Here is a 41416-nt window from a genome sequence, read left to right as displayed (position 1 = left end):
AAGATTCCTGGAGCAAAGACAATTGCATGTGGACTATGGGTGGCACAGGGAAGCAAGAATGAATCTGATAGTAACAGTGGTTTATCACATCTTGTAGAACATTTGGTTGTTAATCCGGTTACTTCCGGAAACGAAGTATATCAAAGACTTATCGAAGAGGCGACGAACAGCGGAGTGGTATATAACGCAGCAACAACAAAAGAGTATACTTGTTTCTATTTCACTGGTCTATCGAATACTCTTGATTTATGTGTAAAGTGTCTTTCTAACATTGCTATGAATAATAGAGTGTTTCCAAAAGATATGTTTGAAAATGAAAAAAAAGTAGTTATTCAGGAAGCTACAAGTTTTTATTCCTCTTTTCAACAAATCAAGGAAAGAACCAGTCAGGCATTATGGGGAAATATGGGTATTGGAAGAATTATTATGGGTAATATTTCCAATATACAGAATGCTACCCTGGAACAGGTAAATGAAATCTTAGATATGAATTATATTCCTGAACGGTCAAGTGTCGTAATAGTTGGAGATATAGATTATGGCAGAGCATTGGAGCTTATAGGTAGTGATTTTGATTCGTGGAAAGATAAACATTGCGGTGAAGTTCCTGAATTGGTTGATAGTGAACCGGGTGTTTATTTGAATAAAGGTAGTGGAGCTAGTTCTGTTGTTTCAATTGGATTTAGAACTGGAGGTTACTCGATGATGCAGAGGCAGGCAATCGAGATGATGGTGAGAATTCTTGGGCAAAGCGGACTTAAATCACGCATTGTAGATGAAGTACGAATGAAGAGAGGCTTGGCATACAATGTTGGCGGATTTTATAGTGTGTATAAAAATCATGGGACAATTGGATTTATGTCTGTCTGTGATAAAGAAAAGACTGTAGATGTTGCCAAGGTGATGATGGATACAATTTTACATGCCAAGAAAGAAGGCTTTACAGATGAGGAAATAGAAAGAGAAAAGAAAATGATGGAAACAACAATGCTTCTATCAGTAGATAATATTACAGATCATCTTAGAAATATAGGAAGATGTGACATTATGGGAAGTGATTTCTATATAGAGAATGAAATAAGAGGAATAAGAAGTATTACAAAGGAACTTGTAAACCATGTGGCAGATGAAATTATTCAGGAAGCAAATCTTGGGTTAGCGCTTATCGGAGAATGTGACAATGATTTGCTATTGAATACTGTATCGATTTGAGGAGAGACAAATGGCAGATTTAGCTTGTATTTATGAGATGAGTATGATAGGTGAGGATGCTAAGCTGAGTGATGATTTGCTGAGTGGATTGGGGATGGATGTTCTTTTTTGCCTGATGGATCACCTTGAAACAAGTCATGAAATAGCCGAAAGGTTAGGCATTGCAGTATATTCAACACAGTTGTATCTGCAACGACTATTGAAAGCTGGGGTGGTGACTGAAACTGTTCCTTGTATTAGGAATGGACAGGTGGAAAAACATTATAAATTAGCATCTGACGATGTTGAAATAATGAATCATATTACCAATTTGACAGAGAAAAGAAATACGCAGATTAAGCTATCAGCACAACAGTTTGCAACTATGACCAAAAATGCTATTTGCAGTGCTGCAAAGTATCAAGATAAACCGAACAAGATTAAATCATATTTTATGAATGCCAGAAAAGAAGATATGGAAAAATTTATTGCTGAATTAGATGAACTGTTTGATAAATATAAAGCGCTGGAAGATAAAGACGCAGATCAGACATATAGCTTGTTTACAGTAATGGCTCCATATGAAGCATAAAAAATATGTTGATGCAATGAAAGGAGAAAAAATGACAAAGGAAGTAAATGATAGTCAGGAAAAGGCAATAAAATCTGAAGAAATACAGATTCAGAGTACAGATGTATCACTATTAAGTGAAGAAGAGAATAAAGGGATTGGATATGAAATACGTACAATAACAAATTAATAGAAGGGAGTATATGTATGAAGGAAGAAAAGCAAATTATCAAGGAAAATGAGCTTGAAGTTGAGAATCTTAAGGTTAGTCCTGCGAAGGAAGAAGAAGATAACCTGCAGCCGATAGAATATCATATTCTTCCAGTAATAGAATCAATTTAAGTTTTAGACACAAAATTATGCAAAGCATAATAGAACAATTGGTTCATAAATAGAGGATATTATTCCTCTATATTGAAAAATCGGTAACTATTAATGAAATTTTAACTAATAAATAAAAAGGAGAAGGGACTATGAAAAACGTGAATTTATCAGATGCAAACGCAAAGTACATGGATGGAAAGCTGATTATTGAATCAGAAGAGCTTGCACAGGCAATTCAGGACAGGAAAGTCAATTTGGCAGAAGAAGAAGAGGACAATATTCATGTAAAGATTCATATTGAAATAGGATCATAAAAAGGAGAGAAGAGTATGAGAAACGTAGATTTATCAGATGCAAACGCAAAGTACATGGATGGAAAGCTGATTATTGAATCAGAAGAGCTTGCACAGGCAATTCAGGACAGGAAAGTCAATTTGGCAGAAGAAGAAGAGGACAATATTCATATAAAGATACATATTGAAATAAGCAATTGATTTGTGTATTCGCGGCTAGTACGTAGGATTCAATGTACTAGTCGTGAAATGGAGAAGATAGATGGATAAAGTGAAATATAGAGATATTCTTAAGCTAAAAGAATATAGAAAGCTTATTGCATCAAGTATTGTAAATCGATTCGGTGACTCTGTGGATGCTATAGCATTTACCTGGTTAGTATACATGGTGACAGGAAGCGCATCATGGAGTGCTGTTATTTATGCACTTAATCAGCTTCCGACAGTGCTGCTTCAGCCTTTTGCAGGAGCATTGGTTGAGCGAATGAATAAGAAGAAAATAATGGTTGCTGCTGATTTAATCAGAGGTTTTATTATTGTAGCAGTAGCTTGTCTATATAAGACGAATGGAAGCGTTAGTCCGTGGGTACTAGCTGCTATGACACTTATGATTTCATCAGTAGAAGCATTTGGAATGCCGGCAGGATCAGCATTTGTTCCGCTGGTATTAGAGAAAAAGTACTATAGTCATGGACTTTCATTAAATTCAACAGTTTCTAATATCATGCAGCTTGTAGGAATGGCAAGCGCCGGAATCATTATAGGAGTAGGTGGAATTGAAGCTGCCATGTTTGTAGATGCAGCTACATTCTTTATATCAGCTTTATTCAAGATTAGTATCAAGGTAAAAGAAACTATAAAAGATGTAAGCAAAAAGAATGGTTCTGGAATGCAGACATATTTCAAGACTCTAAAAGAAGGTTTTAAATATGTTGCCGCCAAAAAAGTAGTACTTAACTGTTGTATATTGGCTATGCTTGCAAATGCGACTCTTGTACCATTAAATGCACTTCAATCTCCTATGGCGGTTGAAATATTCGGACAGGGAAGTGAATTTTTAAGTGTGATGGGAATAGCACTTATTATAGGAACGGCACTAGGTTCGATAATAACACCAAAGCTTATGGGAAAATTTAAAGAAAGACCACTGATTGTGTTCTTCGGAATAGCATTGGGAGTAATTTACGGATTATATACCATGGGAATATATACACGTGGAAATGTAATTGCAGCATATTCATTAAATATAGTATGTGCGCTTATTATGGGAATATCTATTAGTGTTATTTCACAGATATTTACAATACAGTTTATGAATAGTGTGGAGAATGAATATCTGGCAAGAGCTGCCTCTATTCTTAATGCTACTTCTAGTGCAGCAACACCGTTAACATCAGGTCTTGTTAGCTTGATGGCTAAATTTATACCAGTAACAACATTGTTTATCATTTCTTCATCGATTTGCATAATCATCTTTGCATTTATGGGAATAGGCAAGGTGAAGTTTAGTGAGTGTGAAGAAAAAATTGAAAAGGTACCAGAAACAGTATAAAAAGTTACTGAAAATAAATCATATAATCTAAGAGAGGAAGGGTAATTAAATGAAAAAAGAAGAACTGAAAAAAGAAGAAATGGAAACAATTAAGACAGTGGCAATACAGAATGAGGATGTGGATGTTGTAAAAGAGGAAGAAAACGAATGTAGACCTATATTATTTGGACAGGTTAGTTTCTAAAATTTAATTAAATATTAGTTTGCTCACAAAAAAGAAGTAGCAAGTTTTTCTTGTCGCTTCTTTTTTGATGTGCGATAAAGAAAGGCGGAAGCTATATGAGATATCATAGTATTGATATTGGTGAAGGAAGATATGGGGTATATTTTCCTGACACAATGAAACTTATAAAAGGAAATAGTGCTACATTAATGCTGCTAGATAAGATCATTTCTAATGAATCTCTTGAAAAAATAAAAGAAGACGGCTTTTTGGTTTCTCATGAAGAATATTATAACTATAGAAAAATGCTTGGAGAAGGCATAACACATGAATTGCCATTAAGAGATAAGAAGCACTTGGGAGAATTAATAATACATGTTAGTAACGATTGTAATATGCGATGCTTGTATTGTTATGGCAATGGTGGATGCTATAACATGAAGAGAGAGTTTATGGATGAAGAGACAGTTATAGAAACTCTCGAAAAAATGTATAAGATATATCCCAAAATTGATTTAATTAATTTTTTTGGCGGGGAACCAACGCTTAATCTAAATGTGATTAAGGCTGCCTGCGCATATGTTAGAGCTAATAATAAGGAAACTATATTGGGTATGGTTTCTAATGGAACATATGCTAGCAAAGAACTGTTAGATATTATAAATGAATATGATTTTAAGGTTACGTTCAGCGTAGATATGCAATCTATGCAGGATACTCTTCGCCCAATGGTTGGTGGAAAACCATCTTTTGAAACAGTATTAAAAAATTTCAGATATTTGAAAAAGTATAGTAGTGAGCCTTCGGGAATAGAAGTTACTTATACCGAAATGCATCGCCAAAAAGGAATATCTCCGGCAGATTTAGTAAAAGAAGTAAGGAAAATATTTGGAAATATACCTATGATATTTAATCCGGTATCTTCATGCGATGAGAAGTTGGATATAAAAGATTTATCCTGTTTTGGAGAGTCAATAGAGCAGTTGAAAGGTGAACCAAAGCTGTATAGCACAACATCATTTGTACAATCTGTTCTGCTAAGGCTAGCTGAAAAGAATATAAAATATCAATTCTGTGCTTCTGGATTTGGAAAAACAGCTGTATCTACTAAAGGTGATATCTACCCTTGCCAGGCATTTCTAGGTGATGAAAATTACAGATTTGGAAATGTAAAGGATACACTTGATGTATTAAAATCAAGTGTAATCAAAAAATCTGATGAAATGTATAATCAGAATAAAGTTATAAATGGAAAATGTAAGGATTGCTATCTTAATACCTATTGCCATAGATGCATACATGATAATAGCTTGAAAACATGCGATGTAGGAGTTTCACCTGATGATATGTGTGAAATGCAAAAAGATGTATTTGATAGAGTGATACGAAATAAGCTAAGTTAATAACGAAGTCCTACATGGGAAAATATTAAAAAATCTATACAACCATTTGTGATCCTATGCTTAAAGAAAACGGAAATTGTCGTTTTTCCATTACTGGGTATAGAAAAAGTTGATAATATAAAGTATGATTTTTATAATTATTCAGCCAGAAAACCCATGACCTTTAGGTCGTGGGATGAATGGCGTCACTAATAGATGTGTGCATTTTACTTAAAAATACATATTTTAGTAAAATGTATGATATAATATACATACATGAGTGATCTGAGTCTTATGAAAGGAGAAAACTGTATGTATCTTACTGTAAAACAGCAGGTAAAACATCTGTCAAAAGATGACTACCGCTCAATAAAGGAATTGTGCCGTTCAGCTAAAAATCTTGCTAATGAAGCTATATATAATGTTCGTCAGTATTACTTTGCTGAAGGTAAATTCTTAAAGTATGAGAAAAACTATGTCCTGTTAAAGAACAGCTCAAATTATAAGACCTTAAATTCAAATATGGCACAGCAGATCCTCAAAGAAGTAGATGGCAGTTTCAAGTCATTCTTTGGCCTACTTAAACTTGCAAAACAGGGTAAGTATGCTTTTAAGGATTGCAAACTGCCGCATTATCTTCCAAAAGACGGATATACTACACTTGTTATCGGATTTGTAAGACTTGATGGAAATAAGCTGATACTTCCGTTTTCCAACAGCTTTAAGAAGTCCCACAAGCCTGTTGAGATCACAATACCGCCTATCCTGCTTGATAAAAAGGTTAAAGAGATACGGATTATACCAAAAGCACATGCCAGGTTCTTTGAAATCCAGTACACTTACGAAGCTGAGTGCGTTCAGAGAAATCTCAACAAAAACAATGCACTGGCACTCGATCTTGGTATAAATAATCTCGTAACCGCCGTATCAAGTAATGGCAGATCGTTCATAATCGACGGAAGAAGGCTCAAGTCCATTAACCAATGGTTTAACAAGGAAAATGCCCGCCTGCAGTCTATCAAGGATAAGCAGCATTTTGGCAGAAAGACTACAAACCGTCAGAAAACCATTGCCCGTGACCGTAACAATAAAGTAAATGATTATATGAGCAAAGCTGCACGTAAGGTCATAGACTACTGCATTAACAATGATATCGGGACTCTTGTAGCTGGATATAATGTTACATTTCAACGGAGTTCTCATATAGGCAAACAGAACAATCAGAATTTTGTTAACATCCCTTATGGAATACTGAGGGATAAACTGTCATATCTCTGTGAGCTTAATGGCATTACATATGTTGAACAGGAAGAAAGCTATACATCAAAGGCATCATTCTGGGATAAAGATGATATCCCTGTTTACAATGATGATAACCCAAAAGAATATCAGTTCAGTGGTAACAGGATACATCGTGGAATGTATAAAACTGCCAGTGGCTTTAGTTTTAATGCCGATGTTAACGGAGCATTAAATATAATGCGTAAAAGTAGCGTTGTGGATCTCAGTATCCTATACGGTAGAGGCGAAGTGGACACGCCTGTAAGAATAAGGATTGCCTAACTTGTTAGGTGGAGACTTAAATATCAAACTTCTTAAATGGAGTCATTAGGCTCTTAGAAGCCCATTACCTTTAGGTGATGGGTAGTTCACAATAAAACATGAGAATAGTTCTTTTCCAAAAAAATTATCATTCAAAAAATAGGGGATTTTACAGAAAGAGAGGCTAACGTATCATGAAATTAGTAAAGAGAGTATTGGCAGGGGTTATAGCAGGAGCATTAATTGTTTCATCAGTGACAGTAACTGTAGCTACATTTGAAAATGTAGCAGTGGTGAATGAAGACAATGGGTGGAGAAATATCAAAGAGGGATAGTAGTAGATTTTTAATATCAAATATTTAGTGATTGAAAATGTGGCATAATTTTTATATAAAATATTTTGACAGGGAGAAACAACGTTGTTATTCTCCCTGTTTTTTATTTTTATAAACTTTCTTTTACAATTTTATAATTGTGCAAGTTATCATTTATTAGAGTTAAAGCCTTAGCATAGCATGAATATTGTTTTAGGATAGTGCCTGAACTATTACACTCAGCATTATTCTTATAATACATAGAATAATGATAGTATATTGTCGATAGACTAGCAATTGAGAAGCTACATAAGGAGATATTAGCTTTGTTTGCAACTTCTTGTGATAACATTCCAAACATTTTCTCCGTATATTTGTAACGAATAAAAATAGATTTGATTATCGGATAGAAACGAAAAGAAAAGAGAATGTCGAGGCTGTTTTCTTTTACATAGTTTTCCATCTGTGAAAAGTATTGGAAGGCTTCATCACAGTGAGACTTGTTCGTTAATTCATAAGTTATACTCACAATTAAAGATATTTCAGCTGCAGAGAGGCGATAGTTTAATAGCCTGGAAATATTAAAATCAGGAAGAGTTATAGCTAACGCTTTATTCAGAATGTGCAACCGATCATCTATATTATTTTTGGTAGACGAATAATGCAAATAGTATTCCTGCATCATAAGCGGATGTGTTTCTCCTAAATGTTTCAATTCTTCAAGATAGTGCAAGTATTTATTGCTGTCATAATCGGTGGTAGAATTTAGATACGATATGATTTTAAAATATCTTTCTTCATCTTTACTCCCATAAAAGTCAAATTCTGATTCTGAATAACCTAAACGGTTCAGAATAGCACATAGAAGGAGAATATCTCCATCTTGAGTCCCACTCTCTATTTTTGAAAGTTTGGATTTACTGCATAGTCCCTGGCATATAGTCTGTTGAGAAATCTTCTGTTCTTTTCTAAGTGTAGAGATAAGTTTACCTATAGATAAAACATCTTTCCCCAAAATGTCGAATGAACCATCTCCAAAGTCAGAAATATCCTCCATTTCAAAAAGCTCATAAACCTTTGGCTTTAAAGACGACAGTTCAAAAGAATGCTGTATATCATAGTCTTTGATTTTATCAATTAGTCTTGATGTTAATGCTGAACCTAGTGCATCTGCGCTGTAAACAGATGAACCAATGTACTGAAGTGCCATTTCTTTGTCACCATCTTGCTTCATATACATCGAAATTCCGTAAATAAGAGTAAGTTCTACCAAATAGGAATGGAGATTATTCTCTATTGCTATTTCACGTCCTTTTCTAGAATACTCAAACGCAGCATCATAATCATTTTGTCCAATAAGATATGCACTATAGACGAAAAGGTAGAGAATTTGAACTTTCATAAGCTTTTTTCCAGTAATATGCATATGATCTAATTTGACTTTTACTTGCGAGCACAAGATAATACTTTCTTCAGATTTTCCCTGAAGATGATAAATATAAGCAATTAGCAAAAGGCATTCTAAATCGAGTGATGAAAGAAATTGTTTTCTAATATCAGTGAAATCAATTTCGGAATGTGTTATTCCTATAGCGAAATTGAGTTTTTCTAATAATTCGTCATATCTTTTACTGCAAGTTCTTAACTGATGTAATACTTCTAATATCAGAAACTCCTGATAATAGAATTTGTTTTTGTTGAAATTCTTATTCTTTATTTCTTTGAGAGCAGAATACGCCGAATCACTTTTCCAATGTTCTATATAGAATCTTGCATGATTTATACTTAGAAAAGTTTTAAAATCATCAATGTTTTCGAAAAAAGGGTAAGCTTCTTTGGTGATTCCTGCCTTGTCCATTAATAGAGAGAATGTTGATGGGCTAATTCCGCATTTGCCGTTTTCGATGTTACTTAGTGCAACTACTGAACAGATACCTTCTGCCATTTCCTCTTGAGTTAATCCTGCACTATTACGTGCATTTTTGATTATTTTTGAAATATCATATACTCCCATAGTCTGCCAGTCTCCTCCGCATATGTTACATTAATTATAATTTCTTTGATACGTTGAAGCAATAAAAAAGCGGATAAAAACTGCATTTTTTGCTTTGGGGGTATCAGAATGGACTAATAGTGATATGCTAAGGTTTTATTTTTTGAATATTAAAGCGTTTTCGTCTACGAAACTCCAATATATGCTTTATTTTAAAGCAAATGGAAACAAATAATTTTCCGCTTTTGGATATCACAAATATAAGTATAAAAATAAATAATAATAATTAGAAAAAATCATTAATGTACTAGTTGTGGAGGGTGTAGAGATATGGACAAAGTGAAGTATAGAGATATTCTTAAGCTAAAAGAATATAGGAAGCTTATTGCATCAAGTATTGTAAATCGATTCGGTGACTCTGTTGATGCTATAGCATTTACCTGGTTAGTATACATGGTGACAGGAAGCGCATCATGGAGTGCTATTATTTATGCACTTAATCAGCTTCCGACAGTGCTACTTCAGCCATTTGCAGGAGCATTGGTTGAGCGAATGAATAAGAAGAAAATAATGGTTGCTGCTGATTTGATCAGAGGTTTTATTATTGTAGCAGTAGCTTGTCTATATAAGGCTAATGGAAGCGTTAGTCCGTGGGTACTAGCTGCTATGACACTTATGATTTCATCTGTAGAAGCATTTGGAATGCCAGCAGGATCTGCATTTGTTCCGTTGATATTAGAGAAAAAGTACTATAGTTATGGACTTTCATTAAATTCAACAGTTTCTAATATCATGCAGCTTGTAGGAATGGCAAGCGCTGGAATCATTATAGGAGTAGGTGGAATTGAAGCTGCCATGTTTGTAGATGCAGCTACATTCTTTATATCAGGGTTATTCAAGATTAGTATCAAGGTAAAAGAAACTATCGAAGATGTAAGCAAAAAGAATGGTTCTGGCGTCCAGACTTACTTCAAGACTCTAAAAGAAGGTTTTAAATATGTTGCCGCAAAAAAAGTAATACTTAACTGCTGTATATTGGCTATGCTGGCAAATGCGACTCTTGTACCATTAAATGCACTTCAATCTCCTATGGCGGTTGAAATATTCGGACAGGGAAGTGAGTTTTTAAGTGTGATGGGAATAGCACTTATTATAGGAACGGCTCTAGGTTCTTTAATAACTCCAAAGCTTATGGGCAAATTTAAAGAAAGACCATTGATTGTGTTCTTTGGAATAGCATTAGGAATAATTTACGGATTATATACCTTAGGAATATATACGCATGGAAATGTAATTGCAGCATATTCATTAAATATAGTATGTGCGCTTATTATGGGAATAGCGATAAGTGTTATTTCACAAATATTTACAATACAGTTTATGAATAGTGTGGAGAATGAATATCTGGCAAGAGCTGCCTCTATCCTTAATGCTACTTCTAGTGCAGCAACACCGTTAACATCAGGTCTTGTTAGCCTGATGGCTAAATTTATACCAGTAACAACATTGTTTATCATATCTTCCTCGATTTGCATAGTAATCTTTGCATTTATGGGAATAGCCAAGGTGAAATTCAGCGAAGATGAAGAAAAAATAGAAAAGATGCCAGAAGCAGTTTAAAAGTTACTGAAAATATATCGAATAATTAAAAAATGCGGCGGCCTATTCACGTGACTTTAATCGTGAGTTAGCCACCGCATTTTTGTTTAAGGTATATGGTTTAATACATTTGTTAACAAAGCTGAATACAGGAAAAAATTTAAAACCACTTTTGTAAATCAAAATATTGTCCGATAAACTATCTGAATAAGTATTTTTACGCTGTTTTTTCAATGACAGAACAATAATACTTTTAATTTTATTTTTTTTTCAGGAAGGAATCTGTTTTCAAATCGGACGGATTAGTTTATAATATCTGTGATTAATAAAGTGGAAGGATATGCTCATATTTTTTGTCAGTATACGAATCTGCTTGTTAATTTATGTTTTTAGTAGTTTACACAGGTATTTTAGAACATTTTTATATAAATAGTCGTCAGTAATTGAAAGGGAGCAGATTTCATGGCTTACACAGATATTGGAATTGATTTGGGAACAGCAAGTATACTTGTTTATATCAGAGGAAAGGGCGTTGTATTAAAAGAGCCCTCAGTAGTTGCTTATGACAGAGATACAGAGAGAATAGTTGCATATGGTGAAGATGCAAGACAGATGCTTGGTCGTACACCTGGCAATATTGTTGCTGCACGTCCGCTTCGTCAGGGTGTTATCAGCGACTACGAAATTACAGAAGCGATGATGAAGTATTTCATCCGCAAGGCATTAGGACACAGACCTCATTTTAAGCTCCTTATGGCAGTATGTGTACCTTCCGGAGTAACTGAAGTTGAGAGAAGAGCTGTAGAAGATGCAGCAAAGTGTGCAGGTGCCAAGGATGTTAAGATTATCGAAGAGCCACTTGCAGCAGCAATCGGTGCAGGTATTGATATTATTAAGCCTTGCGGTAACATGATTGTTGATATAGGTGGTGGTACAAGTGATATAGCAGTTATTTCACTTGGTGGAACAGTTGTCAGCACATCCGTTAAAGTTGCTGGTGATGACTTCGATGAAGCAATCGTTCGCTATATGAGAAAGAAGCACAATCTTCTTATCGGTCTTAGAACCGCAGAAGATATTAAAATTCGCATCGGAAGCGCTTATCCGCGCCCTGAGGCTGATTATATGGACGTGCGTGGACGTAACCTTGTTACAGGTCTTCCTAAGACAGTAAAGGTTAGTTCAGAGGAAACTGAAGAGGCACTTAGAGAGCCTACTACCCAGATTGTAGAAGCTATTCACAGTGTATTAGAGAAAACTCCGCCAGAACTTGCAGCAGATATTGCAGATCGTGGTATCGTTCTTACTGGTGGCGGTAGCCTTCTTCGCGGACTCGAGGATCTTATTGCATCCAAGACAGGTATCAATACAATGACTGCAGAAGATCCAATGACAGCTGTAGCAATCGGTACAGGTAGATATGTAGAAGCAATTAATGATGCACGTGATGCATAAATAAAAGCTTAAAGGCTCTTTACAATGCAATCTTCCCAAAGTAAACCAATACAACAAGGAGGCATGTATGGTAAAGGGTCTTTATACTGCATGGACTGCTATGGTTAATGAGCAGCATCGAATGGATGTTGCGACTAATAATTTAGCAAATTCTAATACGACAGGTTTTAAAAGTGAGGGTTCAAGTCAGCAGACATTCAAAGACCAGCTGGCACTCAAGATTAAAGATGTAACAGAACCTGGTACATACGCTAAGAGAGTAGGAAAAATTGTTCCCGGAGTCAAGACTGGTGAAGATTATACCAATTGGGAAGAAGGACCTATGAAGACCACAGAGAATACGTGGGACTTGGCAATTTCTGGAAAAGGCTTTTTCGCCATAGAATATACCAATAAAAATATAAATGTAGCAAAAGAAGATACTGAAACTGAGATAATGTACACAAGAGACGGTAATTTTACTGTCGATGCCAAGGGCAATCTCGTAACACATGATGGAGATTTTGTGCTAAACGCAGGTGGAGCACACATAACAGTTGACCCTACCAAGGATGCCCAGATAAATGTTAAAGGTGAGATTATTCAGGACAATCAGGTCGTAGGAAAGATTGGTCTTTATGATTTTGAAGATTATAACTATCTCTCAAAATATGGAGAAAACTTATATAGAGCAGTAGATGGAAATACCCAGATTGAAGCAACAGGAAGAATAAATCAGGGATTTTTAGAGCAATCAAATGTATCTGTTGTAGACCAAATGGTTAATATCATAAACATTCAAAGACATTACGAGGCTGCCTCTACTATGATTCAGACTTGCGATAATACACTTGAAATCGCTGTTACTCAGGTTGGAAAACTATGACTTCTTGCTGAGATTTAGGATAATCATCAGAACGTATTATATTTAAACAATAAACTTTTATGAGTAAACAGCCGATAGATAGTTAGTAGACGGAGCATAGCTAAGGAGGTTTTTATGGTAAGAAGCTTATGGTCTGCCGCAACAGGCATGAACGCGCAACAGACAAACGTTGATACGATAGCTAATAACCTTGCAAACGTCAATTCTACAGGTTTTAAAGCACAGGGTGCGCAGTTTAAATCACTGCTTTATCAGAATTTAAAATCTGCAACGACTACTGCGAATGGAAACCCAAAGCCTACATCTTCTCAGGTAGGACTTGGTGTAAGAACAGCTGCGCTTGAGCAGTACTTTTCACAAGGATCACTTCTTGATAATGCAAGTGACTCGGCATTTGCTATTTCCGGTGATGGCTTTTTTGCTTACAATGACGCAGATGGAAAACCTGTTTATACAAGAAATGGTGATTTTGTATGGGCAATAGGTGAAGGAGCCGGACAGATAATGCTGACAACATCTGATGGTAATCCTATTCTTTCATCAACAAACGCTCCTATAACACTTGCAGGTGATTATGTTTCCAACAAGCTTACAGTTGGGCAGGATGGAACAATCTACTATCCAGATGCAAATGGAGTTCCACAGGAAGTAGGATTTAAGATTGGATTATGGCAATTCCAGAATCCTAACGGACTTGAAAGAGTTGGAAATTCCAGCTGGGTTCAGACAGGTGCTAGCGGAGAACCTATGAATGAAGCCAATGCGGCTAATCTAAAAAAGAGTATCATCCGTCAGGGATACCTTGAAGGTTCAAATGTTAACGTAGCAACAGAAATGGTTAATCTCATAGTAGCTCAGCGTGCATATGAAATGAATTCGACTGCAATTACAACAACAGACTCTATGATGCAGACAGCAAATCAGCTGAAACGTTAGTATTAAGGAAATCGGCTTAGAAAGAGGTGTATATGGCAGATTATAGTAGTCTTAGCGGAGTTAGTTCATCTGCATATGGTGCTTATACAAAAGAAAATCATTTTGCCGATGAAGTTAAGAAAACAATCAGCAAAACATCTAAAAATTCTACTAAAGATGAATTATGGGATGCGTGTAAACAGTTTGAAGCATATTTTCTAGAACAGGTTTTTAAATCTATGGAAGAAAGCGTTACTACGTTTTCAGATAGAAATGAAGACAGTATTGGAAGTGCTCTTTCTATGGATGCTACTTCTAATAGCCTTGTAGATTATTTCAAGAATCAGACTCTGCAGGATATAGCGTCTACTACCACCAATACGCAGAGCACAGGACTTGCTAAAATGCTGTACGAAAATATGAAACGCACCTATGGAATCGGTGAAATTGAAGAAGTAACAGAAAAAAAGGCCGGCCCTGCAAAGGAAGCTTAGTAACAGTTTTTGAAATAATACTGTTAAAAAAGGATTGATTGCATTAAAGCGCAATTAATCCTTTTTAGGTTGCAACGCGTTTAATATAACGTTAAAATTATAATCATGGAAAAAATTAGAGGATATATTGAACATTTTATATATAAAAATGAAGAAAACGGTTATGGAGTTGCAAATATTGTATCTGACGAAGATGAAATAACCTGCGTAGGCACATTTCGCGATGCGGATGTGGGAGATACACTGGAGATTGAAGGAGAGTTAGTCCAGCATCCTATGTATGGAGATCAGATAAGAGTTCGCCATTATCAGATAGTAGAGCCGGAAGATGCTAAAGCCATGGAACGTTACCTTGGAAGCGGAGCCATTAAAGGAGTTGGTGCTTCTCTTGCTGCTAGAATTGTCAAAAAATTTGGCGCAGATACTTTCAGAATCATAGAAATAGAACCTGAAAGACTTGCAGAAATAAAGGGTATAAGCCAAAACAAGGCCATGGACATTGCCAATCAGATGGTTGAGAAACGTCAGATGCGTGATGTAATGGTTTTTTTGCAAAAATATGGTATTTCAAATAACCTTTCGGTTAAAATTTTTAATACTTACGGAGAAGGAATTTATCAGGTATTAAAAGAAAATCCCTACAAACTTGCTGAAGATATTACTGGAATCGGTTTTAAAACTGCAGATGAAATAGCAGGAAGAATCGGTATAGAAGTCGACTCAGATTTCCGGGTAAGAAGCGGAATTATGTTCGCACTTCAGGAAGGTGCATCTGAGGGAAATACATATCTTCCAATGGAACTGTTACTTGGTAATACCGAAAAGCTTCTTGGGGTATCCAAAGAAATAGTATCTATGCAGCTGGAAAATCTTCAGATGGACCATAAGATAAAAATAGTCGACAGTACCAAGGTGTACTCTTCTTATTTCTATAATATAGAAAGGGCATGTGCATCTAGACTTGTAGATTTGAATGTTCATCTTGATATTGAGGAAAACTCCAAAGCAGAACAAAAGCAGCTTGAAAAGATAAAATTTTTAGAGAAGAGTAAGAATATTAAATTAGATGACCTTCAGCGAAAAGCAGTTCTTGAAAGCGTTAGAAATGGAATACTGATAGTAACAGGAGGCCCAGGAACAGGTAAGACTACTACTATCAATACAATAATAAATTATTTCGAAGAAGAAGGTCTTGATATTCAGCTTGCAGCACCTACGGGAAGAGCTGCAAAGAGAATGACAGAGGCAACAGGATATGAGGCAAGGACGATTCATAGATTACTGGAAATATCTGGCGGAGTATCAGATGATGATGATAATGTCAAACAGACTGTGAAGTTCTCCAGAAATCAAGATAATCCATTAGAGGCAGATGTTGTGATCATAGATGAGATGTCTATGGTAGATATAAATTTGTTTCATTCACTTCTAAAGGCTCTTGTTCCGGGAATGCATCTTATTCTCGTTGGAGATTCAAGTCAGCTTCCTTCGGTAGGACCGGGGCAGGTGCTTCAGGATCTTATTTCCTGTGGACAGTTTCCTACGATTGTGTTAAGGAAGATTTTCAGACAGGCAGAGGAAAGCGATATTGTCATGAATGCTCACAGGATAAATGAAGGTAAAATGCTGCCGCTTACTTACAAGAGTAAGGATTTCTTTTTTCTCGAAAGAAGTGACTATCAGGTAATTTACAAGCATATGGTTCTTTTAATAAGAGACAAACTACCTAAATATGTAGATGCTGACAAGATGGATATTCAGGTTTTAACACCTATGAGAAAGGGAGCGCTAGGTTGCGAGACGTTGAATGGAGTACTGCAAAAATATTTGAATCCTGCCGATGATTCCAAGACAGAATATTTGCATGGTGACAAGCTTTTTAGAGTGGGCGATAAGGTTATGCAGATACATAACAATTATCAGATGGAATGGGAGATTTTAGGAAAGTACAATATTGCAATAGATTCAGGAACCGGAGTTTTTAACGGAGATATGGGACGAGTAGTCAGCATAACACCGACGACTCAGCAACTAACTGTTGAGTTTGACGAGAAAAGAAGAGTTACATATTCATTTAATCAGCTTGATGATTTGGAACTTGCCTATGCTATTACCATTCACAAATCTCAGGGGTCCGAGTATCCCGCTATTGTGATGCCTCTTTTGGGAGGACCTAAGATGCTGATGAATAGAAATCTTCTTTATACAGCAGTGACAAGGGCTAAAAACTGCGTAACAGTCCTTGGCAGCAAAGATACAATTGCAGAAATGATAAACAATGAGCAGCAGTTAAGCAGATTTACAGGACTTAGAGAGCAGATAGATCATGCCTTTGAGATTTCTAGGGCGCAAATGCAGCTGTAGTTATAAGCACTGATTACGTAAGTTAAATATAATTTTAAGACTTATTCAAGGTTATAAATGGAATATAGAAATTACAATCAAATATCAAATATTATTAATATTCTGCCGAAAAATAATGTGCAGGAACGTTTTGAACGAAAAGATAAAATCATTTCTTTGTTCTTTCCGCGAAGATGTCCGTTTTGTGATGATGTAACCAAATATGGAAGTATGGTTCATGACTGGTGTCTTGAAAAAATTGAGTATGCCAATATGCAGAGTGTATGCTTTAAATGCGGTAAACCTATAGATGATGATAAAGAGCAGTATTGTGTAACATGCCAGAGGATAAAGCATTATTTTGACAAGGGCTTTGCACTTTACAAATATCGGAGTGCTCAAGATGCAATCTACAGATTTAAGTATCAGGGAAGGCAGGAATATGCAGATTTTTTTGCCAAAGACATTGAGGTGAATTTAGGTGACTATATAAGGAATTTAGATATAGATTATCTTGTTCCTGTACCAATGTTTCCTTCCAAAAAAATCAAAAGAGGTTACAATCAGGCTGAAGTTCTTGCTCATGCAATAGGACGCAGAATGAACATTCCTGTAAAAGAAGATATCGTTTACAGAACAATTAACACTGTTCCAATGAAAGAACTTTCTGAATTTGAAAGACGTAATAATTTGAAAAAAGCTTTTAATATCGGAACAAATGTTGTAAAATTAAAGAAAATTATAATAATTGACGATATCTATACGACGGGGAGTACGATGGATAATGTTGCATTGCAACTTCGGAAAGCCGGAGCATCACATATTTTTGCTTTGTCTCTTGCGATAGGACAGGGCATGTAACTACAGACAGCGTTTTTTTATGTAGTAATTCGTACTTTTAGTACTTACAAGGAGGTTCTCATGAATTTACGTAACTGTGCCAAGTGTGGTAAGATGTTCAATTATGTACAAGGCCCACCTATCTGTGACGCCTGTAAGAAAGCTAAGGAAGAGGATTTTCAGCGAGTAAAGGCTTATATTCAGGACAATCCTAAAGCTTCTCTTAATCAGATAGCTGAGGAAAATAATGTTAAGCTCAATCAGATTAAAGAATGGATTCGTGAAGAACGTCTGATGTTTACAAAAGATTCTCCGATTCAGTTGAATTGTGAGAAGTGTGGTGCACCTATTCAAACAGGTCGTTACTGCAATAATTGTAAGGATAAAATGGCGGATAACCTTACAGACGCATTTCAGAAAAAAGAAACAGTTAAAATTCAAATGCCGCAAAAGGATGAAAAAGGAGGTATGCGTTTCCTTTAATCCAGAGCGATATAGGGTAATGTATGGTTAATGAAGAGAAAGTCATTCTTATGACTAGAATGGCAGCTTTTGCTGCGCGTGAAGGCAAAAAAGAACAGAAGATAAATCAGTATTTTAGAAGTGATTATGTTGGATTTGAAGTTGTAAAATCAGCGATCAGCGCCACAATCGTATTTGTGGTGCTGTTTGCAGTATATGCTATGACGAATTTCACGAGTCTTATAGATAATTTCTATGGAGCGTCACTTGAAGATTTTGGCAGGCAGATATTTACCATTTATCTGATTTTTTTAATCGGATATTGTGTGATTTCCTATATTTACTTTTCTTTTAGATATGCAAAAATGCGTGATAAGATGAAGCAGTACTATAACGATTTGAAGAAACTTAGAAAAATGTATGAAAAGGATTGAACACTATTATGGCAACTCTACTTGAATTAAAACAAAATCTTAAAAACTTTTATATTAAGTATGAATTCTACATCACATTGGCTTGGAAATTCTTACTTGCAATCATAGCTCTTAGCATGATTAATTCAAAACTTGGATATCAGGAAGCACTTGGAAGTCCGTTAATTGTCTTAATGTGTGCTCTCCTGTGTGCGATATTGCCGGCAAATTTCATTGTTATCATTTCAGCGCTGTTTACACTTACACATTTAATGGCACTTTCAATGGAAACAGCAGCGATAGGACTTGTGTTATTTTTGATAATGTTCCTTTTGTACTATCGCTTTTCACCAAGAGATACAATAGCACTTATTCTGACACCTATTTGCTTCTGCTTGCATATTCCGTATGTGATTCCAATCGCATTTGGACTTTTGAATACACCGGCAGCAGCCGTTTCTGTTTCATTTGGAATAGTAACGAATTTCTATCTCGATTTTATTGCTACTAATGCAGCGACATTTAGAGATACAGGAGTTTCGGTAGAACCGGCAGATGCAGCCAGCAGAGTTCAGTCTATAATAGAAGGTGTATTCCAGAATAAGGCGATGTTCGTAACAATTATCGTATTCGCACTTGTTACAATAATTGTCTACTGTATTCGAAGATTATCAATTGATCATTCATGGGATATAGCTATTGTTGTAGGAACTGTGTTTATGATGATCAGCATTCTTTTGGGGGATGTTATTTACGGAACCGGAGTTTCAATACTGGGAGTAATATTTGGTTCGGTATTAGCAGCATGTATTGCGGAGATTATCCAATTCTTTTCCTTTAATCTTGATTATAAGAGAACAGAAAATGTTCAGTTTGAAGATGACGACTATTACTACTATGTAAAAGCCGTTCCGAAAGTTTCTGTTCCTGCGCCAGACCGTAAGGTTAAGCAGATAAATCGTGCACATAAGACAGAGAACAGTCCGGAAATTCAAAAGCAGATAAAAAAGACTATTAGAACAACTCAGTCTAAGAGTGCAAATACAACAAATGTAACAAATACACAGACACACGCTGACCATGTCGTTAGACGAACACCTGTTAGAGATAAGGCATCAGTTAGCTCGTCTAGACAGAGAACGATTCAAAGATAAGGACATATAATTGTGCAGACGATACAGTCACTCTTTGAGATAAATTATACGAATTTACATATGCCTATAATGAAAGGCTCAGATTATATCGAAATTCTGATAATTGCATTTATGGTATATCAGATGCTTGTCTGGGCCAAAAAGACTAGAATATGGTCTTTAATGAGAGGCGTTATTATAATAATTGTTTTTGTGATTATTGCAGAAGTATTCAACATGAATACCATTTTGTGGATAGTACGGAATGTATTTAATGTTGCAGCGATAGCAATAGTAGTAGTTCTGCAACCGGAGCTAAGAAGAGCTTTGGAGCAGCTGGGAAGGAAGAATTTTTTATCAGGATTTTTTCTGTTCGACTTAAAAGATGGAGAAGAGAGATTTTCTGATAAGACTGTTGATGAGATTACAAGAGCCTGCGTGGAGATGGCGAAAGTCAGAACCGGTGCACTTATAGTAATCGAGCAGGATAATTCACTTGCTGAGTATGAACAAACTGGTATTGATATTGATGGAATTGTCACTAGACAGCTTCTTATAAATATTTTCGAGCATAACACACCGCTCCATGACGGAGCGGTGATTGTGCGCGGTAATCGTATTACTTCAGCGACTTGTTATCTCCCTTTGTCAGATAATATGGCAATCGGAAAAGAGCTTGGAACAAGACACCGTGCAGGAGTTGGTGTTTCTGAAGCAACAGATTCATTAACTGTTATCGTGTCAGAAGAAACAGGAAAAATTTCTGTAGCCTACGGAGGTGAGCTTGAAAGAGGTGTTGATTCTGAAAGACTCAAAGAAATCTTGAGCAAGCTTCAGAATAAGTCGGAAGAAGAGCAAAAGCACAGACCGTTTTGGAGAGGCAAGGTGAAGACAGGATGAAGATTCTAAAAAAGCTAACGTCCAATTGGGGATTAAAGTTAGGGTCTCTTCTGTTTGCAATGATTTTATGGTATTTGGTTACAAACATAAATGACCCTATGAAATCACAGCGTTTTTATAATGTTCAGGTAATGATGAAAAATACTGATATTGTAACAGATGCTGGTAATACCTACAGAGTACTTGATGGAACTGATATAGTCAGCTCCATAACAATTGCTGCTCCAAGATCAGTTGCTGAGACAGTGACCAAAGATAATGTCTATGCAATTGCTGATTTCAAGAATCTTACGAATAATGGAACAATTCCGCTTGAAATCGGTGTCAAGAAGGCAACAAATGACATTGATATTGTTAATAAAAGCAGTACTGAATTAAAGCTTCAGATTGAAAAGAAAGTGCAGAAAACTTTAAATCTTGAAGCAAAAACTACAGGAACTCTTACAGATGGGTATGTTGTAAGTAGTGAGACTCTTGACCAGAATCAGCTTAGAATTAGTGGCCCTGAGTCAGTTATTAGTAGAATAAAGACAGCTTCTGTAGAAGTAGATATAACAGGATTTACATCCAATATCGGAACCGATGTTGGAATAAAGTTATATGATTCAGATGGAATAGTAGTTAAAGATGATACTATAGATATGAGTATGTCTTCTGTAAGGGTTAATGTGGTAATATCTGCGACCAAGACAGTACCCGTATCGTTTGTTACTTCAGGGCAGCCTGCAGATGGATACATGCTCACAGGAACTATTGAATGTGATCCTAAAACTATTATGATAGCTGGTAAAAGTTCAGTTTTAGCTGGAATAAGTAGTATCACCATAACAGATGCACTTGATGTCACAGGACAAGTATCTGATTTGCAGACAACCGTTGATGTTGCCAAATATCTGCCAAATGGCGTTACACTTGGTGATAACGATTTTAGTGGAATGTGTAGTGTAGTAGCTAAGATTGAACCTATATCCATCAAGAATGTAACCATTGATGCTAGTAACATCAGCTTTGACAATGTGCCTGAAAACTACACAGTTGTACTTGGAAATGGAACCAATTCTCCAAGTTACAATGTGGCATTGAAAGGACTTGCAGACAAACTTTCTAATGTTTCACCTAATGATTTGAATGCTGTTGCAGATCTTTCAACTATAAAGGATGTTTTGTCTCATAATAAGAAACTTGAAGATGGAACATACACAGTACGTTTGAAGTTTACACCGCCAAAGGGTGTTACAATTTCTGGAATAGTAAGTGTTCAGGTAACAGTAAAGTCGCCTGAAGGTGCATCATCATCCGCATCAACTTCAGATAGCAGCGCATCATCATCGGCTAGTACAGAAAAGAGTGGTACAGGTTAATTAAGTAAAAGTAAGGAGTTTTTTCGAAATGGTAAGTCAGAAAGTAGTCATTTCTAATCCAACAGGGTTACACATACGCCCAGCTGGTATCCTATGTAAAGTGGCTATGCGTTATAAGTCTCTTATAACTTTTCAGGTAAGAGATAATGTTGCTAATGCAAAAAGCGTATTGAGTGTACTAGGTGCAAGTGTTAAGTGTGGAGATGAGATAATATTTACATGTACAGGAACTGATGAACAGGAAGCTTTGAAAGGTATGGTAGAAGCGGTAGAGTCAGGACTTGGCGAATAAGATAAATGGAAGGAATTAGGTTATCATGAAAAAGATAATTGTCACAGGCAGCAATGGACAGCTCGGAAGACAGATTAATATCGAACTTGGATCCGAATATGAACTTGTAAATACAGATGTTGTAGAAGGCGAAGGAATCAGAAGCTTAGATATTACAAATGTTGATAGTGTACTTGAACTTGCAAGAGAAGTTAAGCCATATGCTATTATCAACTGTGCCGCTTATACAGCAGTTGATGCTCAGGAAAAAGACCGAGATCTTTCTTACAAAATCAATGCAATCGGACCTCGTAACCTTGCAATAGCTTCAACGGAAGTAGATGCAAAACTTGTCCATATCTCAACAGATTATGTATTCGAGGGAAACGGAACAAGACCTTATACTGAGTTTGACAAGACTGGACCTGTAAGCGCGTATGGTACAACCAAACTTGCAGGAGAGAAATTTGTAGAGCAGTTTGCAAAGCATTTCTTTACAATAAGAACAGCATGGCTCTATGGCGATGGCAAGAACTTCGTAAAGACTATGCTTAAACTTTCGGAAAATCATGATGAAGTATCAGTTGTAAATGACCAGGTTGGTTCACCAACAAGTACAACAGAACTTGCAAAGGCTATTCATTTCCTTCTTCCATCTGATAATTATGGACTCTTCCACGGAACCTGTGAAGGCGATTGCAGTTGGGCTGAGTTCACAGATGAGATTTTCAGACTTGCTGGAAAGAGCACAAAAGTCAATCATGTAACAACAGCACAATATAAAGAAATGAATCCGCAAAGCGCACCACGTCCTGCATATTCTATTCTTGACAATTACATGCTTAGACTTACAAGCGATTATAAGTTTGCTGATTGGCATGACGCAATTGACGAGTATATTAGAAAAATGAAGTAAATAAAGCTGTTTTATAGTAAAATACAAACAATAACATGAACAGTGATTAAGTCAATAAGCTTTCATTATTGTTTTTAATTAAATAGAAAAGAGGAAACCTTGGGTCAATTTTTCAAAGAGATGTTTGGTAATAACATCATCATGGCTCCTTTTTGGGCTTGGATTTGTTCTCAGATAATTAAAACCATTTTGTATGTTGCAATTAACAAAGAGTTTAATTATGAGCGTCTTCTTGGAGACGGAGGGATGCCAAGTTCACATTCAGCTACAGTAATGTCACTGGTAACAATAGTAGGACTTACTTACGGGGCGGCTGGATTTGAGTTTGCAATAGCTGGAGTTTTGGCACTTATTACCATGCACGATGCAATGGGAGTACGTCGAGAGACTGGAAAACAGGCAAAAGTCATCAAGAGTATGGCAGAGCTTTTCGAGGAAATCGGTAAAGACGTACCAGGAGAAGAAAAATTGAAAGAGTTTGTTGGACACACACCGCTTCAGGTGTTAATGGGAGCTATCCTTGGAGTTATTGTAGGATTAGTCTACTATCAGGTTTAATAGTATCCAGATAGTAAATCTATGGTTTTAATCATAGAAGTGCAAAAGGATTATTGATAGTACTACCTTTGGTAGCACAAAAACAGTATTCAAAGGGGTGAACTATGATTATAGTTGCTATTAATTGGCTTTTTATCATGTTTACAACCTATGCGATTGGATATGGAATTCAACGAATGTTGACCGGTATAACTTTGCTGCATAATGTAATACCGCAGCGAAAGAATATCGGTCTTTTTCGTGCAAGAAAAGAAAAAGAAAAGAGAAAAAGCTCATCGAAGCAGAAGCTTCGTACTAAGCCATATGTAATTAGATTTAGAGAAAGCTACCTGTTAACAGGTATGGTCGCAGTTACAATATATTCTGAGATATGGAGTATATTTGGAAAAGTTGGATTCTTTGCTGTAATAGAACTGACATTGTTGTCAGGAATTATTTCTATAGAAGCTATTATGCATTTAAAGAAAAAAGGTAAGCGCCTAATGGCAGGGATTTCTTTTAAGACTGTACTTCTATATGGTGGTATCTTTTTGCTAATGGCATATTTTACATCGCATGGGATTGAACATTATGATACAGGACTATATCATGCTCAGGCTATTCATTGGAATGAAAGTTATGGAGCAGTTAAGGGACTTGGTAATTTCAATCAAAGACTTGCATATAACAGTGCAGTATATCCTTTATGCGCATTGTATAGTTTTAGCTGGCTTTTAAAAGGCTATTCGCTTCATACTCTGGCAGGATATTTTGTCATGCTTCTTGCATGGAAATGTCTGGATTTGAAAAAGGTTTTTGTTAGAGGATATCCGACAGTTCCCGATTTTATAAGGCTTGTCGCTATCTATTATATCTTTACACTACTAGATGAAATGGTTAGTCCTGCATCGGATTATTTTGCCATGACGCTTGTTTTGTATCTTGTTATTCAATGGTTAGAACTTGATAGAACTCATGAAAAAGGTGTATATCCGTATGCTAATCTTGCAATACTTGCAGTCTATGGAGCAACGCTAAAACTCTCCATTGCGCCTTTTGTTTTACTGGCAATTAGGCCGATTGTAAGGATTTGCCATCAAAAAAAAGATAAAAAACTGCTCCAGCTTTTGAGTTATTTTTTTATGGGATTAGTATGTACCATTCCGTATCTTATAAGAAATGTGATAATATCTGGATGGCTTGTATATCCTTCGACTTTGCTTGATTTTTTCAACGTATCATGGAAAATTCCAAAAGAGGTGGCAGTTTATGATGCCCACGAAATTGCAGTATATGGAAGAGGATACACCGACGTTGCCAAATACAATCTTTCAGTCTCTAAGTGGTTTCCTATATGGTGGAATACACTGGGAAATTTCAACAGGATAATGCTGATATTAGATGTTGTTGGAGTAGTAGGAGTACTTATTTTTGTTATTATTTATCTAAGAATTAATAAGAAAAAGAAGCTTTTGGTCAATAAAATAGAGACTACAATTGAGAAAAAAGTTGAAAAAATGGAGAAAGTTATCCTTTTATCAAGACATCAGACAGTATCAGGAAAAGACTTTTTGTTTATCCTTTTTGTGTGCGTTGCATCTCTGGTATTCTGGTTTTTCAGTGCGCCGCTTGTAAGGTATGGAATTGTATTTATATATCTTCCATGTGCATTAGTAATAGGAAAAGTCTTTAATTTGCTTATTTATTTGCCAAAGCTCAATAAGAAATTGTCGAAAGCAGCGTGCGTGGCTATAGTAGTATTTCTTTGTTATAAAATTGCAGCAATAGGAATGATGGAAATAAAATTTATAAAACCGGAGAATTTTGTAAAACAGCAGGACTATGCAGTATATGAATTAAATGAATATGAAATAGATGGATACAATTTTTATTATCCGGCAAATGGAGATCAGACAGGATATGAGCCATTTCCTTCTGCCCCTGTAAAGGCAAATGTGAAATTGTATGAACATAATATAAAAAAAGGTTTTTATAAATAAATTGCAAGAAAATATTGCACTTTTTAACGCGTTGATGTACTATAGTTTGTAGTGTTTATGCATATCACACAGTATAACAAAAAACACCTTATTTTACAGGAGAAAAGACTATGGCTGATGAAAAAGAGAAAAAGGGATATAGAAAGTTATTTTTTGCATTCTTTTTTATACTGATAACTACAGTTGCATTGTGCGTTTATTTTTGTTTAGAGGCAAAAAGACTTTCGAATTTTAATGTTGATTTATTTGTAATCTGCAATGAATCAACATCATGTACTGCAGAGGGTAATGATGGAATGGTTAAAGTAGCAGATGACAATCTTAAGGTTTTGAAGTCTGTTTATGATTTATCTCATGGAAAATATACATTTGGTCATCCTAAGGCTGATGGAAGAAAAGTTTCATTTGAGTTTCAGTGTCACAAAGAAAAATGGACCCTTGATGTAGAAGAGATAGGTAGTGATAGAATTCGTCTGAATCTGCAGGGACCTAGAAATTATGAAATCTATGTTGCAAATAGAGCTGAAGAGTTTGATGATTTTGCCCAAATTGCTTCAGCTAAAGGATCTGTAACGCCTAACAAACTTTTAAAAGCTAAAGAGTGATGTAAAATATATTCAGAAATATCTTATACAAAAAAGTGGAAGCAGAAATGAATTTTTTCATTTCTGCTTCCATTCGTTTCTATAGGCAGAGGGTGTTATACCCTCTATTTTTTTGAAAACCCTTGAAAAATAATTGGCATCGACAATTCCCACTTCATTACCGATATCTTCAAGAGATGTATCAGAAAATCTAAGGAGATGTTTGGCTTTTGTAATTCTTCGTTCTAGAATGTAATTACTGATGCTTATTCCATATTGTTCTTTGAAAACCCTTGTTAAATAGAATTTGTTAATGAAAAACATTGAAGACAATTCATCGAGGGAAATCTTTTTGGTATAGGAAGTATCTATATAGGCTTTTATTTGCTGTAGGCTCTTTTTCTTAGAAGAGATTGCAAGTCTTTCTTCAGGATGCCAGCTTTCTTCCATCAAAAGAGTTAAAAGCTTTGTAAGCATTTCGTATATTTTCATATCTCGAAGATAGTCAGAAGAAGAGGCAATATTGTACAGATTGTTAATTATCTCTATATAAGGAGAGAGGTTTTTGGGGTGGAAAACAATTTTGCCGCCACGTTCACAGTATTTTCTGTAAATACTATCCATGTTCGTTCCCTGAAAATGAACCCACTTAAGTTTCCAAAGTTTAGAAGAAGTAGTATGTGAGTATTTTTTTTCACAATCTAGGAAAATACAGTCGCCAGCACGTAATTCCAGGTCTCTTCCCTCATAAGAAAGCGTTCCGGAGCCAGACTCTATTAGAAAAAACAGGTAGGATGATAATCCTTCTCGGCCACTTGTATGCTCTTTTTTAGCTTGAAGCGTTCCAACTTCCTGCAGATGAATAAGTGTACTTTTGGCAAACTGTGAAGGCGTATATAATATTCTGTTTGAGGAAACAAGGTTTCCATGAAAAAGGTAATCATCCATGTGTTTTCTCCCTCTGCATATTTAAAAGTCAATATAATGCTATAATACAACAATTTTTTCTATGCGCAAAGTAATATTCTTGGTATATAATGTTATAAGCGTGACAAAATAGAGGTAGTAGTAAGCACGTTGTTATTTGCTTTACAGGAAATTACCCAAGAGGCAGTTTTTGTGAGCATATATTAAAGATTGTTTGGAATATACATAAGAAATATCAATGTAAACATCTCTTTTGAAAGGAATGAATATATGGCAAAAAAAGCACTTATTACCGGTGTTACCGGTCAGGATGGTTCATATCTTGCAGAACTTCTGCTTAGCAAAGGATATGAAGTATATGGAATGATTAGACGTAGCTCTGTTGATTACAGAGAGCGTATTGCACATCTTGAAGGGGAGAAGAACTTCCACCTTCGTTATGGCGATCTTAGCGATTCCATGAGTCTTATGCAGATTATTAGTCAGGTTCGCCCAGATGAAATATACAATCTTGCAGCACAGTCACATGTTCAGGTAAGTTTTGATGTTCCTGAATATACAGCTGATGTTGTTGCAACAGGTGTTCTTCGTGTACTCGAAGCTGTTCGTTTGTGCGGATTATCTGAAACTTGTAGAATATATCAGGCTTCAACGTCTGAGCTTTATGGAAAGGTTGAGGAGGTTCCTCAGAAAGAAACAACTCCTTTCCATCCGTATAGCCCATATGCTGTTGCAAAGCAGTATGGTTTCTGGATTGTGAAAGAGTATCGTGAAGCATACAACATGTTTGCCTGCAATGGTATTCTTTTTAACCATGAATCAGAGCGTAGAGGTGAAACATTCGTAACAAGAAAAATCACTCTTGCAGCAGCTCGTATTGCTCAGGGCAAACAGGATAAGCTCTATCTTGGAAATCTTTCTTCACTCCGTGACTGGGGATATGCCAGAGACTATGTTGAGTGTATGTGGCTTATTCTTCAGAATGAAAAGCCTGATGATTTCGTAATTGCAACAGGTGTTCAGCATTCTGTAAGAGAGTTCTGCCTTCTTGCATTCAAAGAAGCTGGAATCGAACTTGAGTTCAAGGGTGAAGGAATGGATGAAAAGGGTTATGACAAAAAGACCGGAAAAGTTCTTATTGAAGTAAGCCCTGATTTCTATCGTCCAACTGATGTTGTAAATCTTTGGGGTGATCCTACAAAAGCTAAGACAGAGCTTAACTGGAATCCTACAAAGACTTCTTTCGAAGAACTTGTTCATATAATGGTTGAGCATGACATGAAGAAAGTTGCTGTTGAAAGAGCAGAAGAGCATATAGCTAACAATTTGGAAGAATATCTTGAAAAGGGAATTGTTAAGTAATAGGTGAGTAATATGATGGAAAAAAATGCAAAAATATATGTTGCAGGTCACCGTGGAATGGTAGGTTCTGCAATAGTTCGAGAGTTAGAGAGACAGGGATATACTAATATTATAACTCGTACTCATAAAGAGCTTGATTTGACAAGACAGGATGCTGTAGAAGAGTTTTTTGCCAAGGAAAAGCCAGAGTATGTATTCCTTGCTGCAGCAAAGGTTGGCGGAATTGTAGCAAACCAGGAAGCACTTGCAGATTTTATGTATGACAATATGATTCTCGAGATGAATGTTGTTCATTCAGCATGGAAAAATGGCTGCAAAAAGTTAGAGTTCCTCGGATCATCTTGTATTTATCCTCGTATGGCACCTCAGCCAATGAAGGAGTCATGCCTGCTTACATCAGAGCTTGAGAAGACAAATGAAGCTTATGCTCTGGCTAAGATTTCTGGACTCAAATACTGCGAGTTCCTTAATCGCCAGTATGGAACAGATTATATATCTGTAATGCCGACAAATCTGTATGGACCAAATGATAATTATCATCCTACCCACAGCCATGTATTGCCAGCGCTTATTCGTCGTTTCCATGAGGCAAAAGAAAGTAATCTTACATCAGTAACATGCTGGGGAGATGGTTCACCACTTCGTGAGTTTTTGTATGTTGATGACCTTGCAAATCTGTGCGTTTTCCTTATGAATAACTACAGTGGAAATGAAACAGTAAATGCAGGTACAGGAAAAGAACTTACGATTAAAGCTCTTACAGAACTTGTAGCTAAAGTTGTTGGTTATACTGGAGAGATTTTGTGGGATTCTTCAAAGCCTAACGGAACACCAAGAAAACTTCTGGATGTTTCTAAATCAAAAGAAATGGGCTGGGAAGCAAAAACAAGTCTTGAAGATGGTATTAGACTTACATATCAGGACTTCTTAAACAATCCTATGAGAGCTGAGAGATAAATATTTTTAATATATAACCCACTACATTGTTCAATAAAAAGAATAATGTAGTGGGTTTTTTGATATTAATAGATAATTTAAAAAAGGCAATGAATTATATTCCAACAGATATTTCAACATAGAAAGTTAATACCATATAAATAAGCATTTATGAAAAGTAACCTGAAAGGCTGATAGGGTATATCTCTGTCAGCTTTTTTGTGATATAGTAGATAAATGATTGTTACTGTATGATTTTAGGTGTGTTTTTGGGCAAACTAAGTAATAAATGTTACAGTAACAAATTTGATTTCATGAGGATGGGGACGGATAGTATGGAGCTTTTAAGCGTAGTTGTACCTTGTTATAATGAAGAAGAAAATGTAAAAGATTTCTATGATGAATTAATGAAAACTCAGGAATACTTCCATTCAAGAGAAGTTGAGTTTGAACTTATATATATTGATGATGGTTCTAAAGATAATACAGTTGTCGAAGTTCATAAGCTTATAGATTTAGATAAGAGAGTTCATTTGGTGAGCTTCTCTAGAAATTTTGGCAAAGAGGCTGGGATATATGCGGGATTAGAACATGCCAAGGGAGATTATGTTGTAATGATGGATGCAGATTTGCAGGATCCGCCGTCACTTCTTCCGACAATGTATGAAGCTATTAAAGATGAAGGATATGATTCGGTAGCTACCAGAAGAGTTAATCGAAAAGGTGAACCACCAATCAGGTCTTTTTTTGCAAGAAGATTCTATCACCTTATTAATAAGATATCCAAAGCAGAGATTGTTGATGGAGCACGAGATTATAGACTTATGAGTAGAAGATTTGTTGATGCTATTCTTTCACTTGAAGAGTATAACAGATTTTCTAAAGGTATTTTTGGCTGGGTAGGATTTAGTACTAAGTGGCTTGAGTATGAGAATATTGAACGCAAAAAGGGAGAGACTAAATGGTCTTTTTGGAAACTGTTTTTATATGCTCTTGATGGAATCATTGCATTTTCAACAGTTCCGCTTGCTATTGCATCTATAATGGGAGTTATATTTTGTCTTGTCGCATTTTTGCTTATTATTTTTATTATTGTAAGAACGCTGATATTAGGAGATCCTACAAGTGGATGGCCGTCACTTGTATGTATTATTAGTCTTATTAGTGGTGTTCAGTTGTTCTGTTTGGGAATTGTAGGACAGTATTTGTCAAAGGCATATCTGGAAGTTAAGAAACGCCCTATTTATTTGACTAAAGAGGATATTTAAATGCAGGATAGTATGTCAAATAGTGAGATTGAAGTTACAGATGTTCTTGTCAGCATTATAGTGCCTGTTCATAATGCTGCAAGATATCTTGATAAGACAATCTCAATGGTTAACAATCAGACTTATAGGGATTATGAACTGATATTAGTGGATGATGCAAGTACAGATGACAGTGTCGAGCAGATAGAAAAAGCCAGACAGAAATACAATATTTCTTCAAAACGTATCAGGGTTATTTCTAAAAAAGTTAATGAAGGAGCTGCATCAGCTAGAAATACAGGTCTAAAATATGCTAGGGGAAGATATATTGCATTTTTGGACGTTGACGACGTATGGCATGACTTTAAACTTGAAGAAGAACTAAAGTTTATGGAAGAAAAAAGTGCAGCATTTGTGTTTACTGCATATGAATTCGGAGATGAAAATGCCAGACCAACAGGTAAAATTGTCAGCGTTCCAGAAACGCTTGATTATAAAAGAGCACTTTCAAGAACGATAATTTTTACATCAACAGTATTATTCGATACTCAAAAGATTGATAAAAGTCTTTTGAAAATGCCGCATATAGCCAGTGAAGATACAGCAACATGGTGGAGAATATTACAAAAAGGGTATGTTGCATATGGCTATAACAAAGTGACAACGATATACAGAAGACCGGCAAAATCCCTTTCTTCTAATAAATTCGTAGCAATACAAAGAATTTATAATTTATATAGACAAGTAGCACATTTAAGTGTTATTTCTTCAGTACTGCATTTATTTAGCTGGGCGGTTCGAGCAACATTGAGAAGACTTATAGTAAAAGAGCGCAGATAGCAGGACTAGATAGTTTTAATTGAAATTTGAGGTTTTTTATGAAGCATAGAAAGTATTCAGAATCAACAAAAAGAATAATTACATTATTTTTGGGACTTTCAGAGTTGGTAATGCAGACTTTGATTTATGCCTGGTACTGGTTTAAGGCTTACTATCCGATTCTTTCGAGTAATCGTATCAGTCGCGATGGTTACAATTTTGGTGCAGGTATTAAATTCACTTTAAACGGACATATTGTAGTAATACTTATATATGCTTTATTATTATTCTTTTTCTCCAGAACCTATGGAGGAATGAAAATAGGTTATCAGAAGCCTTTAGATGTATTTCTTTCACAGATTTTCACCATTCTCATAGTTAACGTTTTGTCATATATGCAGTTATCGCTTATGCGAAATTGGATTGTTTCACCCTATCCTATTTTGAAAGTATTGGGACTTGAACTCCTTTTATCGTTTGTATGGACATATATTATTGATTTTTTGTACAAAAAATTTGTTCAAAGTCCAAGAGAACTACTTCTTATATCAGGAGGAGATCATCCTACAGATGACATAGAAAAAAAATTTGGTTCAAGACCTGACAGGTTTCATATTAAAAAGCGTATGAACACATCTGAAGGGCTTGATGCATTGAAAAAAGAGTGTCAAAGCTCTGAATATGGCGGTGTAATTGTATGGGATATCCCGACACAGCTTAGAAACGATCTGGTAAAGTATTGTTATGCTAATTCCATTAGATTATATGTAATGCCTAAGATTTCGGATGTTCTAATGAAGGGATCGGAGCAGATGCATCTTTTTGATACACCGGTTCTTCTCATTAGAGAATACTCTATTAAAATAGAGCAGAGAATATTAAAAAGACTTATAGACATAGTGTGCTCACTTATTCTAATAGTGCTTTCCAGTCCGGCTATGCTGATAACAGCTCTTTTAGTTCACTTCTATGATAATGGACCAGTATTATACAAGCAGGTTAGATGTACCAAAGGCCAGAAAGAATTCTATATCATGAAGTTTAGAAGTATGCGTCAGGATGCAGAAAAAGATGGTGTCGCAAGACTTGCTTCCAAGAATGATTCCAGAATTACGCCTATTGGAAAATTTATCAGAAAAGTTAGACTTGATGAACTTCCTCAGTTATTTAATATTCTAAGAGGTGATATGTCCTTTATAGGACCACGCCCGGAAAGACCTGAAATCATAGCACAGTATCTTGAAGAAATGCCAGAGTTTGCATTTAGAACTAAAGTTAAGGCTGGACTTGCAGGTTATGCGCAGGTTTATGGTAAATACAATACAACGCCATATGATAAGTTAAAACTTGATCTTACCTATATCGAGAATTATTCTGTATGGCTGGATATCAAGCTTATGTTGTTAACACTTAAGATTTTGTTTACTCCAGATGCAACAGAAGGAATTGAAAACAACCAGATAACTGCTATGAAAAAATAATTTTTTAAATAAATATTGAGGTGTATCATGTCCAGAGAAGACATTGTTATTGAACATAAGATAAGTCAGGAAGAGATGCTTAATCTAAGGAGTTTCTACGGCAGACTTTTGAAAAAAATATGGATAGTTCCGCTTGGTACGCTTATAGGAGCTTTAATTGCGGTATTTATATATTTTCTTGTAACCGTAGTATTCGGCCCTGCAAAGCAGTATCAGGCAAGTTCTGAAGTGTATCTTCACTTTGCATCCGATGAAAAGGGTGAAGCTTATGCCTATTACAATGGTTATACCTGGAACAATCAGTTAATGCCTAGTGATGAAATAATGAATGCTACAATGGATAATCTCAAAAAGGTCGGGATAGCAGAGCTTCCGGCAGGCTCTACTACTAAAGGCTCTATGAAGTCTGTTTCCAGAGATGAAGTGGGTAGAAGCATAGATGCATCAATCCTTTCAGATATTAGAATTTTAAGAGTTACAGTTACAAATCATGACAAGGAACTATCAGCAGCGCTTTTAAAGGCAACTGATGACGCACTTGTTGCATATGGCTCTAGTAGAAGCGAGTTTTCTTTTATCGAGACTATCAAGGAAGACTCAACTGCAAAGCTTGTAACTTTTTCGAATAGGACAGTGACAGCGGGTGTAACAGGTGCTATAACAGGATTTGTGCTATGCGCTTTAACAATGCTCTTTATTGACTTATTTAATGATGCAATATATGTACCAGAAGATGAAGAGGCAAGATATCATCTTCCTGTTATAGGTATTTTTCCAAAAGAAAATCAGAAACTTGATTCTCGTTACAGAAATGAACTTTTAGCACAGATGATGGAAATATCTCAGCAGTCGAGCAGAATATGTATAGTCTCAATGAAGGACAAAGAAGGTCTTAAAGATGCATCCAAAGTTACAGATACTTTGAAAGAACTTCTAGGAACTTCAACTTTTTCTATAGATTTGAATTTTATTCCTTCACAGCTTCCGGGGTCTGACCTTGATGCATATAGGAAGATACATGACAGTGACGGGGTAATAATCGCGATTCCAAGTGGAAAAAGAGTGGGAAGTTTTACCAAGCATTGTATAAGTCAGTTGTACAAGCATGAATGTCCGATTTTAGGTATCATTATAACAGATATGGATATGAAGTTTTTGAAATGGTATTACAGGTTGTAATATGAGGGGAAATGCGTATGGAGCTAGAACAGCTTAATTCTAGGAATACAGACAAAGATGCGAAGAAAAGGATGCAGATGCTCATATCAGCTGTTGATGAAAATGTTACCACAATGGCTTATAACATGAATGTGAACTGTGATGCCATCATAGTTAATCAGTGTAATGAATTTGCATATTCAGAGTATCAGTATAGAAATCATAGGATTCAGTGTTTTCATTGCAAAGAGCGTGGTGTGGGACGTTCTAGAAATGAAGCAATTCTTCACGCAGAGGCAGAAATACTGCTTTTTTCTGATGAGGACATTGTGTATGAAGAAGGCTATGAAGACAAGATTATCAAAGCTTTTGACAGGCACAAGGAAGCGGATATGCTTTTGTTTAATATAAAGCAGTCTGAGGGTAGAGAAACTTATAATATCAGCAAGTTTGGCAGAGTTTTTAAATTTAACTGCGGAAGGTATCCGGCTTATAGCATCGCTGTTAGAAGAGACAGACTTATGCAATGCGGTGTTATGTTCTCAATGCTTTTTGGAGGAGGAGCTAGGTATTCTAACGGAGAAGATTCTTTATTTCTTATGGATTGTTTGAAAAAAGGAATGAGAATATATAAGATTCCTGTAAATATTGGTCATGAATTAGAGAGGCAGTCTACCTGGTTTGAAGGATATACTAAAAAATTCTTCTATGACAGAGGTGTGCTTTATCATTACCTTTATGGACCTCTTGCAAAGATTTGGGCGATTCGATTTCTTCTTGCACATGGCAAAGAAATGTGTCAGGATAGAACTCTTCAAGGATGTTATAAACTTATGCGTCTTGGAATAGTGAATGCCAGAAGGCACAAGACGGATTTAAATTAAGTGGTGAAAGAATATAGAAAGGCAATTATTATGAATATTGTAGTTTTATGTGGCGGATTATCAACTGAAAGAAAGATTTCTTTTTCTTCAGGAACAAAGGTTTGTGGCGCATTAAGAGCTAAAGGTCACGCTGCTGTTTTGGTAGATTTGTTCCTCGGACTAGAAGATATGGAAGAGGATATTATTAATAATCCTGAGAAACTGTTCTCAAATCTTCCAGAACTTAAGCCTGTTGTATTCGATGGTGTAGCACCAGACCTTGATGAGGTTAGAAAGTCACGTAAATATAAGAGTAAATCTCTCTTTGGAAGAGGAGTTTTAGAAATTTGCAGTAAAGCTGATGTAGTATTTATCGCACTTCATGGCTTAAATGGTGAAGATGGAAGAATACAGGCAACATTTGATCTTATGGGAATTCCATATACAGGCTCAGGTCATGTAGGAGCAGCTATGGGTATGGATAAGATTATTACTAAGGAACTTGTAAGACCTTATGGAATTAATACACCTAACTGGAATTCTTATTGTGGTGTAACAAAGGAAGATATTCCTCAGATATTAAATGATAATAATCTTCCTGTAGTAGTAAAGACACCTACAGGCGGATCATCTGTTGGTGTTTATATAGTAAAAACAAAAGAAGAATTTGAAGAAGCACTTAATAATGCTCTTAAATACAGCAATGATATTCTTGTTGAGCAGTTCGTAGTGGGAAAAGAGTTCACAAATGCTGTTCTTAAGGGAAAAGCACTTCCATGCGTTGAAATCGTTCCTAAAGAAGGTGGTTACGACTATAACAACAAATATGTAGCAGGTGCTACTACAGAGATTTGCCCAGGGCGCCTTGATAAAGATCTTGCAGATGAAATGGGAGAAATGGCAAGAAGAGTTCATGAAATATTGGGACTTAAAACTTATTCACGTTCAGATTTCCTTGTAGATAAAGATAACAATATTTTCTTCCTTGAAGTAAATACACTTCCTGGAATGACACCAACCAGCCTTGTTCCTCAGGAAGCTGCTGCAGTTGGAATATCTTATGAAGATTTGTGCGAAATGATAGTAGAAGATGCTTTAGATAGAGATTGATTGATTTTTGGTGAGTGATTATGGAACAGATTATATTAGAGGATTTAATTAAAGCTGTAAATGGAGAACTTTTATCAAAAGATGTTAATCTAAAGACAGTTATAAAAGGAGCTTCTTCTGATAACAGAAAGGTTACAGAAGGTGATGTATTCTTTGCTTTTGTAGGCGAGAATATGGATGGTCACAGATTTGTAGATGCAGCAATTGAAGCTGGAGCATGTGGAGCAATCGTATCAAAGATTCCTGAGAAAATGGAAGACAATGCCTTCTATATTAAAGTGGAAGATACTATTAAAGCTGCAGGAGACCTTGCTAAATGGTATAGAAGTAAGTTCAATATTCCGGTAATAGGAGTTACAGGCAGTGTCGGAAAGACTACTATGAAAGATATGATAGCAAGTGTTCTTTCACAGAAGTTCAATGTATTAAAAACTGCTGCTAACTTTAATAATAATATAGGACTTCCGCGAACACTTCTAGGTATAACAAAAGAAACACAAGTGTGCGTAGTAGAAATGGGAATGAACCATATGGGCGAGATTGACTATCTTGTAGATATTGCGAAGCCTACATGTGCAGTTATTACAAACGTTGGAGATGCTCATATTGGAAATCTGGGAAGCAGAGAGAATATTTTCAAGGCAAAATCAGAAATCTTTAACGGCTTAAAAGAGAAAAGTCTTGCAGTTATGAATGCTGATGATGAGTATCTTAAAAAGCTTCGTAATGATAAGGTGAAAAATGAAAAATTCCGCTTTGTATGGGTTGGAGAAAGTAATGGCGATATTATCGCAAAGAACATCGAAGATTCTTTGAAAGAATGTGTGAAGTTTTTACTTGTTGAAGACAAGGAAGAATTATTGGTTACTGTCCCTGCACTTGGAAGACACATGATATATCCTGCTATGACAGCTTATGCAATAGGCAAAGACTTGGGAATGACAGATGAAGAGATAATAAAGGGAATAGCAGCCTATGTGCCTACCGCTATGAGAATGGAAGCATGGAATGTTGGAGATAATATTACTATCTATAACGATACATATAATGCTAATCCTCAGTCTATGAAAGCAGGACTTACTACTCTTTCCAAGTCAATAACATCTGTTAAAGTGGCAGTACTTGGAGATATGTTAGAACTTGGAGATATGGAAGAAAAACTGCATAGAGAAGTTGGAAGTTTCGCAGCCGGTTTAAACCTTACAACTCTTGTTACTGTAGGAAAACGTGCAGAGTATATCGCTGCTGCGGCAAAAGAATGTGGAATGTCTGATGTAGTATCTTTTGAGGATACCGAAAGTGCTATAGTCTTTCTGGAAAGTCTTGTAAAAAAAGATACAACCTTATATTTTAAGGCAAGTCATGCGATGGCACTTGAAAAAATTGCAGTTTTTTGTAAAGAAGTTGCTGAAAAAAACAAATAAACAAAAAAATATTTAACTTTTATAAAAAAGCACAACTTTCGTTAGTTGTGCTTTTTTGCTTGTTATTTTTTGATAGAAACTGTCCGATACTGTAATTGATAAGGTATTGCTATTTGTATTCAAATATTTAGAGTATTTTAGAACACAAACAGATATGAAAGGAGACGTGACAGATGAATAAAAAAGTGTTTGCATCATGCGTATCAGTTTTTTTGGGTATTGCACTTCTTTGTAGCGGATGCAGCAGCGAAAAAAGTTCTAGTAGTTCAAATGAGAATAGCTCTGGCCTTGCAAAAGGCTCTCTAACAATAATAAATAGTAAAAGTGAAGTTTCATCACAGATTGATGAACTAGCGTCGGCTTATTCTAAGACAAGTGGAGTAGAAATAAAGGTAGTTAATATTGCTTCATCCAGTGTAGATGTACAGGCGACTATAAAGGGAATGTATTTATCAGATAATTCCCCTGACATAATCGTTTGTGAAACATCATCTTTTGAAAGCTGGGATGGTCTTTTAGTCGATATGTCTGATCAGGAATGGGTAACTAGAACGGAATATGCATATAAAGATTCAACCTATGGTGTAATAGGTTTTCCATATGCAACAGAAGCGATAGGGTTCGCATACAATGCTGATATACTGAAGAAAGCGGGAGTTGATCCACTATCTCTTACATCTCCAGATGCATACAAAAGTGCTTTTGAAAAAATAGATAGCCAAAAGGAAAGTCTTGGTATTACCGCTGTAGTTGGTTACTATGCAGGTGTCGATACATTAGGGTGGTCGACAGGAGGACATATTTTTGGAAATTACCTTGATGCCGGTCTTGCTAGAGATGATACCACATATATAGATCTGTTTAATGACGGAATACAATTTGATGAGAAAAGAATTAATGACTTTGTAGCTTTTATTGATCTTATTCAGAAATATAGTGATAAAGACAAGATTCTAACAGGAACTTATGAAGAACAGGTTCAGAATTTTGCATCAGGTAAATATGCATTTGTAACGCAAGGTTCGTGGATTGGAGCATCAATGAGCGGCGAATATAGTAGTGATTATCAGGCCGCGGGAAATTTTGAAGTTGGAATGGCTCCATATGCATTCCAAAACGGAATAGATACTATTTTGACAAGTCCTCCTGCATGGTGGTCAATAATGAAAGAGGGAAATGTTGATGCGGCTAAAGATTTCCTATTATGGTGCTCAAAGGATGAAGGACAGCAGATTTTAGTTGAAAAAGCTGGCTTTACAAGTCCATTTTCTGACTCGAAGTATGTAGCTTCAGATCCGTTTTCTAAGACTGTATCATCTTATATAGCAAAATCCAAAACCAGTAACTGGCATTGGATGAATATGAGAGAAGGTACCGGTAATAAAGCACTAGCGATTGCTTTTGATGATTTTGCTGCCGGCAAAGTTGATAGGCAGGGCTTTATTGATGAAATGAGAAAGCTTGCAAAAGAACATTATGAAAAATAAAAGCATTACTACTAACAAGGAGGTGCATAATATATGAACAGCGAGCAGAATATGGATCAGTTCGAAGAGGTTAAAAATCCAAAACTTTTTAATACAATTCTTTTTCAGGTTGCAGGAATGAATGTCCTGATGCTGATAGCATTTATTGTGGTTATGCTGTTTATCATATCTGAAATGACAAACTCTACAAATGAAAGTCAGAGTATGTTTGATAGTATGATGACTCTGACAAGAGCAGAGTCAACGCTTAAGTCAGATGTTATCAATTTATTTGACCAATCATCTAGTTATGTTTCCTCAGACGCAGCCGAAACTCGCGATGCGCTAAAACCTCAAATAGAGAATGCAAAGACAAGTGTAGAAAGCGATTTGAATACACTGAAAGGAATCTTTGAAAATACTGATAATGAAAAAGTTAAAAACAGTATTACAGAAATTTCAAACCAGTATAAAAGAATGAGTGTTCTAATAGAGAGTTCTATTACAGCTGTTAATGAAGGAAATAAATCAAAAGCCCTTGATATTCTTCTTAATAAAGCAGAAATACAGAAGACAGCTATTTTCCATACTTCCAAGATACTCGATGAGGTAATAACAGTTAATGCCGATGAAGTTAACGCTAAGATGAATGCTAATATGATGAACGGGCAGATAGTTGCAGGACTGGGGTTCCTTATTATGGTACTTCTTATCGTTGGTAACTTCCTTCTTAATTACTTTAATATTATTAAAAAAGTAAAGAAGATGGCAAAAGAAGTCAACTCTATTATTGAAGGTATTGATCAGGGACATGGTAATCTTACAGCCAGAATTAGTACCAAAACATCTTCTGAGTTATTGTTCTTAAAAGAAGGATTTAATAACTTTATCTCTGCTCTTCAGAGAGTAATGATAGAGATAAAAGACAGTACAGGAGTTTTAACAAGCTCTTCGGAAGAAGTAACTAATCAGGTTCATATGGCAAACGACAGCGTAACAAGTACATCAGCAGCGCTTGAGCAGCTTTCTGCAGGAATGGAAACAGTTAACAATACAGTTGATTCTATTATAGACAAAGTTGATTTAGTTCAGGGAGCAGCAGAAAATATTGCAACAGAAGCAAAAACAGGTACCGATACAGCTAATGGAATAATGGAAAAGGCTGAAGAGATAAAGGATAGAGCCCAGTCTAAGAAGAAACAGACAGGTGCTAAGATGGAAGAACTTTCCAAAGTATTGGAATCAGCAGTTAAAGATTCAGAAAAAGTTAGCCAGATAAGTGAGCTTACAAATGTTATTCTCGACATCGCTTCACAGACAAACCTCCTTGCACTTAATGCTTCAATTGAAGCTGCAAGAGCTGGTGAAGCAGGAAAAGGTTTTGCTGTAGTAGCAACAGAGATAAGTTCACTTGCAGCAAATTCCAGAGAAACAGCAGGAAATATCCAGAATATAAGTCTTGAAGTTACACAGGCAGTTCAGAATCTGTCAACAAATGCTCAAAACGTACTTGATTTCATCAATACTACGATTATAAGTGACTATGATGAGTTCGTAGAAACAGGCGAACAGTACAAAGAAACAGCTGTAACCATGGATGATATGTTTGCTAGTTTCAATGAAAAGGCTATAGATCTTAAGGATATAATGGAAGAAATCGTAAGTTCTGTAAATATGATTAATACATCCATTAAAGAAAGCAGCGAGGCAATAGGTCTTTCGGCTCAAAACTCTTCCGAACTTGTTCAGAGTATTAAAGAAATATCAGATTCTATGGATAAGAATGTTGATGTGACTCAGCATCTTGAAGGAACTGCGGCAAGGTTTGAACAGGTATAAGAGATTTAATGTTTATTTTCAAATTATTGAATGAACAAAATATGATACTTTTTTGTTATTTGAACTAATTAGATGAGTTCTGATGGCTTGTAATATTTCATGAGCAGAACTGTTTATAAACGTTGGTTCTTATTGGGTTTTTTTTAGCGCATTACGAACCATTACGTTTATAATCAAGCGAAAGCGTGTCTGCGACGAAATATACAAACATCAGAACAGATTATATAAAACAAAAAAGTATATATAATTATAATTCTTTTGCTACATGTATATAAGCCAAGAAAGATAATGGCTATCGCTTTTCACAACTATTATGTGAGGAAAGAAGGGAAAATGCAGATAAATGTTGGCTATAGTAAAAATCGTGATAT

At 35.8% G+C, this 41416-nt stretch carries 41 protein-coding genes; 39 read left to right on the top strand and 2 right to left on the bottom strand.

Annotation, left to right across the window (positions count from 1 at the left end):
• The 11 genes from G634_RS0109915 to G634_RS21180 all read left to right on the top strand — a co-directional run.
• Window positions 1-1212: M16 family metallopeptidase (locus G634_RS0109915; RefSeq protein WP_026505163.1), on the top strand; the 1212-nt coding region annotated here is incomplete at its 5' end.
• Window positions 1213-1222: 10 nt separating this feature from the next.
• The gene (locus G634_RS0109910) at window positions 1223-1783 is read left to right on the top strand and encodes a hypothetical protein (protein WP_026505162.1); all 561 of its coding nucleotides are present in this window, start codon (window positions 1223-1225) and stop codon (window positions 1781-1783) included.
• 31 nt (window positions 1784-1814) lie between these two features.
• Window positions 1815-1952, top strand: coding sequence for a hypothetical protein (locus tag G634_RS0109905; RefSeq protein WP_155830555.1), 138 nt, complete (start codon window positions 1815-1817; stop codon window positions 1950-1952).
• Between the two features lie 17 nt (window positions 1953-1969).
• Complete coding sequence (locus G634_RS21785) at window positions 1970-2104, top strand: hypothetical protein (RefSeq protein WP_256379367.1); 135 nt, start codon at window positions 1970-1972, stop codon at window positions 2102-2104.
• Between the two features lie 131 nt (window positions 2105-2235).
• A complete protein-coding gene (locus G634_RS21190; RefSeq protein WP_155830554.1) occupies window positions 2236-2400 on the top strand; it encodes a hypothetical protein in 165 nt (54 codons plus the stop codon).
• A 15-nt stretch (window positions 2401-2415) separates the two neighbouring features.
• Window positions 2416-2580 (top strand): hypothetical protein, encoded by a 165-nt coding sequence (locus G634_RS21185; RefSeq protein ID WP_155830553.1) that lies wholly within the window; start codon window positions 2416-2418, stop codon window positions 2578-2580.
• 61 nt (window positions 2581-2641) lie between these two features.
• The gene (locus G634_RS18740; protein WP_051233813.1) at window positions 2642-3931 is read left to right on the top strand and encodes an MFS transporter; all 1290 of its coding nucleotides are present in this window, start codon (window positions 2642-2644) and stop codon (window positions 3929-3931) included.
• A gap of 49 nt (window positions 3932-3980) precedes the next feature.
• Entirely contained in the window at window positions 3981-4115 is a 135-nt protein-coding gene (locus tag G634_RS21780; protein WP_256379366.1) for a hypothetical protein, read from the top strand.
• Window positions 4116-4210: 95 nt separating this feature from the next.
• The gene (locus G634_RS0109875) at window positions 4211-5497 is read left to right on the top strand and encodes a radical SAM/SPASM domain-containing protein (RefSeq protein WP_026505160.1); all 1287 of its coding nucleotides are present in this window, start codon (window positions 4211-4213) and stop codon (window positions 5495-5497) included.
• A 291-nt stretch (window positions 5498-5788) separates the two neighbouring features.
• Window positions 5789-7039, top strand: coding sequence for an RNA-guided endonuclease InsQ/TnpB family protein (locus G634_RS0109870; RefSeq protein ID WP_026505159.1), 1251 nt, complete (start codon window positions 5789-5791; stop codon window positions 7037-7039).
• A gap of 173 nt (window positions 7040-7212) precedes the next feature.
• The gene (locus tag G634_RS21180) at window positions 7213-7353 is read left to right on the top strand and encodes a hypothetical protein (RefSeq protein WP_155830552.1); all 141 of its coding nucleotides are present in this window, start codon (window positions 7213-7215) and stop codon (window positions 7351-7353) included.
• A 109-nt stretch (window positions 7354-7462) separates the two neighbouring features.
• Here the strand turns inward: G634_RS21180 and G634_RS0109860 are convergent, their stop codons facing one another.
• Window positions 7463-9346 carry a helix-turn-helix domain-containing protein gene (locus tag G634_RS0109860; RefSeq protein ID WP_026505158.1) on the bottom strand — a complete coding sequence of 628 codons (1884 nt, stop codon included), beginning with the start codon at window positions 9344-9346 and terminating at the stop codon, window positions 7463-7465.
• Window positions 9347-9655: 309 nt separating this feature from the next.
• Between G634_RS0109860 and G634_RS18735 the strand changes: the two genes are divergently transcribed.
• The 17 genes from G634_RS18735 (at window position 9656) to G634_RS0109775 (ending at window position 26434) form a co-directional block, all read left to right on the top strand.
• A complete protein-coding gene (locus tag G634_RS18735; protein WP_051233812.1) occupies window positions 9656-10945 on the top strand; it encodes an MFS transporter in 1290 nt (429 codons plus the stop codon).
• A gap of 441 nt (window positions 10946-11386) precedes the next feature.
• Window positions 11387-12379, top strand: coding sequence for a rod shape-determining protein (locus G634_RS0109850; RefSeq protein WP_026505157.1), 993 nt, complete (start codon window positions 11387-11389; stop codon window positions 12377-12379).
• Window positions 12380-12446: 67 nt separating this feature from the next.
• Complete coding sequence (locus G634_RS0109845; RefSeq protein ID WP_026505156.1) at window positions 12447-13244, top strand: flagellar hook-basal body protein; 798 nt, start codon at window positions 12447-12449, stop codon at window positions 13242-13244.
• A gap of 114 nt (window positions 13245-13358) precedes the next feature.
• Window positions 13359-14180, top strand: a complete 822-nt coding sequence (locus G634_RS0109840) for a flagellar hook-basal body protein (RefSeq protein ID WP_026505155.1) — start codon at window positions 13359-13361, stop codon at window positions 14178-14180.
• 32 nt (window positions 14181-14212) lie between these two features.
• A complete protein-coding gene (locus tag G634_RS20345) occupies window positions 14213-14653 on the top strand; it encodes a hypothetical protein (RefSeq protein ID WP_051233811.1) in 441 nt (146 codons plus the stop codon).
• Between the two features lie 105 nt (window positions 14654-14758).
• Window positions 14759-17017 carry an SF1B family DNA helicase RecD2 gene (gene recD2, locus G634_RS0109830; protein ID WP_026505154.1) on the top strand — a complete coding sequence of 753 codons (2259 nt, stop codon included), beginning with the start codon at window positions 14759-14761 and terminating at the stop codon, window positions 17015-17017.
• A gap of 57 nt (window positions 17018-17074) precedes the next feature.
• A complete protein-coding gene (locus tag G634_RS0109825) occupies window positions 17075-17857 on the top strand; it encodes a ComF family protein (protein WP_081676578.1) in 783 nt (260 codons plus the stop codon).
• A gap of 60 nt (window positions 17858-17917) precedes the next feature.
• A complete protein-coding gene (locus G634_RS0109820; protein WP_026505152.1) occupies window positions 17918-18319 on the top strand; it encodes a flagellar protein in 402 nt (133 codons plus the stop codon).
• A 23-nt stretch (window positions 18320-18342) separates the two neighbouring features.
• Complete coding sequence (locus G634_RS0109815) at window positions 18343-18732, top strand: hypothetical protein (protein WP_026505151.1); 390 nt, start codon at window positions 18343-18345, stop codon at window positions 18730-18732.
• An 8-nt stretch (window positions 18733-18740) separates the two neighbouring features.
• Window positions 18741-19865 (top strand): hypothetical protein, encoded by a 1125-nt coding sequence (locus G634_RS18725; protein WP_196805334.1) that lies wholly within the window; start codon window positions 18741-18743, stop codon window positions 19863-19865.
• Between the two features lie 12 nt (window positions 19866-19877).
• A complete protein-coding gene (cdaA, locus tag G634_RS0109805) occupies window positions 19878-20744 on the top strand; it encodes a diadenylate cyclase CdaA (RefSeq protein ID WP_026505150.1) in 867 nt (288 codons plus the stop codon).
• A complete protein-coding gene (locus G634_RS0109800; RefSeq protein WP_026505149.1) occupies window positions 20741-22105 on the top strand; it encodes a CdaR family protein in 1365 nt (454 codons plus the stop codon). The genes cdaA and G634_RS0109800 overlap by 4 nt, the downstream gene beginning before the upstream one ends.
• Window positions 22106-22133: 28 nt before the next feature.
• Window positions 22134-22397 carry an HPr family phosphocarrier protein gene (locus tag G634_RS0109795; RefSeq protein ID WP_026505148.1) on the top strand — a complete coding sequence of 88 codons (264 nt, stop codon included), beginning with the start codon at window positions 22134-22136 and terminating at the stop codon, window positions 22395-22397.
• A gap of 25 nt (window positions 22398-22422) precedes the next feature.
• Window positions 22423-23292: a dTDP-4-dehydrorhamnose reductase gene (rfbD, locus tag G634_RS0109790; protein ID WP_026505147.1), complete on the top strand. Its 870-nt coding sequence runs from the start codon at window positions 22423-22425 to the stop codon at window positions 23290-23292.
• 120 nt (window positions 23293-23412) lie between these two features.
• Window positions 23413-23850 carry a divergent PAP2 family protein gene (locus G634_RS0109785; RefSeq protein ID WP_026505146.1) on the top strand — a complete coding sequence of 146 codons (438 nt, stop codon included), beginning with the start codon at window positions 23413-23415 and terminating at the stop codon, window positions 23848-23850.
• 104 nt (window positions 23851-23954) lie between these two features.
• Window positions 23955-25829, top strand: coding sequence for an LIC_10190 family membrane protein (locus tag G634_RS0109780; RefSeq protein ID WP_026505145.1), 1875 nt, complete (start codon window positions 23955-23957; stop codon window positions 25827-25829).
• A gap of 110 nt (window positions 25830-25939) precedes the next feature.
• Window positions 25940-26434 (top strand): hypothetical protein, encoded by a 495-nt coding sequence (locus G634_RS0109775; protein ID WP_026505144.1) that lies wholly within the window; start codon window positions 25940-25942, stop codon window positions 26432-26434.
• A gap of 57 nt (window positions 26435-26491) precedes the next feature.
• On the opposite strand, the gene G634_RS0109770 is transcribed toward G634_RS0109775, so the two are convergent.
• Window positions 26492-27361 carry an AraC family transcriptional regulator gene (locus G634_RS0109770; protein ID WP_026505143.1) on the bottom strand — a complete coding sequence of 290 codons (870 nt, stop codon included), beginning with the start codon at window positions 27359-27361 and terminating at the stop codon, window positions 26492-26494.
• Window positions 27362-27610: 249 nt separating this feature from the next.
• Between G634_RS0109770 and gmd the strand changes: the two genes are divergently transcribed.
• The 11 genes from gmd to G634_RS0109715 all read left to right on the top strand — a co-directional run bounded on the left by gmd (window position 27611) and on the right by G634_RS0109715 (window position 41045).
• Complete coding sequence (gene gmd / locus G634_RS18720; RefSeq protein WP_051233814.1) at window positions 27611-28702, top strand: GDP-mannose 4,6-dehydratase; 1092 nt, start codon at window positions 27611-27613, stop codon at window positions 28700-28702.
• A gap of 15 nt (window positions 28703-28717) precedes the next feature.
• Window positions 28718-29659: a GDP-L-fucose synthase family protein gene (locus tag G634_RS0109760; protein ID WP_334291187.1), complete on the top strand. Its 942-nt coding sequence runs from the start codon at window positions 28718-28720 to the stop codon at window positions 29657-29659.
• A gap of 314 nt (window positions 29660-29973) precedes the next feature.
• Window positions 29974-30906, top strand: a complete 933-nt coding sequence (locus tag G634_RS0109755) for a glycosyltransferase family 2 protein (RefSeq protein WP_026505141.1) — start codon at window positions 29974-29976, stop codon at window positions 30904-30906.
• Window positions 30907-31725, top strand: coding sequence for a glycosyltransferase family 2 protein (locus tag G634_RS0109750; protein ID WP_035799590.1), 819 nt, complete (start codon window positions 30907-30909; stop codon window positions 31723-31725).
• Window positions 31726-31763: 38 nt separating this feature from the next.
• Entirely contained in the window at window positions 31764-33185 is a 1422-nt protein-coding gene (locus G634_RS0109745) for a sugar transferase (protein ID WP_026505139.1), read from the top strand.
• Window positions 33186-33212: 27 nt separating this feature from the next.
• Window positions 33213-34364, top strand: coding sequence for a YveK family protein (locus G634_RS0109740; RefSeq protein WP_026505138.1), 1152 nt, complete (start codon window positions 33213-33215; stop codon window positions 34362-34364).
• Window positions 34365-34381: 17 nt separating this feature from the next.
• Window positions 34382-35227, top strand: coding sequence for a glycosyltransferase (locus G634_RS0109735; protein WP_051233808.1), 846 nt, complete (start codon window positions 34382-34384; stop codon window positions 35225-35227).
• 30 nt (window positions 35228-35257) lie between these two features.
• Complete coding sequence (locus G634_RS0109730) at window positions 35258-36316, top strand: D-alanine--D-alanine ligase family protein (protein WP_026505136.1); 1059 nt, start codon at window positions 35258-35260, stop codon at window positions 36314-36316.
• Window positions 36317-36336: 20 nt separating this feature from the next.
• Window positions 36337-37740: a UDP-N-acetylmuramoyl-tripeptide--D-alanyl-D-alanine ligase gene (locus tag G634_RS0109725; protein ID WP_026505135.1), complete on the top strand. Its 1404-nt coding sequence runs from the start codon at window positions 36337-36339 to the stop codon at window positions 37738-37740.
• Window positions 37741-37913: 173 nt separating this feature from the next.
• The gene (locus G634_RS0109720; RefSeq protein WP_026505134.1) at window positions 37914-39227 is read left to right on the top strand and encodes an ABC transporter substrate-binding protein; all 1314 of its coding nucleotides are present in this window, start codon (window positions 37914-37916) and stop codon (window positions 39225-39227) included.
• A 33-nt stretch (window positions 39228-39260) separates the two neighbouring features.
• Window positions 39261-41045 (top strand): methyl-accepting chemotaxis protein, encoded by a 1785-nt coding sequence (locus G634_RS0109715; RefSeq protein ID WP_026505133.1) that lies wholly within the window; start codon window positions 39261-39263, stop codon window positions 41043-41045.
• Window positions 41046-41416 lie beyond the last annotated feature (371 nt).

Source organism: Butyrivibrio sp. NC3005 (genome assembly GCF_000424545.1).
Lineage (GTDB): Bacteria > Bacillota > Clostridia > Lachnospirales > Lachnospiraceae > Butyrivibrio.
Note: the sequence above shows the minus strand (reverse complement) of the source record. Positions and strands in the feature narration are given on the sequence as shown.

Coding starts and splice junctions, on each gene's coding strand:
- G634_RS0109820 (WP_026505152.1), top strand. CDS start 17,918: ATGAATTTACGTAACTGTGCCAAGTGTGGTAAGATGTTCAATTATGTA.
- G634_RS18740 (WP_051233813.1), top strand. CDS start 2,642: ATGGATAAAGTGAAATATAGAGATATTCTTAAGCTAAAAGAATATAGA.
- G634_RS0109840 (WP_026505155.1), top strand. CDS start 13,359: ATGGTAAGAAGCTTATGGTCTGCCGCAACAGGCATGAACGCGCAACAG.
- G634_RS0109775 (WP_026505144.1), top strand. CDS start 25,940: ATGGCTGATGAAAAAGAGAAAAAGGGATATAGAAAGTTATTTTTTGCA.
- G634_RS0109755 (WP_026505141.1), top strand. CDS start 29,974: ATGGAGCTTTTAAGCGTAGTTGTACCTTGTTATAATGAAGAAGAAAAT.
- G634_RS0109745 (WP_026505139.1), top strand. CDS start 31,764: ATGAAGCATAGAAAGTATTCAGAATCAACAAAAAGAATAATTACATTA.
- G634_RS21180 (WP_155830552.1), top strand. CDS start 7,213: ATGAAATTAGTAAAGAGAGTATTGGCAGGGGTTATAGCAGGAGCATTA.
- G634_RS21190 (WP_155830554.1), top strand. CDS start 2,236: ATGAAAAACGTGAATTTATCAGATGCAAACGCAAAGTACATGGATGGA.
- G634_RS0109730 (WP_026505136.1), top strand. CDS start 35,258: ATGAATATTGTAGTTTTATGTGGCGGATTATCAACTGAAAGAAAGATT.
- G634_RS18725 (WP_196805334.1), top strand. CDS start 18,741: ATGGCAACTCTACTTGAATTAAAACAAAATCTTAAAAACTTTTATATT.
- G634_RS21780 (WP_256379366.1), top strand. CDS start 3,981: ATGAAAAAAGAAGAACTGAAAAAAGAAGAAATGGAAACAATTAAGACA.
- G634_RS0109850 (WP_026505157.1), top strand. CDS start 11,387: ATGGCTTACACAGATATTGGAATTGATTTGGGAACAGCAAGTATACTT.
- G634_RS21185 (WP_155830553.1), top strand. CDS start 2,416: ATGAGAAACGTAGATTTATCAGATGCAAACGCAAAGTACATGGATGGA.
- G634_RS0109750 (WP_035799590.1), top strand. CDS start 30,907: ATGCAGGATAGTATGTCAAATAGTGAGATTGAAGTTACAGATGTTCTT.
- G634_RS18735 (WP_051233812.1), top strand. CDS start 9,656: ATGGACAAAGTGAAGTATAGAGATATTCTTAAGCTAAAAGAATATAGG.
- G634_RS0109825 (WP_081676578.1), top strand. CDS start 17,075: ATGGAATATAGAAATTACAATCAAATATCAAATATTATTAATATTCTG.
- G634_RS0109800 (WP_026505149.1), top strand. CDS start 20,741: ATGAAGATTCTAAAAAAGCTAACGTCCAATTGGGGATTAAAGTTAGGG.
- G634_RS0109815 (WP_026505151.1), top strand. CDS start 18,343: ATGGTTAATGAAGAGAAAGTCATTCTTATGACTAGAATGGCAGCTTTT.
- G634_RS0109785 (WP_026505146.1), top strand. CDS start 23,413: ATGTTTGGTAATAACATCATCATGGCTCCTTTTTGGGCTTGGATTTGT.
- G634_RS0109780 (WP_026505145.1), top strand. CDS start 23,955: ATGATTATAGTTGCTATTAATTGGCTTTTTATCATGTTTACAACCTAT.
- G634_RS0109910 (WP_026505162.1), top strand. CDS start 1,223: ATGGCAGATTTAGCTTGTATTTATGAGATGAGTATGATAGGTGAGGAT.
- G634_RS0109715 (WP_026505133.1), top strand. CDS start 39,261: ATGAACAGCGAGCAGAATATGGATCAGTTCGAAGAGGTTAAAAATCCA.
- G634_RS0109720 (WP_026505134.1), top strand. CDS start 37,914: ATGAATAAAAAAGTGTTTGCATCATGCGTATCAGTTTTTTTGGGTATT.
- G634_RS0109870 (WP_026505159.1), top strand. CDS start 5,789: ATGTATCTTACTGTAAAACAGCAGGTAAAACATCTGTCAAAAGATGAC.
- G634_RS0109905 (WP_155830555.1), top strand. CDS start 1,815: ATGACAAAGGAAGTAAATGATAGTCAGGAAAAGGCAATAAAATCTGAA.
- G634_RS0109760 (WP_334291187.1), top strand. CDS start 28,718: ATGGAAAAAAATGCAAAAATATATGTTGCAGGTCACCGTGGAATGGTA.
- G634_RS0109735 (WP_051233808.1), top strand. CDS start 34,382: ATGGAGCTAGAACAGCTTAATTCTAGGAATACAGACAAAGATGCGAAG.
- recD2 (WP_026505154.1), top strand. CDS start 14,759: ATGGAAAAAATTAGAGGATATATTGAACATTTTATATATAAAAATGAA.
- rfbD (WP_026505147.1), top strand. CDS start 22,423: ATGAAAAAGATAATTGTCACAGGCAGCAATGGACAGCTCGGAAGACAG.
- G634_RS0109875 (WP_026505160.1), top strand. CDS start 4,211: ATGAGATATCATAGTATTGATATTGGTGAAGGAAGATATGGGGTATAT.
- G634_RS21785 (WP_256379367.1), top strand. CDS start 1,970: ATGAAGGAAGAAAAGCAAATTATCAAGGAAAATGAGCTTGAAGTTGAG.
- gmd (WP_051233814.1), top strand. CDS start 27,611: ATGGCAAAAAAAGCACTTATTACCGGTGTTACCGGTCAGGATGGTTCA.
- G634_RS0109770 (WP_026505143.1), bottom strand. CDS start 27,361: ATGGATGATTACCTTTTTCATGGAAACCTTGTTTCCTCAAACAGAATA.
- G634_RS0109795 (WP_026505148.1), top strand. CDS start 22,134: ATGGTAAGTCAGAAAGTAGTCATTTCTAATCCAACAGGGTTACACATA.
- G634_RS0109740 (WP_026505138.1), top strand. CDS start 33,213: ATGTCCAGAGAAGACATTGTTATTGAACATAAGATAAGTCAGGAAGAG.
- G634_RS0109725 (WP_026505135.1), top strand. CDS start 36,337: ATGGAACAGATTATATTAGAGGATTTAATTAAAGCTGTAAATGGAGAA.
- G634_RS0109860 (WP_026505158.1), bottom strand. CDS start 9,346: ATGGGAGTATATGATATTTCAAAAATAATCAAAAATGCACGTAATAGT.
- G634_RS20345 (WP_051233811.1), top strand. CDS start 14,213: ATGGCAGATTATAGTAGTCTTAGCGGAGTTAGTTCATCTGCATATGGT.
- G634_RS0109845 (WP_026505156.1), top strand. CDS start 12,447: ATGGTAAAGGGTCTTTATACTGCATGGACTGCTATGGTTAATGAGCAG.